At 40.2% G+C, this 50,376-nt stretch carries 42 protein-coding genes, 2 tRNA genes and 1 CRISPR repeat array; of the genes, 7 read left to right on the top strand and 37 right to left on the bottom strand.

Annotated features, from left to right (window positions below):
* Positions 1-174: 174 nt before the first annotated feature.
* On the bottom strand, positions 175-1,029 hold the full coding sequence (locus ACYSNU_RS17500; RefSeq protein ID WP_461738445.1) for a LysR family transcriptional regulator: 855 nt from the start codon (positions 1,027-1,029) through the stop codon (positions 175-177).
* Between the two features lie 108 nt (positions 1,030-1,137).
* On the opposite strand from ACYSNU_RS17500, the gene ACYSNU_RS17495 reads away from it, so the two are divergent.
* Both ACYSNU_RS17495 and ACYSNU_RS17490 read left to right on the top strand, forming a co-directional pair.
* Positions 1,138-1,686, top strand: coding sequence for a chromate transporter (locus ACYSNU_RS17495; RefSeq protein ID WP_461738444.1), 549 nt, complete (start codon positions 1,138-1,140; stop codon positions 1,684-1,686).
* The gene (locus tag ACYSNU_RS17490) at positions 1,683-2,237 is read left to right on the top strand and encodes a chromate transporter (RefSeq protein ID WP_461738443.1); all 555 of its coding nucleotides are present in this window, start codon (positions 1,683-1,685) and stop codon (positions 2,235-2,237) included. The genes ACYSNU_RS17495 and ACYSNU_RS17490 overlap by 4 nt, the downstream gene beginning before the upstream one ends.
* 120 nt (positions 2,238-2,357) lie before the next feature.
* Here the strand turns inward: ACYSNU_RS17490 and ACYSNU_RS17485 are convergent, their stop codons facing one another.
* From ACYSNU_RS17485 to rpoB, 5 genes are all read right to left on the bottom strand, one after another.
* Positions 2,358-2,771, bottom strand: coding sequence for a VOC family protein (locus ACYSNU_RS17485; RefSeq protein ID WP_461738442.1), 414 nt, complete (start codon positions 2,769-2,771; stop codon positions 2,358-2,360).
* A gap of 19 nt (positions 2,772-2,790) precedes the next feature.
* Positions 2,791-3,219 carry a methylglyoxal synthase gene (mgsA, locus tag ACYSNU_RS17480; RefSeq protein WP_461738441.1) on the bottom strand — a complete coding sequence of 143 codons (429 nt, stop codon included), beginning with the start codon at positions 3,217-3,219 and terminating at the stop codon, positions 2,791-2,793.
* 216 nt (positions 3,220-3,435) lie between these two features.
* A complete protein-coding gene (locus ACYSNU_RS17475; RefSeq protein WP_461738440.1) occupies positions 3,436-3,996 on the bottom strand; it encodes a hypothetical protein in 561 nt (186 codons plus the stop codon).
* Between the two features lie 241 nt (positions 3,997-4,237).
* Positions 4,238-7,891 (bottom strand): DNA-directed RNA polymerase subunit beta', encoded by a 3,654-nt coding sequence (gene rpoC / locus ACYSNU_RS17470; RefSeq protein ID WP_461738439.1) that lies wholly within the window; start codon positions 7,889-7,891, stop codon positions 4,238-4,240.
* Positions 7,892-8,041: 150 nt separating this feature from the next.
* The gene (gene rpoB / locus ACYSNU_RS17465) at positions 8,042-11,659 is read right to left on the bottom strand and encodes a DNA-directed RNA polymerase subunit beta (RefSeq protein WP_461738438.1); all 3,618 of its coding nucleotides are present in this window, start codon (positions 11,657-11,659) and stop codon (positions 8,042-8,044) included.
* 713 nt (positions 11,660-12,372) lie between these two features.
* Here rpoB and ACYSNU_RS17460 point away from each other — a divergent pair.
* From ACYSNU_RS17460 to ACYSNU_RS17450, 3 genes are all read left to right on the top strand, one after another.
* A complete protein-coding gene (locus ACYSNU_RS17460; protein ID WP_461738437.1) occupies positions 12,373-13,374 on the top strand; it encodes an ABC transporter substrate-binding protein in 1,002 nt (333 codons plus the stop codon).
* 204 nt (positions 13,375-13,578) lie between these two features.
* Positions 13,579-14,481 (top strand): ABC transporter permease, encoded by a 903-nt coding sequence (locus ACYSNU_RS17455; protein WP_461738436.1) that lies wholly within the window; start codon positions 13,579-13,581, stop codon positions 14,479-14,481.
* Positions 14,482-15,285, top strand: coding sequence for an ABC transporter ATP-binding protein (locus ACYSNU_RS17450; RefSeq protein WP_461738435.1), 804 nt, complete (start codon positions 14,482-14,484; stop codon positions 15,283-15,285). It abuts the gene before it with no gap.
* 211 nt (positions 15,286-15,496) lie between these two features.
* Here the strand turns inward: ACYSNU_RS17450 and ACYSNU_RS17445 are convergent, their stop codons facing one another.
* Positions 15,497-15,709, bottom strand: coding sequence for a zinc ribbon domain-containing protein (locus ACYSNU_RS17445; RefSeq protein WP_461738434.1), 213 nt, complete (start codon positions 15,707-15,709; stop codon positions 15,497-15,499).
* A 141-nt stretch (positions 15,710-15,850) separates the two neighbouring features.
* Between ACYSNU_RS17445 and ACYSNU_RS17440 the strand changes: the two genes are divergently transcribed.
* Positions 15,851-16,819, top strand: coding sequence for a biotin--[acetyl-CoA-carboxylase] ligase (locus ACYSNU_RS17440; protein WP_461738433.1), 969 nt, complete (start codon positions 15,851-15,853; stop codon positions 16,817-16,819).
* 167 nt (positions 16,820-16,986) lie between these two features.
* On the opposite strand, the gene rihC is transcribed toward ACYSNU_RS17440, so the two are convergent.
* The 23 genes from rihC to ACYSNU_RS17325 form a co-directional block, all read right to left on the bottom strand.
* The gene (gene rihC, locus ACYSNU_RS17435) at positions 16,987-17,913 is read right to left on the bottom strand and encodes a ribonucleoside hydrolase RihC (RefSeq protein ID WP_461738432.1); all 927 of its coding nucleotides are present in this window, start codon (positions 17,911-17,913) and stop codon (positions 16,987-16,989) included.
* 128 nt (positions 17,914-18,041) lie between these two features.
* A CRISPR array of direct repeats spans positions 18,042-19,495; the repeat unit is 29 nt; unit sequence ATTTACATTCCACTATTTTAAATTCAGAC.
* A 176-nt stretch (positions 19,496-19,671) separates the two neighbouring features.
* A complete protein-coding gene (gene cas2, locus ACYSNU_RS17430) occupies positions 19,672-19,953 on the bottom strand; it encodes a CRISPR-associated endonuclease Cas2 (protein WP_461738431.1) in 282 nt (93 codons plus the stop codon).
* Between the two features lie 3 nt (positions 19,954-19,956).
* Positions 19,957-20,946 (bottom strand): type I-B CRISPR-associated endonuclease Cas1b, encoded by a 990-nt coding sequence (gene cas1b, locus ACYSNU_RS17425; protein ID WP_461738430.1) that lies wholly within the window; start codon positions 20,944-20,946, stop codon positions 19,957-19,959.
* Positions 20,947-20,956: 10 nt separating this feature from the next.
* On the bottom strand, positions 20,957-21,445 hold the full coding sequence (cas4, locus tag ACYSNU_RS17420) for a CRISPR-associated protein Cas4 (protein WP_461738429.1): 489 nt from the start codon (positions 21,443-21,445) through the stop codon (positions 20,957-20,959).
* 10 nt (positions 21,446-21,455) lie between these two features.
* Complete coding sequence (locus ACYSNU_RS17415) at positions 21,456-21,632, bottom strand: hypothetical protein (protein WP_461738428.1); 177 nt, start codon at positions 21,630-21,632, stop codon at positions 21,456-21,458.
* Between the two features lie 54 nt (positions 21,633-21,686).
* On the bottom strand, positions 21,687-23,774 hold the full coding sequence (gene cas3 / locus ACYSNU_RS17410; protein WP_461738427.1) for a CRISPR-associated helicase Cas3': 2,088 nt from the start codon (positions 23,772-23,774) through the stop codon (positions 21,687-21,689).
* Positions 23,755-24,525: a CRISPR-associated protein Cas5 gene (gene cas5 / locus ACYSNU_RS17405; protein WP_461738426.1), complete on the bottom strand. Its 771-nt coding sequence runs from the start codon at positions 24,523-24,525 to the stop codon at positions 23,755-23,757. Before cas5 ends, cas3 begins: the two co-directional genes overlap by 20 nt.
* Entirely contained in the window at positions 24,512-25,399 is an 888-nt protein-coding gene (gene cas7i, locus ACYSNU_RS17400) for a type I-B CRISPR-associated protein Cas7/Cst2/DevR (protein ID WP_461738425.1), read from the bottom strand. The genes cas5 and cas7i overlap by 14 nt, the downstream gene beginning before the upstream one ends.
* Positions 25,392-27,080: a type I-B CRISPR-associated protein Cas8b1/Cst1 gene (cas8a1, locus tag ACYSNU_RS17395; protein WP_461738424.1), complete on the bottom strand. Its 1,689-nt coding sequence runs from the start codon at positions 27,078-27,080 to the stop codon at positions 25,392-25,394. The genes cas7i and cas8a1 overlap by 8 nt, the downstream gene beginning before the upstream one ends.
* Positions 27,081-27,085: 5 nt before the next feature.
* On the bottom strand, positions 27,086-27,856 hold the full coding sequence (cas6, locus tag ACYSNU_RS17390; RefSeq protein ID WP_461738423.1) for a CRISPR-associated endoribonuclease Cas6: 771 nt from the start codon (positions 27,854-27,856) through the stop codon (positions 27,086-27,088).
* A 277-nt stretch (positions 27,857-28,133) separates the two neighbouring features.
* Positions 28,134-28,289, bottom strand: coding sequence for a hypothetical protein (locus ACYSNU_RS17385; RefSeq protein ID WP_461738422.1), 156 nt, complete (start codon positions 28,287-28,289; stop codon positions 28,134-28,136).
* Positions 28,290-28,591: 302 nt separating this feature from the next.
* The gene (locus tag ACYSNU_RS17380; protein WP_461738421.1) at positions 28,592-29,368 is read right to left on the bottom strand and encodes a ChbG/HpnK family deacetylase; all 777 of its coding nucleotides are present in this window, start codon (positions 29,366-29,368) and stop codon (positions 28,592-28,594) included.
* An 11-nt stretch (positions 29,369-29,379) separates the two neighbouring features.
* Positions 29,380-30,204: a PTS system mannose/fructose/sorbose family transporter subunit IID gene (locus ACYSNU_RS17375; RefSeq protein ID WP_461738420.1), complete on the bottom strand. Its 825-nt coding sequence runs from the start codon at positions 30,202-30,204 to the stop codon at positions 29,380-29,382.
* Positions 30,201-30,992 (bottom strand): PTS mannose/fructose/sorbose/N-acetylgalactosamine transporter subunit IIC, encoded by a 792-nt coding sequence (locus tag ACYSNU_RS17370; RefSeq protein ID WP_461738419.1) that lies wholly within the window; start codon positions 30,990-30,992, stop codon positions 30,201-30,203. Before ACYSNU_RS17370 ends, ACYSNU_RS17375 begins: the two co-directional genes overlap by 4 nt.
* Positions 30,993-31,008: 16 nt before the next feature.
* Positions 31,009-31,491 carry a PTS sugar transporter subunit IIB gene (locus ACYSNU_RS17365; protein ID WP_461738418.1) on the bottom strand — a complete coding sequence of 161 codons (483 nt, stop codon included), beginning with the start codon at positions 31,489-31,491 and terminating at the stop codon, positions 31,009-31,011.
* 12 nt (positions 31,492-31,503) lie between these two features.
* Positions 31,504-31,917, bottom strand: coding sequence for a PTS sugar transporter subunit IIA (locus ACYSNU_RS17360; RefSeq protein ID WP_461738417.1), 414 nt, complete (start codon positions 31,915-31,917; stop codon positions 31,504-31,506).
* 136 nt (positions 31,918-32,053) lie between these two features.
* Positions 32,054-34,576 carry a sigma 54-interacting transcriptional regulator gene (locus ACYSNU_RS17355; RefSeq protein WP_461738416.1) on the bottom strand — a complete coding sequence of 841 codons (2,523 nt, stop codon included), beginning with the start codon at positions 34,574-34,576 and terminating at the stop codon, positions 32,054-32,056.
* A 210-nt stretch (positions 34,577-34,786) separates the two neighbouring features.
* Complete coding sequence (locus ACYSNU_RS17350; RefSeq protein WP_461738415.1) at positions 34,787-35,377, bottom strand: hypothetical protein; 591 nt, start codon at positions 35,375-35,377, stop codon at positions 34,787-34,789.
* Between the two features lie 198 nt (positions 35,378-35,575).
* Positions 35,576-37,039, bottom strand: coding sequence for a glycoside hydrolase family 1 protein (locus ACYSNU_RS17345; protein ID WP_461738414.1), 1,464 nt, complete (start codon positions 37,037-37,039; stop codon positions 35,576-35,578).
* Between the two features lie 332 nt (positions 37,040-37,371).
* A complete protein-coding gene (locus tag ACYSNU_RS17340; RefSeq protein ID WP_461738413.1) occupies positions 37,372-37,974 on the bottom strand; it encodes a YczE/YyaS/YitT family protein in 603 nt (200 codons plus the stop codon).
* 26 nt (positions 37,975-38,000) lie between these two features.
* Positions 38,001-38,357 carry a PTS lactose/cellobiose transporter subunit IIA gene (locus ACYSNU_RS17335; protein WP_461738412.1) on the bottom strand — a complete coding sequence of 119 codons (357 nt, stop codon included), beginning with the start codon at positions 38,355-38,357 and terminating at the stop codon, positions 38,001-38,003.
* 48 nt (positions 38,358-38,405) lie between these two features.
* Positions 38,406-39,674 (bottom strand): PTS sugar transporter subunit IIC, encoded by a 1,269-nt coding sequence (locus ACYSNU_RS17330; RefSeq protein ID WP_461738411.1) that lies wholly within the window; start codon positions 39,672-39,674, stop codon positions 38,406-38,408.
* Positions 39,675-39,768: 94 nt separating this feature from the next.
* On the bottom strand, positions 39,769-40,092 hold the full coding sequence (locus tag ACYSNU_RS17325) for a PTS sugar transporter subunit IIB (RefSeq protein ID WP_461738410.1): 324 nt from the start codon (positions 40,090-40,092) through the stop codon (positions 39,769-39,771).
* A gap of 269 nt (positions 40,093-40,361) precedes the next feature.
* Here ACYSNU_RS17325 and ACYSNU_RS17320 point away from each other — a divergent pair, with 269 nt between their 5' ends.
* Positions 40,362-42,281, top strand: a complete 1,920-nt coding sequence (locus ACYSNU_RS17320) for a BglG family transcription antiterminator (protein WP_461738409.1) — start codon at positions 40,362-40,364, stop codon at positions 42,279-42,281.
* 237 nt (positions 42,282-42,518) lie between these two features.
* Here ACYSNU_RS17320 and gor read toward each other — a convergent pair whose 3' ends face one another.
* The 7 genes from gor to ACYSNU_RS17285 form a co-directional block, all read right to left on the bottom strand.
* Entirely contained in the window at positions 42,519-43,865 is a 1,347-nt protein-coding gene (gene gor / locus ACYSNU_RS17315) for a glutathione-disulfide reductase (protein WP_461738408.1), read from the bottom strand.
* Between the two features lie 270 nt (positions 43,866-44,135).
* A complete protein-coding gene (locus tag ACYSNU_RS17310) occupies positions 44,136-45,383 on the bottom strand; it encodes a peptidase U32 family protein (protein ID WP_461738407.1) in 1,248 nt (415 codons plus the stop codon).
* Between the two features lie 10 nt (positions 45,384-45,393).
* Entirely contained in the window at positions 45,394-46,314 is a 921-nt protein-coding gene (locus ACYSNU_RS17305; protein WP_461738406.1) for a peptidase U32 family protein, read from the bottom strand.
* Between the two features lie 605 nt (positions 46,315-46,919).
* Positions 46,920-49,418, bottom strand: coding sequence for an ATP-dependent Clp protease ATP-binding subunit (locus tag ACYSNU_RS17300; protein ID WP_461738405.1), 2,499 nt, complete (start codon positions 49,416-49,418; stop codon positions 46,920-46,922).
* A gap of 7 nt (positions 49,419-49,425) precedes the next feature.
* Positions 49,426-49,893 (bottom strand): CtsR family transcriptional regulator, encoded by a 468-nt coding sequence (locus ACYSNU_RS17295; RefSeq protein WP_265457797.1) that lies wholly within the window; start codon positions 49,891-49,893, stop codon positions 49,426-49,428.
* 212 nt (positions 49,894-50,105) lie between these two features.
* A tRNA-Pro gene (locus ACYSNU_RS17290) sits at positions 50,106-50,179 on the bottom strand.
* Between the two features lie 72 nt (positions 50,180-50,251).
* A tRNA-Arg gene (locus ACYSNU_RS17285) sits at positions 50,252-50,325 on the bottom strand.
* Between the last annotated feature and the right edge of the window lie 51 nt (positions 50,326-50,376).

The following is a 50,376-nucleotide window of genomic DNA, read 5'->3' as shown; positions in this document are numbered from 1 at the left end:
TGATTGCGACCATTGGCATCATGTTTGGACATCATAGGCTTTCTCTCCTTAAATTCGTTTTCATAATTCTATTATAAAAGAAAAGACTGTAGACTTCATCCAGAAGTTGGACTTTGTCTACAGTCTGGGTGTTAAGCTAAGAAAAAAATTTTTAAATATTAATTCCCGTAAATTCTATAATTGCTGCCATAAATTTAGAATTTGCGGGATTTCTGTGCTGCTGCGAATCGCAGCGGCTACCGGATTTTCCAGTTTGACTTGCGGGATTTGCAGGGGAATTAGAGTTCCAGCTGCCAATTCAGCGGCAATCAGAACCTCCGGCAACACTGCGATGCCGACACCATGCAAGGCCGCTTCAATCAGCGCCTCTGAGTCATTACTTTCCCACGCCGGTCGCAGCTGAAAGTTTCGCAGGGTTACACTGGCCTCCAGCGCTTCACGGACAGCACTGCCTCGCTCCCTTAATAACAGCGGCTGTTGCAAGACTTCCGCAAAAGAAAATTTCACTTTATGCCGGTCGATAAAATCCTGATTGGCATAAAAACCGATGGGATAACTGGCTAGCGGTTTTTGCTGATAGCCCTCCAGCGTCCGTTGCCCCTCTAAAAAAGCAATATCAATCTGACCTTGCTCCAGCAGCTGCGCAATTTCCCCAGCCGGTCCAACGGTCACCTTGCAGCGGATTTTTTCCTGCTGCAGCTGTTGAATTAGTGATGGTAAATCACTTTTGGCATAGGTCATACAGGAGCCAATTCTCAATGGCAGCTGTTGGGCCAGCTGCGGCAGATGATTTTCCACCCGTTCAAAATTTTCTAAAATAGGCAGAATTTCCTGCAAAAATATTTCCCCTGCTGGTGTTAAACGAACTCCTCGATGCAGCCGCTCCAATAGTTGGGTGTTGGCTTCTTTTTCTAAATCCCCCATCGCATGAGAAACGGCCGATTGAGTCATAAAAAGCTGCTTCGCCGCCTTGGTGAAATTTTCTTGGCGGGCAACCGCCCTAAATATTTCGCATTGTCGATAATTCATAACTGATTGCCACTCACTTTCCCATGAAAATAATTCATGTCTTATCCTACATTTTATCATTTCACTAATCATTAAAACACCTTTATACTGATTAGATGAGGTGAAAAAATGAAAACGTTGAAAGATTATTTATGGTTAATTCGCATTAATTTAATTATTAGCACCTTTACCTTCGGCGGCGGCTATGTGGTGGTGCCGATGATTCGTAAATATTACGTGGGGCGCTTCTTCACTGAAGCCGATTTAGTGGAAATGGCAGCCGTAGCGCAATCCTCTCCCGGAGCGATTGCGATTAATCTATGTGTTTTGGCCGGTAAAAAAGCAGCTGGTTGGGCGGGCTTTGTTATTACTCTAGTCTGCGGCATTTTACCGCCGCTGGTAATTATCGGCGTGATTGCCCAATTTTATCAAGCCTTTGCTGCCAATCCAACGGTCAATGCCGTGCTAACCGGTATGCAGGCCGCCGTTGCCGCTTTGATTTTAGAAGTAGTGGTGGATATGGTCACGGCTATTCGCAGTCAGCGTAGCCTGTTGTTATTAATTATCGTGGCCGGCAGCTTTATTCTCAATGCTTTTTTCCAAGTCAATGTCGCGTTAATCTTAGTCTTCTCCTGTCTGCTAGTCGTCTTTAACCGGAGGAAGGAAGTGCAAGCATGATTTGGCAACTGTATTGGAACTTTTTAAAAATTGGTTTATTTAGTATCGGCGGCGGATACGCTATTATTCCGCTAATACAAGCGGAAGTCGTCGAAAAAAATGGCTGGATTACCCAGAAGGTCTTTACCGATGTTATCACGATTTCCCAGATGACTCCGGGACCTTTAGCTGTTAATACCTCAACCTTTGTCGGTATGCAGTTGGCAGGAGTTCTTGGGGCGCTTATGGCCACATTAGGCGCCATCACTGCCGGTGTGATTATTTCAATGGCTTTATATCAATTTTTCCAAAGCCATCAAGAGTCAATTTTAGTCGGCAATATTTTCCAAGGATTGAAGGCTGCTTCCGTTGGCCTGATTGCCTCAGCCGCCTTGACGATTATTTTGCTGACCTTTTACGGCAGCTCTGAACTTTCAAGTATTCCTTGGCTCAATATTGATTTCAAGGCGCTTATTCTCTTTGGCATCGCCTTTTTCGCCTTAAAAAAATATAAGGTCAACCCAATCTTACTGATGTGTGTAGCTGGCGTTATCGGGTTAATCATTTATTAAAGGTTTTAAAAACTTAACAAAAATCAGCCAAAAGTAGTTTTCTGCATAAAGAAAAACCCTTTTTCAGGACCACATTCATCACTGAAAAAGGGCTGCCTCTTTAAGCAGCAAACTATTTTTTTATCGCCAAACTGGTTGCCAAGTTACTCCAAATTTATCGACGACCCAAGCACACTTGCGAATATCACCAATTGCTTCTGGCCCCATCATGACGCTGCCCTCTTTTGCAAAGGCAGCAAAGATTAAATCAAATTCTGCTTCACTGCGGCACTCAAGGTATAAAGAAGAGGACCAATTAAATGCCGGTGCTGGATTCTGGCTGTCCATATCTAAAAACATAATTTTCTGTCCTAAGAGTGACAGCAGTCCATACATAATCCGTTGCCCTTCTGCTGCTGGCATATGCGGATTGTCAGTGCCATATGGTTCCGCCAATAAAATCTCGGCTTCTGGCAAATTAGCCGCATAAAATTCCAAAGCCGCCTTCGCTTCCCCGTTAAATGTTAAAAAGGGTACTACTCGTTGTTCATCCATCTTATTTGCTCCTTTAAATTTAGATTTCTTCTGCTAAGATTTCCACCGTCTCATGGCTGACTAATTCCCGAAAATCTAAAAAGCCTGCCGCCAAGCCGCGGATTAAAACCTCGGCGCTCCCGATATTGGTGGCCAAAGGGATTTCATAGACATCGCTCAAGCGAATCAAGGCATTGACATCCGGCTCATGGGGCTGAGAAGCCAGCGGGTCCCGCAAAAATATCACCAGATCCATTGAGTCCTCTGAAATCAAAGCGCCAATTTGCTGGTCGCCCCCCAGCGGTCCCGATTTAAATCGATGGACCTTTAGCTTTGTTGCCTCCATGATTTTTAAGCCGGTCGTTCCCGTTGCAAACAATTCATGCTTAGCTAAAATCGGTTCATAAGCGGTCGCCAATTTAACCATGGCGGCTTTTTTGCGATCATGGGCAATCAATGCAATCTTCATGCAAACACTCCTCAAAAATTTTATTTAGCTAAATGGTAGCAGGAAACCTGCTCTCCTGTAAAGAAATCAACTATTTTTATTTGGTTAAATATAAAAAATTTGCCAACAAGTAAATTGATAACTCACGTAGGAGCTACTTCCATCTTACTGGATTGTTACTTAAATTAAAAAAAATAAAAGTCACAAATTTTTGAAGTCGCAATTCAGACAGCTCTTTTATAACTCAACCACTTTTTCCATACTGCCATCAATATCCACAAAATAATTTTTCAAATTGGTCTTATCATAATAGACAATCACCTCTCCATTTGGTAGATACGGAGTGGGGTCCCGCCGCAGTAAAGGGTTTTTGAAATTTAGATGCTCGCCGCTTTTAGCCTGATAGGAACAAATTAGATAGGTCGCTCGCCGATTATTAACCGTCACACCAGAAAAATTATAATCGACTACCTCTGCCAGCACTTTTTTACCAGTGGCTCGCAAGTTTTCGATGCGGCGGTTTTTGCGGGCTGACCGGGCAAAAAGAATCACCGACACCAAGAGCAAAACGCCACCGATACCACCAAAAGCTGCCAAAAAAACCAACCGAAAAGTGCGCAAATTCTGGCTATTATAGGGCTGGCGCACGCCATTGACCGACAGATTAAAATGATCTGAGTCTATCGGTACAACCTGCATAATTACCGCCACTCCTATGAAAATAAGACCTAAAGCCGCCAGTAAAACAGCTACCCAGCTAAAGCGATATACAAAACTTTTTGGTTTTATCTGATTCATTGCTACTTCCCCTTTTTGAAACCCGATTCTAGTTAAGATTAGCAGTTACTTAATCCTACTGTTTATACAAGTTTATCTTTTTTTCTATTATTAGTTTACCATCTATAGCTGCATTCTTCTTGCTTTTCCAAATTTATTTTTATCTCTTGGAATACAAATTGCGTCAGCGGTTTCCCTTCTATTCTCCGTCAGACAAAAAAACAAGCCCCTCAAAGTGCGAGGGGCTTGTTTAAAAAGCAATTTAAATATTTTGGCTGTTTAAAGCATCTTCAGCCGCCATTTGCGCTTCAATGTCAGAAATGCTATAGACATTTTCGCTGGCAATAACTGTTTCTTTTGGTTCCATATTGCGGTAGCGAGCCATACCAGTACCAGCCGGAATAATCTTACCGATGATAACATTTTCCTTCAAGCCTAGTAATGGATCCTTCTTACCGCGGATGGCAGCGTCTGTTAGGACACGAGTTGTTTCTTGGAAGGATGCAGCAGATAAGAAGCTGTTTGTTTCCAAGGAAGCTTTTGTGATACCTAAGAGAACTGGACGGCCAGTAGCTGGCACACCACCAGAAATTAGCGTTTCATAGTTACGATCTTTAAAGTCAGCAATATCTAATAAAGTACCTGGTAAGATATCAGAGCCACCTGGGTCCATAACGCGGACTTTACGCAGCATTTGACGAACCATTACTTCGATATGCTTGTCGCCGATTTCTACCCCTTGCATCCGGTAAACCCGTTGAACTTCTCTTAATAGATAGTTTTCAACAGACAATACGTCACGAACAACTAATAATTGTTTCGGATCGATTGAACCTTCTGTCAATGGCGCACCACGGTGAATAATGTCGCCTTCAGCAACTTTCATGCGAGCTGTAAATGGTACAGTGTAAGTCCGGGTATCAGTTTCACCTTTGACGGTCACTTCTTTAGTCCGAGTCGCTGCATCTTCAGAGATGTCGATGACTTCGCCGGTAACTTCAGTAATGACAGCTTGCCCTTTAGGATTCCGAGCTTCAAAAATTTCTTGAACCCGCGGCAAACCTTGCGTGATATCGTCGCCGGCAACCCCGCCGGTATGGAATGTCCGCATGGTTAACTGAGTACCAGGTTCACCGATAGATTGGGCAGCGATGGTACCAACTGCTTCACCCACTTCAACCTCAGCACCAGTTGCCAAGTTGCGGCCATAACAATGTTTACATACACCATGTTTAGTATTACATGTGAAGACGGAACGAATGGTCACCGTTTCAATACCAGCATCAACGATTTGGCGAGCCAAGTCTTCCGTGATGATTTGATCCTCACCGACTAAAACAGCACCCGTTGCTGGATCGATTACGCTCTTACGAGTATACCGACCAACTAAACGTTCTTCCAATGATTCGATAATTTCATTACCTTCACGAATCGCTTGGATATCTAGACCACGATCAGTGCCACAGTCTTCTTCACGAATGATTACATCTTGGGCCACGTCAACTAGACGACGAGTCAAGTAACCTGAATCGGCAGTCTTCAAGGCGGTATCGGTCATTCCTTTACGAGCCCCGTGAGTTGAGATAAACATTTCCAAGACGGACAAGCCTTCACGGAAATTAGAGATGATTGGCAATTCCATGATACGACCATTTGGAGCGGCCATCAAACCACGCATCCCAGCAAGCTGAGTAAAGTTGGAGATGTTACCACGGGCTCCAGAGTCTGACATCATGAAGATTGGATTCTTAGCATCCAAACTTTCCATCAGTTTTTGTTGGATTTCATCTTTGGCAGCATTCCAAACGGCGATAACCCGTTCATAACGTTCGTCATCAGTGATTAAACCACGACGGAATTGTTTGGTAATATTTTCAACTTGTTTGTGGGCTTTTTCGATGATGTCATGCTTTTCAGCAAGTACCATGATATCGGCAATCCCCACTGTGATACCAGCCATTGTTGAATGACGGTAACCCAAGTCTTTCATTCTATCTAACATCTTAGAAGTTTCGGTAATCTTAAAGCGTTTGAAGACTTCTGCGATGATGTTTCCTAAGTTTTTCTTCTTGAATGGCGCAATTAATTCTTGTTCCTTGATGAAGGCCGGAATATCTGTCCCAGCTTCCACGAAGTACTTGTCAGGCGTTTTTTCCGTCAAGTTAGAATTAGTTGGTTCGTTCAAGTAAGGAAATTCTTGCGGCATGATTTCGTTAAAGATAACTTTACCGACAGTTGTCACCATCATGCGTTCTTTTTGCCAGTCTGTAAATGGTTTGTCACCAAGACTGTTTGGATTAACGGCAATCCGTGAATGTAAATGGACATAGCCATTTCTCCAAGCGATGACTGCTTCGTTCATATCACGGAAGATCATACCTTCGCCTTCACGACCATCTTCTTCCATCGTTAGGTAATAGTTACCTAAGACCATATCTTGAGATGGCGTTACTACTGGCTTACCATCTTTAGGGTTCAAGATGTTTTGAGCCGCTAGCATTAACATGCGGGCTTCCGCTTGCGCTTCTTCATTTAACGGTACGTGAACTGCCATTTGGTCCCCATCGAAATCGGCATTGTAGGCTTCACACACAAGTGGATGCAAACGAATAGCACGACCTTCAACTAGAACTGGTTCAAAGGCTTGGATACCTAATCTGTGAAGCGTAGGTGCCCGGTTCAAAAGAACTGGATGTTCTTTGATGACGTCTTCTAAAACGTCCCAAACTTCATCTTCTTGCCGTTCGATTTTACGTTTAGCATTTTTGATGTTAGAAGCTAGTTCACGAAAAACTAATTCCTTCATCACAAATGGTTTGAACAATTCAATCGCCATTTCCTTTGGCAGACCACATTGGTACATTTGTAAAAATGGTCCCACTACGATAACTGACCGACCTGAATAGTCAACCCGTTTACCTAGTAAGTTTTGACGGAAACGACCTTGTTTCCCTTTTAGCATATGGGAAAGAGATTTCAATGGACGGTTACCTGGTCCAGTGACTGGACGGCCACGACGACCATTATCAATCAAGGCGTCAACGGCTTCTTGCAGCATCCGTTTTTCATTTTGCACGATGATGCTTGGTGCATTTAAATCTAATAAACGTTTCAAACGGTTGTTACGGTTGATTACCCGACGGTACAAGTCATTTAAGTCAGAAGTCGCAAAACGACCACCTTCTAATTGAACCATTGGACGTAAGTCTGGCGGGATAACTGGAATAACATCCATAACCATCCAGCTTGGTTGGTTACCAGAAGCTCTGAAAGCTTCTAAGATGTCTAAACGACGAATCGCGCGGGTCCGTTTTTGACCTTGAGCAGTCTTCAATTCTTCTTTTAATTCCGCAACTTCACCATCTAAGTCAACTAAGTCCAATAATTTCTTAATGGCTTCAGCACCCATGGCAGCTTGGAATTCTTGACCGAATTGATCACGTTTTTCCCGGTATTCACGTTCAGTTAATAATTGTTTCTTTTCTAAGGTCGTATTACCTGGATCGATTACCACATAAGAGGCAAAATAGATAATTTCTTCCAAGGCACGAGGACTCATGTCTAAAACAAGACCCATTCTTGAAGGAATACCTTTAAAGTACCAGATGTGGGAAACGGGTGCAGCTAACTCAATGTGACCCATCCGTTCACGACGAACTTTTGAGCGAGTGACTTCCACACCACAGCGATCACAGACGATACCTTTGTAACGAATACGTTTATATTTTCCGCAGGCGCATTCCCAGTCTTTAGTTGGACCAAAGATGCGTTCACAGAACAACCCTTCACGTTCGGGTTTTAAAGTACGATAGTTAATGGTTTCTGGCTTTTTCACTTCGCCATAAGACCAGCTTCTGATTTTTTCTGGAGAAGCCAAACCGATTTGCATACTTTCGAATTTATTTACATCGATCAAAAGGGGTTCCCTCCATTTCATTTGATGACCCACTGAGAAAGATCAGCAGAGTCAGCCTAGGGACTTCAACGAATGAAGCCCGCTTAGACTAACTTGACTGTCTCTCGACTCAGTTTTTGAAAAGCTGACACTTGCGACAGGTTTTCAAGATTATTGTTCGAAGTCTTCTGCTGTTTCGATGCTTTGGACTAGGTCCTCTTGTGCTTCAGCAACAGCTTCAGTACCTTTTTGTGCCAATTCTTTTGCTGATTGTTGTTCAGCAAATTTTGTTAGAGCATCGACAGTAATCAAGTCATCATCTTCGTCATCCATATCACGAAGTTCGATTTCTTTTTCTTCAATGTCGAGAACTCGCATATCCAAACCAAGGGATTGTAATTCCTTCACTAATACGCGGAAGGATTCAGGCACACCTGGTTTTGGAATTGGTTCACCTTTGACGATGGCTTCGTAAGTTTTCACCCGACCGACAACGTCATCTGACTTGTAAGTTAAGATTTCTTGAAGAGTGTAAGCTGCACCATATGCTTCTAGGGCCCAAACTTCCATTTCCCCAAAACGTTGTCCACCAAATTGCGCTTTACCACCTAATGGTTGTTGTGTAACTAGTGAGTAAGGTCCAATCGAACGGGCGTGCAATTTATCATCAACCATGTGGGCTAATTTAATCATGTACATAACCCCAACAGAGACCCGATTATCCATCGGCTCACCAGTCCGGCCATCGTATAACACAGTTTTGGCATCGCTAGCTAAACCAGCTTCCCGAACTGTATCCCAAACATCATCATCATTGGCTCCATCGAAGACTGGTGTTGCCACATGAATCTTCAATTGACGAGCAGCCATACCCAAGTGCAATTCCAGCACTTGTCCGATATTCATCCGAGATGGTACCCCTAAAGGATTCAACATGACATCAACTGGCGTGCCGTCTGGTAAGAATGGCATGTCTTCTTCCGGCATAATCCGTGAGACAACCCCTTTGTTACCATGACGTCCGGCCATTTTATCGCCTTCATGAATTTTACGTTTTTGAACGATATAAACACGAACTAACATGTTCACGCCTGGTGACAATTCATCACCGGCTTCACGGGTAAAGATTTTCACATCGTGGACGATACCACCACCGCCGTGAGGAACTCTTAATGACGTATCACGAACTTCACGAGCCTTCTCACCAAAGATAGCGTGTAACAAACGTTCTTCTGCTGATAATTCTGTTACCCCTTTTGGAGTTACTTTACCAACGAGTAAGTCACCATCTTTGACTTCAGCACCGATACGGATAATACCCATTTCATCTAAGTTTTTCAGGGCATCTTCCCCGACGTTAGGAATTTCCCGAGTGATTTCTTCAGGTCCTAACTTAGTATCACGGGCTTCTGATTCATATTCTTCAATATGTATGGAAGTATACACATCATCCTTAACTAAACGACGGCTCATGATAATCGCATCTTCATAGTTGTAACCTTCCCAAGTAGTGAAGGCAACTAAGACGTTTTGACCTAAAGCCAATTCGCCTTCTTCCATTGAAGGTCCATCTGCTAAAGTATCACCAACTTCAACTTCTTCGCCTAAATGCACGATTGGCCGTTGATTGTAGCTTGTACCAGAGTTTGAACGACGGAATTTAGTCACAGAATATTTATCTAAAGCGCCATTGTCCCGACGAACATGGACTTCAGAGGCGTCGACGAATTCAACAACCCCATCATGTTTACACAGTAAGGCAGCACCTGAGTCATGGGCTGCTTTAAATTCCATCCCAGTTCCCACAAAAGGTGAACGAGGTTGGATCAACGGCACAGCTTGCCGCTGCATGTTGGCACCCATCAAGGCCCGGTTGGAGTCATCGTTTTCCAAGAAAGGAATACACGCTGTCGCCACGGCAACTACTTGTTTAGGTGAAACGTCCATGTAATCAATTTTATCAATCGTTACTTCCAAGTTTTCACTTTGAGAACGAGCCATTACTAATTCTTCTTTAAAACTGCCATCTTCATTTAACGGTGAGTTCGCTTGCGCTACGATGTAGTGGTCTTCGATATCAGCTGTTAAATAGTCAATGGTGTCCGTCACATGACCAGTTTCCCGGTTGACACGACGGTAAGGCGTTTCGATAAAACCAAATTCATTGACCTTCGCATAGCTGGACAAACTATTAATCAAACCGATATTCGGTCCTTCAGGCGTTTCAATCGGACACATGCGGCCATAGTGGGAATAATGCACGTCCCGTACTTCATAGCCGGCCCGGTCTCTGGTCAAACCACCAGGTCCTAAGGCTGAAAGACGGCGTTTGTGGGTTAATTCCCCTAATGGATTAGTTTGGTCCATGAACTGAGACAACTGAGAAGAACCAAAGAATTCTTTAATGCTGGCCACAACTGGACGAATATTAATCAATTGTTGTGGGGTTAAAGTTTCTTGGTCTTGAATTGACATTCTTTCACGAACAACCCGTTCCATCCGCGCTAAACCAATTCTAAATTGGTTTTGCAGCAATTCACCAACAGAGCGAATCCGGCGATTTCCTAAGTGGTCGATATCATCAACATTGCCGATACCTTCCATTAAGTTTAAGAAATAGCTCATTGAAGCGATGATGTCAGCTGGACGAACTGTTTTAGTGTGGGTATCAGGATAGCCGTTACCAATTACGTTGACCTCCCGTTCAGGATCTTTTGGTGAATACACCTTCACCACTTGAACAGTCATCGGTTCAGTAACAACCCCATCTTCACTTGGGTAGTAAGTAATCGAGTTCAACCCATTGTCAATGTGCGGCGCTAACTCATCCATCACTTGGTGAGTTAAAACAGTCCCTTTTTCAACAAGGATTTCACCTGTTTCTGAATCAACTAAGGTTTCAGCCAAAGTTAAATTCAACAGACGAGTCTTTAAATCTAATTTTTTGTTGACCTTATAACGACCTACGTTAGCTAAGTCGTAACGTTTTGGATCGAAGAAACGTGCAGTCAATAAGTTTCTAGAACTATCAGCGGTTTTAGGTTCGCCGGGACGCAATCTTTCGTAAACGTCCTTCAAGCCTTCCTCAGTCCGTGAGTCGCTAGCATTTTTGTGTAAATCTTTTTCAACAGTATTGCGTAAGCTGTCACTGTCGCCGAAGATTTCAAAAATTGTATCATCAGAACCAAAACCTAAGGCCCGTACCAAAACAGTCAAAGGAATTTTCCGCGTCCGGTCTATTCTGACATAGGAAATATCTTTGGCATCTGTTTCCATTTCCAACCAAGCGCCGCGGTTAGGAATCACAGTTGAACCAAAGCCTTCTTTACCATTTTTATCGACTTTCCCATGGAAATAAACCCCAGGAGAACGCACTAATTGGGAAACGATAACCCGTTCAGCCCCGTTGATAATGAACGTGCCTTGTTCAGTCATTAATGGGAAATCACCGAAGAAAACATCTTGGGATTTGATTTCACCTGTTTCACGATTGGTTAAACGTAAAGTGACATGCAATGGTGCAGAGTAATTGGCATCATGAGCCCGTGCTTCTGCGACCGTATACTTCGGTTCTTTTAATTCATAGCCAACAAATTCTAAAGACAGGTTTCCGTTAAAATCGTTGATCGGCAAGATATCTTCAAACATCTCCTGCAGTCCTTGATCTAAGAACCACTGATAAGATTTTGTTTGAATCTCAATCAAGTTTGGCAATTCTAAAACTTCACTAATTCTAGCAAAACTTCTACGTGTGCGGTGTTTCCCGTATGCTACGTCTTGTCCAGCCAAGCTATTCACTCCTCTAGATTAATTTTCAAAAAGGAAGCTAAATTGTTACGAAATAATTTCAAATATTATTTTTACGTAACAAAGAGCATTTTTTGCGGCTTTTGGGCATAAAAAAAACCAAAAGACAGAGGCGTTTTGAAAGATTAAAAATCTTAGTGCTTCTACTTTTGTTTCCTATGCTAAAGCCGGAACGGACAATATTTCGCTCCTGCCTTTTTTAATTCACTTCGTTTTTGCGTCTATATATAATATAATATTTATAGCAGAAAGTCAACTGTTTTCTGGTTGTCACGCTGGGCTTAACAAAAGCTTTTAGAATTCAAAAAATGAGGAATAAATAAGTTTCAAATTAAATGAATTCAACGAATTTTCAGAAAATTTTAACTTTTCTATTGACAATGCCATTTAATTACATGTATACTTTTAGACATTCAACAAGAAGGAGAAATTATTATGCAGACACTTCAAAAAATTTCGACACAACAGTTGAATCAACACACATACTTTAGCTATTTTAGATAGGTTTGTATTCATACGTGGATACAAACGGCAAGCAGTTCAGTTTGTATCTATGATGGCTAGGGAAATTCGCAATGAGCAAAAAGCCGCGTAGATTAATTTCTAAGTGGCGTGATACGATAGTTTATTTTCGTCCATTTAGAAATTATCTAAATGGACGTTTTTGTTTGATTGAAAAAATGGAGGACGTAAAAATGAAAATGAAAAAATTAGTTTTAACAGCAGCAGCTTTATTGGCGACAATTAGTTTAGGGGCCTGCGGATCATCGGACAATGACTCTTCCGGCAGCGCCACTTCAGGAAGTGCCGGCAACAGTGAGAATGTCACAGTCGGCGTTTTACAATTAGTCGAGCATGACTCTTTAGACGCTTCTTATGAAGGTTTCTTAGAAGGCTTAGCAAATAACGGCTACGTTGAAGGGGAAAATCTCACCGTCAATTATCAAAATGCCCAAAACGGCCAAGATAATTTAATGAGTATGAGCCAGCAATTAGTCAGTGAAGACCCTGATTTATTGTTAGGGATTGCTACTTTAGCGGCTCAATCTTTAGTTAATCAAACAACTGAAATTCCAATTACCTTCACTTCAGTTACTGATCCAGTCGATGCTGGCTTAGTAGCTTCTGAAGAAGAACCTGGCGGCAATGTCACCGGTACAACTGATATGGTGCCAATTGATAAACAAATCGCTTTACTCTTGAGTATTGTGCCTGATGCCAAAACTGTGGGCATTATGTATAACTCAGGCGAATCCAATTCAAAAATCCAAGCTGATTTAGCCCAAGCGGCTTTAGAAGATGCTGGCATTGAAGTCGTTGTGAAAACAGCCACTTCTACCAATGATGTGCAACAGGTAACCGAAAGCTTAACTAGCCAAGTCGATGCAATCTACATCCCAACTGACAATACCTTTGCCAGTGCTGCGGCTATTATCGGTGACGTAGTCAAAGAGAGCAAAACGCCAGTGGTCACTGGCTCCGTTGATCAAACAACAAACGGCGGATTAGCAACTTACGGTATTGACTACCATTCTCTAGGCGTGCAAACCGGCGAAATGGCAGCCCGCATTTTAAGCGGCGAAGCGACACCGGCAGACACCCCGGTTGAAAGTGCTACTGAATTAGAACTAGTGATCAATGAAGACATGGCGGAAGCTTTAGGAATTGATCCAGCGACCATCGTTGCCCCAGAATAATTATTGCGGAGTCTGTGACATTAGTTAGAACAGAACCGAACTTTACGAACAGTATCTAGTAAAAACCACTGAATATTGTTAATTTGCGATTCGGACCTACTGGACCGCAGAAGCAACTATAATATAGTTCGGGATTTCATCTTTTAAAAAGACTAATGCCACAGGCCCCTCGTACATATTTCATTATAAAAAGGAGTTTTTCCAATGGATATTTTATCCCTGATAACAAGTTCATTAGCCCAAGGGTTGTTGTGGTCGCTATTGGCGATTGGTGTTTTTCTGACTTACCGAATTTTAGACGTGGCGGATTTAACGGCTGAAGGCAGCTATCCTCTAGGTGCCGGAATTGCCGCAATTAACATTGTCAACGGTACGCCTCCACTGCTCGCCTGCATCTATGCTTTTATCGGTGGCGCCGCAGCGGGAGTAATTACTGGCCTTTTGCATACAAAATTAAAAATCCCTGCGCTACTAGCCGGAATTATTACTATGACTGGGTTATATTCAGTCACTCAGCGGGTCATGGGGGCTGCGAATATCGCCCTGTTAGGCCAAGATAATATTTTTAACTTCTTTCAAGAAATTCTAGGGACTAAACAGCTGTCAATTATCGTGACGGGGGCTATCATCGTTTTAGTAGTTATCATTCTCCTTGTGCTTTTCTTTAAAACAGAAATCGGTTTGGCGATGCGTTCCACCGGCGACAATATCGAGATGAGTCAGGCTAACGGCATTAACACAGACAATATGAAACTAATCGGCTACGCCCTCTCCAACGGCTGCATTGCGCTATCTGGTTCTCTGCTGGCGCAAAATAATAATTTTGCCGATTTGAACTCCGGAACCGGCACCATCGTTATCGGTTTGGCTTCGATTATTATCGCTGAAGTTATTTTCCGTAATCAGCCGCTATTGATTCGTCTTTTGACGATTGTTTTAGGAGCTAGTATTTATCGCTTTATCCTGGCATTGGTTTTCACCACAAATGTTCAAGCCAGCGACTCAAAATTAGCGTCAGCCATCGTGTTGACGATTTGCTTGGCCTTGCCGGAAGTCCGCAAAAAACTGGGCCTCAGCAAAAAAGCCCCTAAGAAAGGAGCTGCCTAGATGACAACTATTTTAAAAATTGAAAATCTACACCAAATTTTTGAACAAGGCACCGTCAATGAAAATCACGTCCTACGGGGCATTAATTTAACGATGAACCAAGGGGAATTTATTACGATTATCGGCGGAAACGGTGCCGGAAAATCGACTCTTTTAAACAGCATTGCTGGTACATTGCCGGTCAATCAAGGGAAAATCATCGTCAATGGTGAAGATGTCACCCGTAAATCCGTCATGCGCCGCTCCAAACAAATCAGTCGCGTCTTTCAAGATCCCCGCATGGGCACGGCTGTCCGGCTGACTGTTGAAGAAAATTTGGCCTTGGCGTTAAAACGCGGTCGTCCACGAAACTTCGGTGCCGGTGTGAAAAACAAGGATCGCAATTATTTTAAAGAACAGCTCGCAACTTTAAATCTTGGCTTGGAAACGCGCTTAGGTGCCGAAATCGGCCTGCTTTCCGGCGGTCAGCGCCAAGCGATTACTTTACTGATGGCTACCATGCAAAAACCAGAATTAATTTTGCTGGATGAACATACCGCCGCACTCGATCCCAAAACTTCGATTACAGTGATGGAGCTAACAGAACGATTGATTCGTGAACAAGCTTTGACCGCCTTTATGGTGACTCATGATATGGAGGATGCCATTCGCTACGGCACTCGTCTTATCATGTTGCATCAGGGTCAAATCGTTGTCGACGTCAAAGGTGAGGAAAAACAAAATCTGACCGTCGCCGAGCTGATGGAAATGTTCCATCGCAATAGCGGTGCCGAATTGAAAGACGACCAGCTTTTGTTAAGCTAATTTTTGCGTGTTAGATTAACTTGTAACGTTATAGTTGATTTTTATTATCGATATCGGAAAATTCTTTCATTGCTACAAAATAAAATGTGCCCCCAGAATCAGGCCATGTGGTGACCCAAAAAGTTAGACCAAAAATCTAACTTTTTGAGGTCAGTCCACAAGCAAGCCGAACTGGGAGCACATTTTTTTGAGTAGAAGTGAGCAGTCTTGGTTAACCGCCCATCAAGAAGTCTAAGATATTCCAGCCATCGCTGGTACTACCTTGATATAGCTCAGTGAAGCCGCAACGACTACAGCTGATAGTGATAAATTTTTTATTTTGCACATCGAAAATTTTGGCAAAGTTCCCACCGGTTGCTTGAAACTGATCGGCTTCGTAATGGTTATTGCCGCATTTCTCACAGACATACTGCTTTTTCTCCATATTTTTCACTCCTGTTTAAAAGATACTTTGATTTTTAATGAATTCATTATATAAATATTTTGTTAAAAAAACATCTGTCTAAAGTCGGATATTTTCCTAAAATCTGCTAAACTAGGAGAAATGAAACTAGCGGAGGAGCCTATGACCACTAAAGAAAAAGTTTTAGACTTATTAATGACCAGCGACAGCATTTTATCCGGCGAAAAAATGGCTCAAGACTTAGCCGTTTCCAGAACCAGTGTCTGGAAAGCCATCAAAACCCTTGAAAAAGAAGGTTTTGAAATCACCCATGAAGCAAACGGCTATCGCTTAGAAGCTGCCCCTGAGCATCTTTCAGCCACTGGAATTCGCCAGCTTTTTACAGCCGATAACCAAATTGAGCGTGTAACGGTGTTAAAAACCTCCGAATCAACTATGAAGGATGCCAAAAAAGCCGCGATTGAAGACCATGTCGAAGCGACGCTTTTCGTAGCAGAAACTCAAACAGCCGCAAAAGGCCGTTTTGGTCGGCCCTTTGTAGCCAAGCCTAAAGAGGGGATTTATTTAAGTCTACTGTTAAATCCCTATAAGAAATTTTCCGAGCTGCCACAATACACGGTTGTGATGGCAGTCGCTGTCGTTAAAGCCGTTGAAAAATTAACCGGCAAACAAGCTCAGATTAAATGGGTCAACGATATTTACTTAGACGGCCGCAAAATTTGTGGCATTTTATCGGAAGCCATGAGTGATGTTAATACGATGGAAATTGCTCATATTATCATTGGTTTAGGCTTCAACCTAGCAATTCCGCAAACAGATTTCCCTGATGAATTGCAAGCCAAAGCGACCTCGCTTTTCCCGGATGGCAAACCAACGATTACCCGCAATCAATTAATTGCAGAAATCATGAATCAGTTTTTCTTTTATTTGAATCAGCCGCAAAATACTATTGATTTGTATCGGGAACATTCCTTTGTTTTGGGCAAAACTGTTAGCTACAATCGACAGAACCAAACCTATGTAGGTACCGCCGTTGATATCAATGACTTAGGTGAATTGATTGTTGACTTAACCGATGGCAGTCAGCAGGTCTTAGCTTCAGGCGAAATCAGTTTAGCGACGATTGGCTAACCAAGGCTGTGACATTAGTTAAAACAGAGCTAAAATTTTCGAACGATATCTAGTGAGAACCACTAGATATTGTTAATTTGCGACGAGGATCTACTAGACCGCAGGAGCAAATATTGTTCGGGTTTCAGCTGTTAAAAAACTAATGTCACAGGCTTTTTTGCAGGAAATTAAGGGCAATTTGTTAAGGCCGTCAAGAGCCAAGTGGAAAATTTAGCACTGTCCAAGTTGACACAAACTTGGCAATTAGTCGGCTTTTGGTAAAAATCAGTAAAGTCAACAATTGTCGCCCCGGCTGTGTACTCCCCTTGAGTTTCAATCTGAACCGACAATTTTTCCACAGTAAACATTGAAGGGTTTAATAAGTAAGCAATAGCGGTGCTGTCATACATTTCCAAGCCGCTATCCAGTGAACCGCTACGATATTGCTGCAGCAAAGAATAAAGCATTTGTCCGGTCTGATTAAGGTTCGCCATTTTCTGACTCTCCCCTGGATAAATTTTAGCGATGCTGCCCATCTCCAAGGGTACCATTGTCAATTTCAGTCCACTATCAAAAACAATCCGGGCCGCCTCTGGATCAACTCCGATATTAAACTCTGTATAAGCGCCAAAATTTCCCCGACCAAAGGTGCCCCCCATCAGCACAATCTCTGCAATTTTTTCTTTAACTTCAGGATATTCCCGCAGCAATAAAGCAATATTCGTCAGCGGCGCCAAAGCAACAATCGTCACTGGTCTAGCAGCCATCAACACACGCTTCATCGCTGCCACAGCTGATTCTGGCAACAGGTTTTCCTGATGCTCATCAGGAAAATCAAACCCAGCTAAACCAGATTCACCGTGAACCTCACTGGCATCACGGGCAGCTCTCAACAACGGTTGACTGGCTCCTTTAGCCACTGGAATTTTTAAATCCCAAAAAGTTAACAACCGTAAGAGGTTCCGGGTGACTTTTTCTAAAGAAACATTACCCGCTACAGTAGTCAAAAGCTGAACATCTAGCTCCTTTGAAAACAAAGCCGCAGCTAGTGCCATTGCGTCGTCAATACCTGGGTCTGTGTCGATGATGATAGGACGTTTATTAGTATTTTCCATTTTTTTACTCCCTTTTTTCTCCATGTGGTGGTTTTGAATTTCATAGATTTTTACAAATTGATTGATTTTATTCCAGTATTTTAGATTCAGACGTTTAAGACTTGAGAGTTCCCAACTGACTTGCTTTTATTTACATTCCACAATTTTAAATTCAGACCCTTGCAGAAGTATAGAGGGAGTCCGGTTTATCCAGATTTACATTCCACTATTTTAAATTCAGACATGTACGGCTCACTAGGGGATATTGACCTAGATATATTTACATTCCACTATTTTAAATTCAGACTTGGCATCATTGAAATGGCGTCCTCTTTGTGCCAATTTACATTCCACTATTTTAAATTCAGACATTGTCCGTAAATCTATATCAATACTAAATCCTTTATTTACATTCCACTATTTTAAATTCAGACCCTCTCCCAAACCGTTGCCCACTCATTAGCGGTATCATTTACATTCCACTATTTTAAATTCAGACGCTATTTTGAAATGTATCATAAATGTTCACTCATTTATTTACATTCCACTATTTTAAATTCAGACATTTGTTTCATAATTTCCTCGTCGCCGCCGCAATCATCTACATTCCACTATTTTAAATTCAGACGTGATAACTTTGGTTAGAGAAAAACTCTATAAAGCAAATTTACATTCCACTATTTTAAATTCAGACAAGTCAATTATTTGAAGCTGAACTATTAGGTTCTAGATTTACATTCCACTATTTTAAATTCAGACGTATCGCAACGCTTGAGTTCTGATAGTTGTTACTTTATTTACATTCCACTATTTTAAATTCAGACTCAGACTTCAAATAGCCTTCTGGAGCAGTAATTTCTATTTACATTCCACTATTTTAAATTCAGACACCTATGTTCCTTCATATACATTGCTGATGAAAGCAATTTACATTCCACTATTTTAAATTCAGACAGCGACAGGGACTTCTTGTGCCATATCTCTGAAACCTATTTACATTCCACTATTTTAAATTCAGACGGGATTAGTTGGTGGACATGCCGGAGGCGGTGCAGGATTTACATTCCACTATTTTAAATTCAGACCGTCGCTGTGTATTCCCAATGATTGGATTTTACGAAATTTACATTCCACTATTTTAAATTCAGACATTGGAAAACCGATGAAAGCGTTTCTCTCGCAATGATTTACATTCCACTATTTTAAATTCAGACTGTGACATAATCAATAAATACGCTTGAATAATTTTATTTACATTCCACTATTTTAAATTCAGACGCCTTTAACTAAAGTCGTGGTGGCCAAAGATGATTCATTTACATTCCACTATTTTAAATTCAGACACTAACGTGGGATTCGGCGTTCTGTAAATTTACTATATTTACATTCCACTATTTTAAATTCAGACTATCCTTAACCTTTTGCCCGACTCCAACTAACCGTAATTTACATTCCACTATTTTAAATTCAGACAATCACATACATCACTACAGCCGGCTATGTACTTGAATTTACATTCCACTATTTTAAATTCAGACCTCAACTCCAAGCAAATTGGCACGTCGCCATTTTTCATTTACATTCCACTATTTTAAATTCAGACACTGCCAACAAAACAACCTGTCCAATAAGGTTTAAAAGCACCCTATCTGTCGACCTTTCCAAAATCTAGAAGTTCTACTTGTGATTTTGGCAAAAAAAGTTACAAAGACTTTTTGTAGCTCTTATTTTTGAGTCTGTCGAGAAGGCCTATTTTCTGGAGGACTGAGGTTCGACAGATTAAAAGAAATTCGATAAAATTTCTGAGTTGTCAATACCAAGATACTCTTTTTCTAACCATTTTTTATTTGAGTTTTTAAAGATTAGTACCGAGTCTAAATCATCTCGAATAAATTCTTTCAACTCTTGTTCCATTTTCTTAAGCTTTGCAGGCGTTATATCTCCTTCAAAAACCGATTTTTGAACATGGGTTAGATACTTCTTACAAATTTTAAAGACACGTCGCAAAACTCTACTACCGTTTTCTTCAAGAGAAATATCATAGACTAAGATAATATACATAAGTCACCACCAAATTTTAAAAGGCTCATAGTCTTGATCTCCCATCAAATGCTTAATCAGTTTGTAGCACTCCAAACGCATTAATTTCCGATAAGATACTTTCCGCTTCAACTCACGATGAAAAATTGTTTCATTCAAACGCTCATCAAAGGCTCGGAGAACTTTTTGCTGAGCCGGCTGTTTTAAATAATTCCCCATTGATCCTTTTTCAAAATCTTTTTCTGAGATAATTTTTTTGTTCACCAGTGAAAAAATTAGGCGATCCACAATTAGCGGTTTAAAAATTTCGGCAATATCCAATGATAAAGAAAAACGTCGCTCAGAACTGCTGTGTAAAAAGCTGATTGTCGGATTCAACTGGCTTACATAGATTTCTGATAAGCAGGCACTATAGGTCAGCATATTCAAATATGAAATTAGGGAATTAACCATATTGTCAGGCGGTCTGCGTTCTCTAGTTTTAAACTCAGCTTCTCCATTAAAAATAGTCTCCCAAGCTTGATAGTAGCTTTGGTGAATATTTCCCTCAATCCCCATCAGTTCATCAATGGCATTTGCGCGATTGATGCGTTTTCTAACGGCTTCTATTTCACCAATTTGCTTTTCAACTTCTTTGCCCCGTCGGCGATAATATTGCAAATTTCGTAAACAATTAGCTGTCGCCCCATCGACAATTCTTTTCGCAATTACTAATTTCCTTTGTAAATCAATAGCGTTAAGCACTTGATTTTCTAACAATTTCCCTGACACATTTTTTTCACGGGGGTAAAATGTACCCGTGTAATACCCATAATAATTAAAAAAATGTACCGGGATTTTCATTTCGGATAAATAATTTAAACATTTAGTATTGGTCGTAACTTCCCCAAACAGATAGATGTCTCTTGTCATTTCAATCTTTAAATCCTTATACCGACCATCAGCAGCCTCCATGCGAATAACATTATCTTTCCTGCTTAGAGTGCCGCTGGAATACAGGTAGTAACTTTCCATTTTCTCACCTCTATGAAAAACAGTATTCGTAGTATGCGCACTTTGGACAAATTGGCTTTTTTTCTGCTATAGGTGCCACCGATTGCAATACAAGCTTTTCAACATCCCTTAAAATATTTTGTAGTTCGAGGGAATCATCGGCATCCAGCGTGACTTCTACACGTTCCCTGATTTTGGGATAGTCAATGTAGCCATGCTCGATTTGAAGGCCATGTTTTTGCAAATAGTAGAGATAGTATTTCAACTGCCAAACAGCAGCGGGTTCAATTGCCTTGGACTTTTTCACCTCGTGGAGAACACGCCAATTTTCTAAGAAATCAATATTTATAGTACCATCAAACAAAATTTGCTTTCGTTGATTTTTATAAGATTCTTGTTCCAACAGCTTACCCAATTGAACATTCTCGTTCTCATCTTCAAATTTAAGCCCTTTGGAAAAAAGCCACAACTTACGCTGACAAACAAAATAGTAATTTATCATGTTTCCTGTAATTCTCATAAGCTTACTCCTAAAACATTCTGTCCTCAATGTCTTCAGTTTTTGTACTTTTAATATATTGAAAACCAGAATCACTCTGATACTCACCTTTAATAAATTCCAAATAGAAATACTGATTAATTTTTTTACAGCGAATATTTCCATTGCGAATACTGTCTTTGTACATCCATTCCGGCACTGAAATCATGTAATCCTCTAGTTTAACTCGAGCGAGCTTTTTATCTTTTCTTAACTGCGACCTTTATCCGGGGGTGATGTCATTATTTTTCAGAAGTAATTTTTCAATACAACTGTCTATTTCATTTTTCTTCTCTTTATAAACATCACAAGGAATCACATTCCTTGTGTTAATATTTCGAAACAGCTGTTTGACCTTTTCCTTGCTAGGGGCATCATTTTCAGTCGCTGCCAGCCAGCTCATCATCTTTTTGATATTTTGATAATATTCTAGTGACTGCATCGTCTGTGTCGTATATGTCTCAGCAATCATCGCTAATTTCTGCTGTTCATTTAACACGCCGTTTCCTTGTTCAAGCAGCGCTTTGCGGGCCAGCTCAAAGATATCTTTATGAACTACCGCTTGATCACTTTTGCTAACGCCGCTAGTCACTTCCTTCTTTCCGCCGATAAAAATATGAATATTCGCCGTTTTTAAATTTCCTAATGGTCTTTTGCGATAACAGCGTCCCATCCGCTGGAATAATCCATTTAATTCGGACAACTCTGTAATCAACATATCAAAATCGATGTCTAAAGAAGCTTCGACTACTTGTGTTGCAATCCAAATTCCTGGGTCAAAATTATCTTTCGTAAAATTCAAAATTTCCTGTTCTTTGGTTTTCCGATCTGCTCTGGTGAATTGACTATGCAATAATTTTATTGGAACAGCTAGCTTTTGCTTCTGCAGCTCTTGATACAGCTGCTTGGCCTTTTTAACCGTATTACAAATAACTAATAATTTGTCCCCCTGATAAAGCTCAGCAACATCAGCCGCCTCCAATTGCTTTTCCGTTAGCTCTAGCCGATGCCTTTCTAAACAGTTTTCATCTAAAAATGGTGCAGCCGGTCTAGTAAACTTCAACCCTTGAGAGTTAAATAAGTCAACTAAATATTCTGGCATTGTTGCCGTCATAATTAGAAATCTACCACCGTAATCCTGGATTTCTTTAAGCCCTCTGATTAAATAAGCCAACAGATCTGGAGAATACATTTGAATTTCATCAATTACAATCTTGGAATAAGCTAATGTAGCTAGTTTCAGCTCAAATCCACGGTAATGATAAACAAAATCAAAGGTTTGGTCTAACGTAGTTACGGTTAGCGGTAGGGACCAGCTTTGAGTTTCGCTTAAATATTTTTCTAAATTGTCCAACTCTTCAGGGGTGCCATCCTCACGATCTAATAAAAATGCTAAACTATCGGAATGCAGTAGTCCCACTTCTTCTTGAACTCGGTTTTCATCAGCAATTTCTTCTACTCTTTCAAATACTGCATTATCGGCAACTTTTAGTGGTAAGGTAAAAAATCCTTTACCGCCACCAATCCAGCGAAGACCAGCTTCGGTTTTACCCAGACCAGTCTGCCCAATAATCAGCAAACTCTCTTCCTGATGTTCAAATGTAAAGCGCTGCATAGGATTCCAATCAGCTTGAGGTGTTTTTGTGCGCCATTGCGCTACAACTTTGTCCATATTATTTTCTAAAAAACCCGGTGGATACTCCACTTGATAATGACCGCTGGCGGCATAATCAATTCGATTTAACAAGCCCTTTAACATTACGTATTGATGAAAAGCCTTGTCCTTAGTCCCTAGCCGTGAATCAACTTTATAAATAAATTTACTAACCTGTTTGGCTTCTACAGGAGGTGTTAGCTGTAATTTTTCAAAATCAAAATCAGCTAGGCTGTTCGTCAATAGCTTAATTTGCTCTTGGTAGTTTTCTGGATTTTCTCTCACTTCAGAAAAATCTCGCTCGTGATGCAAGGCAATTGCGTAAACTAAGGTTTCTAAATCAGCATCATCCAAACTTCGCCGCAGTGCTTTTATAGGTAATAAGCTAATACTTAGCAGAGCATGGGGAATTTCATTTTCCTTACGCTTACTGCTATCTTCGAGTTTTTCTTGAAAAAGATGATTGATTTTCCCCAAGTCATGATACTGGCAAGCCATTTTCAATAATTCCCAATCTACAGGGATACTCGGGTAATAACTTTTTAAACGGGCTAACTCTCCAAGCAAATTTTCAGTGTGTTCAATGATGGTTTCACCATCTGATTTGGCTAAAAATATTTTTTCTATAGGTCCTCCATTAAATTGGGAAAACAACATCCCCCTCTGAATCAAATAAAATGTCAACTTCATCCCTTACTGTAAAGCTGCTGGCGTACAAAACTTCCGGTTGCTCCACCCAATTACGAATCAATTTGGGCTTATTTTTACTGCCGATATTTTCCAGCTGATAAACTTTTGGCAAAATAAATCGTGTACCAGTCTCCCCAGTTACCCCAAGACTATCCAGTTGACTGCGCAGTTGAATATCTCGAATCCAATTGATGGGAATGTAAATTGCCCGGTCTGGATGGTTATCTTCATAACTCCAACCATCCTCAAAATCTCGCTCTACTATCTCAACTATTTTCACCTTTTGAAAATTTGCCAAATCCTCTCGACGACCAAGGGAAGGGAATTCTTTAGGAAACTTCAGCGCATGATACATCTCCTCTACCTTTGTCTGATCATCAGGAATTATGTGTAAAATCAAATTAACATCCACTAGCAATTCCGTATTGCCAATCCCGCGACCAATTCCATAACCATTCACTTCATATTGATGACGTTTTTTGTCATAAGCTGTACCATTGTTGAATTCATATCGTGTAAATAGGTCATTTGCTTTTGAAAAATAATTCCCTTGGATCCCTACATCCATTGGCTCATAGCTATCATAGCCGCATAAATTATGCACCATGCCAATCACCGTCGAGATGGGTGGCAAAGGATATGTTTCCCGCATCTGAAAACTTGTCGGCCTGCGATAATTAACCATATCTTGATGAATTTTTAACTTAATCCCCTTCATAATACTTCGCTACCTTCTGTTTTAGACTAGCAAATGTATCGGGGATTTTCTGACTCTGTAAAACCTGTTGGATTTCAGCCGTATTTTCAAAAGCACCCTTGACCACGCCAACCAGCGTATCTTTACTGATTTCTTCTGATAATACTTCTTGAATCTCTTCAACATCCAATTTATTCTTTTTAACACTCACCACATTTTCAAAAAATGGTGTCTTACGATTATACAACCCACCAATGACAAACAAAGGCTGTAAGTCTTCTCGACGACCGCGAATATCCCGGTACAAATATTGAATCGTTTCTAATAATTGCTGTACCCGGCGGGATTTTTCAGCGTTATCAATTTGAATTTCAGCGTTTTGATCAATGCCTATCTCATCTAAATCTATTGTGACGGTATAACGATAAAAGGAACGATGAATTTCAGCCTGTGCAATAGAATTCTGTGCCTTTTCCTCGCCGCTTTCCCGCAGACGAGTCGCCAAGCCCATGTTGGTCAGAAAATCGGTATCTCCTTTAAAAGTCTCTAAAGAAATTGCATTTGATAATCGAACCTTGGCAGAACGTGTCGCTGCATTGTCACCTTTAGACGTCTTCATATACCCAAAGAAATCGATCTCTGGATATTTATCAATTGTTGCTGTCTTATCAAATTGAATGACCTGCTTAGCCCCGCTTCCCTCTGCCTTTAAAGTCGCCAGCGGCTCTCCAAGTTGTTCGACAATATTGTAACGAAGAGCCTGCCTAGAAATGTAAGTATATTGTTCCCCATGACCTCGAGTAATTTTTTTCAAACTTGCTACATTTCCTAAAGATTCACCATAATTGGCACTTTCTGCCAGAAAAATCATTGTTAAAGTTAAGCCTTTACTCATTGTCATTTCCTCCATCTCCTTGTTTAATTTCACCAATAATTCCACTAACAAATGTTAGACCAATTGTTTGAAAGCGTTCGTCTTCTAAAAACACTTCTGTAAAATATTTTGGGACAGGCTTATTAATATATAGATAGCTATTGAGTAATAGATTCATAAACCCATTTCTATCATCTGCTCGTAGGGCATTTAATAAGCGCAGGGCAATTGCTTTCGGCTTGTTTTCATTATCATATTCTCTTTTAAAAGCATAGCCAACTCCTCGAATTTTTAGTAATGTCTCCTTATCTAATTCCGTCACTTCGATCAACTCCTCCAAGAATATTTGGTTAGTATAAATCAAATCAGTCAGTTGCCAGTCGTTCATATAAACAGTGTCACCATTAAGTTTTGTCCTTAAAATCAGATTAATCAAAGAAAATAAATTCGTACTATTTATCAAATATGAAATCACTTGTTGGTAGAGACTCTGATAGGTCCCATTCAGTGTGTAGCCAGTGCTATTCAGATTGGCTATTTCCTTTCTGGCTCTTGCTAAAGTCATTAACACGTTCCGTGGCAAAATATTAAAATAGTATTTATCATTTTCATAACGGACAACTTGAATGTCATTCAAATTTTTTAAATTACTATTAAAGCTCACTTCCTGCAGTGTTTTGATCAGAGCTGCATAGGTGTTTTTTTCACTAGCACTCTTCCCTTTATCATTCATTTCCATCACATTCAATAAAATTCCAGTATTGACATCTAGCAGACTTGACACTGAATGATTGTCGTTCACAAAAATACCTTGACGATACACATAGGTAATCCCGGCAGGTATGCACGTATACATTAGTCGGCAAACCGGACACATCACCAAATCATTGGTGTAATTCCAAGCATTACTGTTCTTCTTGCCGGTATCAAAGCCTAGTGTGTTAATAAAACCAAAAGAAAATTTGTTACTTTTTACCGAGCGTCCACAAGTTGTACAATGCAGTCTATCTTTCTCGTGGGAAGTCTCCAAATATTCTTCTACTGGAACCAAAAAATGCTCCTGATATTTTTGAAACATATCTCCTTTACTTTCAGCCGGATTCAAGAAAGACACTCCATCAATACCGTTTCGAATCGTTAAATAAATCTGATTTTTAGCAGCAAGATAGCGATAGTTCTTTTCATCAGTGTAGTAATCGAAAATCTCAGTCAACAATTTGTAAATTTCTTTTACGATAGGGAGATAGTCGTCCTTGTCTGAGGAGACATTTTTCAAGAGCTTAACTTGGTCTTCCGCTTGTTTCAATAAGCTGATGATATCAATCGAAGGATTCAAAAGCTGATATACAGTTACGTAACTGGCCCCCGTTCCAAAGCGCTTTAAAATTTCAGTACAATATTTTGCTAAGTTTTTCAAAGCTTGCTCATCAAAATTAACAAAATTGTCCAGTTCATGCTTTTCTTTTATCTCTTGGTAGGCTAAAATTTTAGTTAGTGAAGCGGTTTCTTTGTATCGTTCGGAAAAATAACTGAAATATTTTTGCTCAAATGACTCCAGTTCTGAGATTGGAACCTTAATGCTTTGGTCCAAAATTTCAATATTTTCTTTTCCTAAAATGTTGACTAACCCACAGATTGCGGCATTTTCTATCCATGAATTCAACTTTAATTCAAGATAGCCTTCTTCTAAATTGTCTGACACTTAGCTCACCTCCCGACGCCCAATTGATCAAGGTAACCATTGAATAAACCACTCCTAGAACTAAAGCTGGCATCCCGAATAAAATTGAGCAAATATGGCTCACCTGTCACGCGGATGGAACCTAAGCTGCTCTGACAAAATTTTTCATAGATTTTGGTCACACTTTTTTTCATGTTAAGCGGCTCAAATTTCAAATTATCGATGTCATATTGCACACTTTCACCAAGGTGAGGAATCAATTTTCGTTTCAAATTGGCCTTTAAGACTGTTTCAAAGTTTTCATCTTCAAAACTTAAAAACCAATCTTTTTTAGTTTCTCGATTATGATCACGAACAATCAGAGGTGATGCTAATTTGAAATCAACACTATTTTCTTTAATGGTATCTTGATAGGTCATGGCGATTGATTTCACGCGAATCTGGATTTCCTTTGTCAGCTGAATGGCTTTTTGCTGTTTCAAATAAGCGAAGGCATTGTAAAAAGCCATCGAAAGGTCCGCCAACGGACTGCTCCACAGCCAAGTAATGTTTTTAGTTTTTAAATGAATTTCTTCTTTAGAAAATACCGCTCCATGAAAAATGAGTGCCTGTGAAAATAGCTTCTCTTGGTTTTTCTCAACGTACAATTGCTGATAATATTCTGGCGACATTGCTTCTAGTCCACGTTTCAGGACTGATAAAAAGGTGGATTGATAGCGCATCGGCAAAACATACTCTAGCTCTTCAAAATTTGCATCGACTGGGGAAATAATCTCAAGGGACATTCGAAATCTCATAAAACTTCAACTCCTTCAAAATTTAATTCAAAACTTTGCTTTCCTTGTCAAAAATTTATCCTTTAGAATCAAAAAAAATAAATTAATAATTAAATTTTAATATCTACGAGTAAAAATGTCCATCTCTTATAAAATAATTTTTCACTACAATACTAAAAAAAGACTGTTTATACTACTAATTTAAGTAAAAATAATCTTAAAAACTCTTCACTATATTTCCTCAAAACCCTTGTCAAGTTTTCTTTTATAAAGCAATGACATATACAGTGAAATACAGTTACTCACCAACCTCCACACCATCCTTCCCTTTTTCCACACTCGCCAAAAAATCATTTTTCACCTGCTCATTAATAATATATATTTCCATACTCTTGCCCGGCACATACATGCGAATCCGATGGCTCCAATAGCGGTACTTAGTCCCCGCCTGCACTTTGTCGACCTGTATACGAGAAAGCTTGGCCCTCTCTAAAAATACTTCTTGAAAAGGCTCAGGATTCAAATTGATAATACAATTAGGCCGACACAGACAGATTCAAAATATTGACTCGCTTCATCTTGTAATTCTTCTTCTAATAACTGAAATAGCTTTTGCGGAACGTGTGGTGCGCACCCCGTCAGTTGGACAGTGAACTATTTTAAGATTTTTGTACACTAACATGCAACCATACTTGTACCGAAAAAAGACATTCACGACTTTTTAACTTTATTAAGTCGTAAATGCCCTTTTTCATTCTATTTTTTTAAATCTCCAAAATTGATTAGCTCAATCTTATTTTTCATTATCCAATCCTTAACTCTTGAATCTAAACAGGTTGCCAAGTCACGACAACGAGGTAATACCAATGTAGAATGATTAATAATAAACTGGTCCACATAGCCTGGATGAAAATGGAGCTCGATAGCATCATCAGAAGGATTGGAAAGGATATTAAAGAAATCATTTGTGAAATTCTCAACAGAGACACCTGGGTCTAAAACAAGCATATTATTTTCACTCATTCGTACTGGGTAATAATCAGTTAAATTTTCAACATCAGCAGCACCAACAAACATACTCGCATGGATGCCTTTTTCAACTGCAATATCATAAAATGCCTTGCCAACATGAATGTCCATTGCCGAATGACCTTCGATGTGCTGTGGTGCATATCCAAGTAATTCTTCAAAACGCTGCATTTGTGCGACCGTTTCTTTTTTTACATCTTCATAAACAAATGCTCTTTCACCAGTCTTGTATTCTTTTGAGCCTAAAAACATCCCTTTTTCATCAACAAGGGAGGGAATCTCATCAGGATTAGAGCAAGGCTTTCCTAATACTAAATTGGTATGCAACCCGACAAACATGTCCGGGTTTTCTTTAGCCAGCTTCGCAGCATGTTCACTAGCTGGTAAATTTACCATGATTGATACCGAAGAAACTACGCCTTCTCTAAAACCTTTGATGACTCCAAGACTAAAAGCTTCTGACATTCCAAAATCATCTGCATTAATAATTAATTTTTTTGACATTCTCTATCCTCCTAAAAAATTCCAATCAAAGCGCCAAGAATCCCAAATACAATAATCCCGAAAAGCAAATAAATTACCTTAACTTTTTTTCTTATTAAATAAAATACTGAAAGAGTTAAAATTAAGGGCAGTAACCCAGGCATGATACCATTTAGAATATCTTGAATTACCAAGTCCTCTCCACTGCCCATAGTAATACTAAGTGGCGTGGTAATTGTCACGCTAGAAGCTGTCATTGCCCCCACCATAATCATCCCTACCATTGTTGCACAATAAGTGATACTCTCAAATACATTCGATTTGAATCCTTTGGACAGAAAATTTGTTCCCGATTCATAACCAATATGCAACAATTTATATCTAGTAAATATTGAAGGCAGATGATAGATTACCAAAAAGAGGATTGGACCTAATATGTTTCCTTGAAGACCCAAAGGAATTCCGATTCCTGCAGCAATTAATCGCAATGTTCCCCAAAAGATAGAGTCACCAATTCCTGACAAAGGTCCCATTAACGAAGCCTTGATAGCATTAATTGATTCAGGATCAAAATCTGGATTAATACTGTTCTCTTTTTCCATTGCTGCAGTTAGCCCCATGATAAAAGGCGCAGTTTCATAAGTACAGTTAAAAAAGCTCGAATGTCTAATGAGGGCTTGCCGTTTCCCTTCTGGATTTTCTCGATAAAATTGATTGATTGCGGGTAATTGTGAGTATTCGTATCCGTACCCTTGCATTTTTACCATTGTAAAGGAGCTAAAAAGAAACCATGAATTTTTAAAAATCTGATTTAGCATTTTCTTTTCAGAGATATCAATTTTATTTTGTTTACTCATGCGAAAAAGTCCTCCTCTTCTTGTAAGTGTGCATCAACCGCTGCTACCTCTGGACTAGCAGGCTTATTATTTCTCATCAAATTAAATTGCCACAAAGCGAAAACTACAGCGATAATAGCTACTGCCAATGTTGGTAATTGCAAATAAATAACTAAAACGAAGCCAAAGAAAAAGAAAGCAAAAATTCGACTGTTAAATAGCATATTTAATAACATTGCGAAACCAACTGCTGGCAACATCGCTGCTGCTGCTGTAAAACCATCCGTAACAAATTCTGGAATAGAATTTAGCAAGCTTTGTACTGCATCAACTCCTAGTAAAACGGCGAAGAAAATAGCAACAGTGGTTAACAGCGGAAATAGTAGGGAAATAGTAAAATTATATCGAACAACACCTTTTTCGTCACCAGCTTCTGCCAAAGCATCCATTTTAGGTAAAAGAAGTGGCGTATAAGCATACGTTACTTGGGTTAATAACACACCTAACATTGACACTGGAACTGCAATAGCTAGAGCAGTAGAAGAATCGGCTCCAGACAAAATTCCAATAGCTGTCCCCATAATCGCACCTGTTGTAGCATCTGCTGGCACTGATCCTCCAACTGCAATAACACCTAAGAAGACCGATTCAAAAGTAGCTCCTAAAAAAATACCAGTTTGTAAATCACCTAAAACCAGACCAATTAATGGCCCTACAACAATTGGACGATTCAGATGGAAAATACCTCCCATGGTTGATAACCATGTTGCGACATAATAAACTAACGCTACTAGAAATGCATTCAACATACCCTTTACCTCCTTCTTATTTCTTTAAATTCTTCTTATTTGAGTCTGGTGTTAATTGGGCAACAAAAGGAATATCTAACTGAGCTATCTCTTTAATAATTGACTCATCAACTTTGCTAACTCTAACCGCTGGTGCAAGCTCAGTCTGCTCTCCACTCTTTTGATTGATTGGCAACAATCCATAATTTCCAACATTAATTAGCTCAATATTTTTTACATGTTTGGCTAATTCCAATGCATCTTGGAAGTTTTCTACAACAACCATCAAACTCATTGTTTCTGTTCGGGAATCATTTAATAAAGTAATTCCACCAGCCACATCCTTTACAATGAATTTTACATTTTCAGGTACGGCCATTTTTAATGTACTCTTCTGCAAATCGTTCTCGAAAACACGATTATTCACGACTACTAAATGGGTTATCCCCAACACCTTTGACCACGCAACTGCAACTTGTCCATGAACTAAACGTTCATCTACCCTCAGCATTTTAATCATTTCACACACTCCTTAAAAAAAATCATCTTCTTCATAGATTGGTATCTGTTGTTGCGTAACTAGTACCATTTGCTCCTTACACATATCAATTTTCTTTTGCAACTTTTCATTTGTATAAGGCTCCTTTTCTAAAATAATCTCCAAGATTAATGGGATATTAAAGCCCGTGATGATATGGATATTATTTCTTTCGAGATATGGAATAAAAGCTTGATTGACACTGCCGCCGTTTAAATCAGTGAAAATCACCACACAATCCTCCACTGAGATTTCTTTAAAAAAATTAATAATAGCCGTTTCCAAATCCAAATCAGCAACATAGGCACTTATTTCAAAAATATTTTTATCCATCCCTGTTAAAATCTTAATGGTCTCTTTAATCCCTTTCGCTGCTGAGCCATGTGTTGCAATTAAATATTGATTCATCAAATCCCCCCTTTCTCATATACTTATATTAGCAAGAACTGTGCCAAATAATTTTGAAATTAAACCCCAAATTACAACGTTTTTGTAAAAAAATTAGAGTCGTGTTCCCACGACTCTACGACACTATTATCAAAAATTACTCAGATTGAGCTACAGAAATTATTTGATAGATTAATGAATACTCTTCATCTGAGATAACTATATTATACTTTTTCTCTATTTCTAAAAATATCTGTTTTGCTGTACTAAAAAAATTGGCTTCTTCATCAGAATAAAAGTCTTTGTGTTTACTAGTCTCATGGCCCAAAATTACCCTTTCAACCATCAATGATAAATGGTTGAGCAAATTACGTTTTAGATAAGATTGAAACATTGTTGCAAAATAGGCTTCAAGCTTCTCAATAATCTGAACCATCTCATTTATAACTATTTCAGGATTGAGAATTGCCAGATTCATTCTAATTCCTTCAATTGAAAAGAAAATATTTAATTCATTTATCAGCTTTTGATATTGATAATCCCCAAGTATAGATAATAAAAGTTTATCTTTGTCATTTCCATTAAGTAGTTGTTCAATACTAATCACTTTAACATCGGAACTATTAATGCAATTTGTCGAAACAACACATAGTGTATTTTTAAAAAATTGAGGAGAATATTTCAAGTTATCCGTCAGCTGCTGATACTCCATTGTCACTAAATCGATATCTGATAAAAAAAGTGAAAGAATTTGTTTAATTTTTTGAGCTATCCCCATTCCCGAAATGCAAGAGATAATTATATTCTTGCCCTTGGCAAAACCTTCATATGATTTGACAGAAACCTGATGCTTTCCTTCTAGAGATGTAGCCAGATCTTCAATGGTGATTCCTTGCTGTACTTTTAACCCCACATCCAAGGCAATCGGGGTAGATAGATAATTTATCAAAAGCAAATCACCTTTAATATATTTTTTTAAAGGAACGTAAAGCTGCTCAAGAGATCCCATATCAACGATAAAAACTAAGCCCTCATCCGTATTAACTATACTCATATATTCGTGAATACTATTTAAAATATCCGTAACCGAACTATCAATATCCAAATCTATTGTTTCAAAAATTGGCTCTTTTAAAAGTTGATTTACCATACTTCCGATACTTTTTGCTGTAGATTGCCCATGAGCGAGTAATATCGCTGGCAATTTTCTCTTTTGTGACGATTTTCGTAAAATCATAACTGTGAAGAAGCAAAGACAGTCTTTTTCAGGGAGTCCTAACTTTGAGAATCCCAGCTCAGAAAACATTTGGGTAGCAAAAAAATACGCTAAAGACGCATTAGCCTGAAGTGCCTCGAAGGTTGTCTCAGAAAAAATTTTATTTCCACCAACAGTTTTTAACACTTCCCAAAAAGTATTTATATTTTGAAAATCCTTTGAAAACACTTCAATCCCTAATTGATTCAAACACCTATCTCTGAATAGTTGTAACTCTATTGCAAGATTCTTATCTTCTGGGACACCAGTTGCTTGTTTTAATATGGAAATGACTGACTCCTCGATTTTGAAAATACTCCGGCTATCAATTTTAAAATCAGCTGGAACAAAATCTATTCCCACCAAATCTGTTGAATCTGTTAAGTTAAGATAATAAAACTTCTCATCGGTAAATTCTTTATTTTGTATGCAAAAATCAGGATGATCTTTTGCAGATATTTCCACACTGTGCTGCTTCTTTTCAGCAGCATATGCTTCAGCGCAAATAATTTTTATGATGCTCTTAATTTCTCCAATATTGCCTTCGAACCTTGATGCACAAAAGAATTGGACAATATCCGCTGAAACGGCAATTTCCTTATGAATTAAAATACTTTCATTTTGAAAAATACCAAGAACTATCTGTCTACGTTCTGCATAAGGACGGTCTAAAAAAGCAGGAATTTTAACTTTTAAAGAAATTCTTCTTCTAAAAGTTGTTAATAAGGCCTCCTCAATATTTTCAGTAGTCGCAAACATCAGTTTAACATTTGAATGATAAATTTTTGTAGAGTCTCCTAACGGCGAAAACTGACCTTTATCCATAAACAGGAAAAGTTTCTCCTGATTTTCCGCCGAAAGCCTATGAATCTCATCAATAAATAAAATTCCTTGGTCCGCCTTCTTTAACATACCTTCTTGCTCATGATCTGCACCGGTAAAAGCCCCCTTCTGGTAGCCAAATAAGTTTCCAGAAAGAAGTTCAGGATTGTTAGCATAATCAGCACAATTTAAGGTTAAAAAGGAAGCTGTTGCATCAATCAATCCTCTAGATTTGCATTCATCAACAATACAGTTTGCCAAATAGCTTTTTCCCACTCCGGATTGTCCAGTAAATATTAACGACAAATCTTCTGATGGGTAAGTTAATGCTGCAATACTTTTATCGATAATTTCTTTGAGACTGCCATCTCTGCCATAAATTTCTGCTATTCTCTTGCTATTTACTTTTTCATTTAATTGGTAATATACTGGTCGCCCTTTACTTTTTTTGATTAATTTTTCTTCAGTTAATCGATTCAAATGATGACTAACACTGTTTCTACTCACATGTAAATAATCAGCGATATATTGAGAAGTTGAGCCTTCTTCAGTTTCACGATTCATGATTTTTAAAGCCATGATTACTTCGTTTTTTAAGCTCATAGCACACCTCATTTCCTATATAGATTCCTTGAGATTAGACATCTACTATCTGCAAAATATGTCTGAACTAAAAGCCGAAATTTCTCAAACTACAATTTTTAAATAGAATCTAACCGTTCATTTTATACTATACATCGGACAAAAGAAGCTTTTCAACCTCAAATATCTCAGTGCATTGAAAAAAAATAGCACCTCTAATATGTGCGTGTTTCATGTATTCTCACCAACCTCCACACCATCCCTCCCCTTTTCCACCATCGCTAAAAAATCATTTTTCACCTGCTCATTAATAATATATATTTCCATACTCTTGCCCGGCACATACATGCAAATCCGATGACTCCAATAGCGGTACTTAGTCCCCGCTCGCACCTTGTCGACTTGTATACGAGAAAGCTTGGCCCGCTCTGAAAATACTTCCTGAAAAGGCTCAGGATTCAAATTGATAATATAACTAGGCCCAACACAGACGGATTCAAAATATTGACTCGCTTCATCTTGTAATTCTTCTTCTAACAACTGAAATAGCTGTTGCGAAACGCGCTCATCAAAAAGTTGTTTTCTTCTTCTAAAGGCCTTTAGAGATACTTTAGCAGTAAAAATAACGATGGTCGTAGCAAATAGTGTTAAAATTAGCATCACAATACTAATACCGAAATCTCCTACCGTCATCGTTTGAAAAGTGATATATCCACTAATAATTGCGAAGGAAATTAGGAATAGTAAGATGACCAAACCCGACTGAGCATTTTTATAATAATTTTTTTGAACCCTTTTCATATTGTAGCGGCGTTTTTTCATGGGGGCCCATCCTCCTAATCTGCTTCAACATTCAAAGCTCTCAATTTATCATAGAATAAATTTTAGGCCTTGGAAATGATTTTTCAGCTTTATTCTATGTCTGTTACTAACAAAGACGCAAATAACCCGTTAATCACTGAGAACCAATGATTAACGGGCTTTTCTGTTTTTCAACTTAACACAAACTAACTGTCTAAATTATTCTTTTTCACTAACTGCTAGAAAATTGTCTACGGCTAAGTCTGTGCCGCGACTGGCAATGACTTGCTGATACCAATAGAAGGAATCTTTGCGGATGCGGGCGCAGTCTTTAGGGTCTTCATCCGTGCGGTCCACGTAAATCAGACCATAGCGTTTACGGTAGCCATTGCTAGTGGATAATAAATCCAAAGCCGACCACGCCATATAGCCGATGACTTCAACGCCCCGATCCATTGCCCGTTTGGTCGCGGCAATGTGCTCTTTCAAATACTTGATGCGATATTCATCGTGAATCTTGCCATCCGGGGTCAATTCATCATAGGCCCCCAGACCATTTTCAGTAATCATAAATGGAATTTTGTAGCGAGTGTATAAGTCCCGATAGACAAATTCCAAGCCAGTTGGATCAATCGCCCAATCCCAATCAGTTGTTTCTAGTTCAGGATTTGAACACATTTGATAAAAGCCAGGATGGGTTTCAAAGCCGGACATATCGCCTTTTTTACCACTGAGATTATAGCCGGACCAGCGGCGTTCAGCATCTTTTGGACAAGCTTGTGCACAACTGCTGTCATAATAATTAATGGCGAAGAAATCAGAAATATTTTCTGCGAAGAAGGCTTCATCCCCCGCCTCCATAACAGGCGCTAAGTCATTCTCTTGTAAATAATTCAAAGCAGCGACATTGTAATAGCCCTTGAAATAAACATCCAAATAATAGGTATTGCGCAAATCGTTGGCGTTGATGGCTGCCAATTGATCTTCTGGTTTGCAGGTACGGGCATAGACCGGCGCATAGCCCAAGGCCGGGCCAGCCAAGCCGCCAACTTCGTGAACCAATTTAACTGCGACTGCCTGCGCCAAATTCATATGGTGATTAATTTGATAACGCAACTGATTATTGTCTTGGAATTCCGGTAAAATATAACATTTTTGAGTCCAATATTGCACGATAATACTTTGTTCATTTAAGGTAATCCAGTATTTAATATCATCTTTGAACTCGTTCACCACATACTTGGCAAAGATTTCAAAATCTTTGACGACTTCCCGGGAAAGCCAACCGCCATATTTTTCGACTAAAGCCCACGGCAAGTCATAATGATATAGAGTGGGAATTGGTTCAATACCGTTGTCTTTTAACTCTTTAATCAAGTCCCGATAAAATTGGATGCCGGCTTCGTTTACTTGATCGTCGCCATTTGGAAAAATGCGGGACCACGCAATGGAGAAGCGATAGCTGGTAAAGCCCATTTCTTTGAATAAGGCGATGTCTTCTTTGTATTTATGATAGTGGTCGCTGGCAATGCTGGCATCAGCAAAGCCGTATAACTCATGGCGTTCACGATTAATCACGTCTTGTTGAGACAGTCCTTTGCCGTCTTGTAAAGCTGCACCCTCCACTTGATACGCACTAGTTGCTGCTCCCCACAGGAAGTCTTTTGGAAATTCTTTATTCATTGTCTCGCTCCTTTAAATGTATTGTTGCTTAAGGATGAAGCCAATAGCGGACTGCATCAATTGCTACTATGTTTTAAATTTTAATGAGGGAACTGGCTGGCATCTGACATTTCAGCTTTATATCTAAGCCGATTTCGTCAGCGGCTTTTCTCAAAAGCATTTATTAGGGTTGTGTTACTAGCCGCTGTTAGTCATGCTTTTTACCAGTTCCGCTTCAAATTACCTTTCTATCAGCCTTTTTAAAAGGCTGGTTTAAAAGCAGATAAACTTTTGTTTGACTTAAAAAAATTGTTTTCATCTTCGGCAATTACTTAGGTTACCCGTTCTTTCATTTAGCTATTTGCTAAAAATTTAAAACGCTGGAAACAAAATTGATTGCTGCGTTTTAATAATGGTCCAATCAGGATAACGCCTAAAATTGGTCCAATCATCAAGCCACCGCCTAAAATCATCCCCAGAATAAAACAGATTAAATCCATCACTGAACGCACTTTCGCTAAATCAAAGTGCAGCTTTTGGCTGATACCAAAGCTCAAGGCGATGTACCCTTCTTTTCCGGTGTTGGTTGCTGAAGCTAAGCCATTGCCGATGCCAATCAAGGAAATGCCGAAGACCAAAATCAGCAATAGCAACACTTTTAATTGCGGTAATTGCACCGTTTGAATCGTCCAATCTGTCACCAGACTAGTCACCAAAGGATTAATAATCGTCGACAAACCTAATTCTTTTTTGTCGATAAAAAAGACGATGACTAAACAAATACCAGTGATACATAAGGACGCTTGACCGACTGTCAGGGGCAGCACATTGGCCACTCCCTGCCATAAAAGACCTAACGCATCGGCGCCAAAGCCGGTTAAGACGCATAAGCCGACCCCGATACCGACAATTGCGGCGCCGATTGCTGAAAATAATTGACGTTTAATTAAGGACATCCAGCTGCACCTGTGTTTTCAACGTCTCAACTTTCATGAACCAGACCTGCTTTTTCCATCACTAATTCAAACAATTCCACTAAATCTTTGGTTAACGTGACCTCACTGGAAATGGTCATCAAATGATCTTGAGCGTGGGTAAAGAGTAGACAAGGCGCATAGGTTATCCCACGGGCTTCATTTTGAATCACGTCGGTCTGGGCCCGATGTGCTAGCGTGATATTCTCTTTGGCTTCCTTCAATAACTGATGGGCGGCCTCAAAATCACTGGCTTTAGCGGCTTTGATGGCCTCTTGGGCTTTCGTGCGACCATTGCCGGCGTGCAGAATAATCTGCATCGCCACCGGAATCAATTCATTTTCTTTTTCTTCAAATGCTTCCATTTTTTTCACCTATTTCATTTTTTATTTTATTCAGTGGCTAAATTTTTTTTAAGCCACTGATTCAGTTGTATTAATAAAGGCTGGTTCCTTAGCTTCTTCAATTTCTTCAGCTAAGACTTCTTTTTCATAAACCTTAAAGAATGGGTACCAAACGCCGAAGTAAATGCCGAATAACAAGACATACCAAAGGACTGCTCTAAAATCGCTAGTTAAAATTACACTGGAAATCGGTGCAGGAATCTGTGCCAGCTGCATTAATTCACTTGGAATATTTAATAGGCCGCCCTTCATCACAAACCAGACCACGCAGCTGCCGACAATTGAATTAATCCACATTGGCATCATCAATAATGGGTTCATGACCACTGGCGTACTGAAGACTAATGGTTCATTGATATTAAAGATTGATGGCCAGATACAAATTCGACCCAGCGTTTTCAATTTTTTCGATTTTGAAAAGAGCATCATAATGTTTAACGCTAAGGTGGCACCCGTGCCCCCCATCATGATTAAGCCGATGCTGTAAACCACTTCATTGGTGACAATATTGCTCGGGTCCATGCCCTGTTGCACCGCCAAAGTATTCGCCGCAATGCCGGCAATAAAAATCGGATTTTGAATGGCTGACCAAAGCCAAGTTGAAATTCCCATTGAATAAAAGAAGGCGGGAATTAAAACTAAGAGAATCAAGCCTGGTAAGGATTGGCCAAAGCTTTGAATCGGCTCAAAGGCTCCGATAATGACGGCAAAGATATCGATTTTCAGGCCAAAGGTTAATGCTGCCCAAAAAGCTAAGCTGGCAAAAATCGGAATGATATTATTAATCCATTCAATTACAAAGTCTGGCACATTGCTTTCTTTAAATAATTTCAATTTAGCATAATAATGAAAAATCACGCTGACGCCCATCCCGACGATAACGCCGATTAAAATGCCCGTCGGTCCGATGCGGTCCATCTCGTAAACACCTTCTTCAGCGGCTACCGGATGTAAAAACATCATCAAGGAACAGATGGAAACAATGCCAGCAGTGATGGCATATTGCCGATGGTTGAATTTTTCCATATATTGATTGGCTACCATAAAGGCGGCAATCAAGCCAATTAACCCAAAGGAATAATTTGAAATATTGCTTAGATCTGGTAAGACCGGAATATATGACCGAAACACATTGTAAAAGAAGACGATGGAGCCTGTTAAGATAAAGGGAATTAATTTTTGCATTGCACTGGACAAGCCTGCCACTGAGGGCCGCTGTGTTAATTTCTTCGCCTTCGGGGCAAAGGAATTCGATAACCAATCCATAAATTTCTTCATGAGTTTACTCCTCCTAAGTGTGTTGCCTAATTTTATTTAGCGCCAGACTTTTTTGATCAGCGCCAGTCTGTCAAAAAGTCTGGCTAATTTTCCATTAACTTTTAGCGGTTGCCAGTTGTGCTAGGGCAAAATCCAGTAGGCCATCACCATCTAACATGCCATAAATATCTTGGGGAATGACGTTGACTACTACGTTGTGGGGACGTGCTGTTTCCGCCATTTCATCTTTAAAGGCCGCATAATGGGGGCCTAATAATAAAACATCAATCGTTGGCAAATACTGCGCAACTTCGCTTTCGCTGCGGGCTTCCACCGTCGCAGTCAAGCCTCTTTTTTTAGCGGCCTTCCGCGTTTTTTGAGCTAAGAAACCACTGGACATACCAGCTCCACAGCAGAGTAAAATATTCACGTTTTCCATTTTTGTTTCCTCCTGATTTGTCTGATGCCGGAAAATTTTACTTTGTCTGAAGAGCTTCGCTACCGGCAATCAATTTGTTTTGATGAGCCTATTATGCTCCCTCAAAGGGGGGCAAACAATTATTCATTTGCCCTCAAGCGGTGCAAATGAATGTTATTGTAAACGACTACATTTTAGAAGGAATGATGTTATAATCAATATGCAAGACTTTAATAAAATAGTCGGTGTTTTTTTATTTGGAATTATTACTAACTGTAGGAGTGACGCTTATGAAAGACAAACAAAAACACCTCATTACATTTCTCTTGAAACAAGACAAGCCCGTCTCCTCCAAAGTCACTGCGGCCAGTTTGAATATTTCCCCCCGCACCGTTAAAAATTATGTCAAGGAAATCAACGAGTTAAGCAGCGGAGTGATTCAATCCTCCAACAGCGGCTATCTAATTGATAAGGATTTAGGCCGAAAGCTGGTCAGCGAGTCGCAAAATGAAGTCAATGAGATGCCGGAAACCTTCACCGAGCGCAGCAATTATTATTTGCGAGAGGCCTTGATTCAAAAGCGCAGCCTTAATTTATTTCAACTGGAAAATGAATTGTTCATTAGCGAATCGACCATTCGCCAAGATATTGCCCGCATGAATAAAACCTATGGCAATGCTGACTTGCAGTTTTGCCTGCGGGGAGAAGAATTTGTGATTGAGGGGAATGAAAAGGAGCGGCGGCGGCTGATTTCACTATTGGTCTTTGAGGAGATGCCCAATCATTTTATTGATTTAGCAATTTTAGCGGAGCATTTTGACCCGGTGGATATTGAAATCATCGCCACGGCAATTACCGAAGTCACTGAAGAAAGCCGCTATTCCCTCAATGAATTTGCTTATACGAATTTGGTGCTGCACCTTTTAATTTTAGTCGACTCGATTCGCCATCACCACACCCTCGTCGCGCGGGAAACCTCTAGCGTTTGGCTGGAAAAAGAAAAAGCCCTGCTGGTCAATCAATTAATTGACCGGCTAGAGGCGGCCTTTTCGATCAAATTAAATCCGTCTGAAAGGGAAGAACTCCATGTTTTATTTCAGGCCAATGCCAACTTTGTCCCAACGAATAATCTGGCGGAGGTGGAGGAAATTGTTGGCACCATCCTCTTTGAGCAGATTCGTGAAATTGCTGCCGAAATTCAGGAAACCTTTGGCATCAGCTTAACTGACCGTAGCTTTATTGTGCCTTTTTCTCTGCATCTGAGTGGCTTGATTGCCCGGGGCAAGGAAAATAGTTTTATCAAAAATCCGATGGTCAACACCATCAAAAAAGATTACCCGATTGTCTTCACGGTGGCGGTCGCCATCGCCATAAAACTAGAGGAATTTTATCCCTTTTCTGTGACCGAAGACGAAGTGGCCTATATTGCTATGCACATCGCCTTTGAGTTGGAAAATCAACAGCAGAATCTCTATAAAATCCGGACCGTGCTCCTGTGTCCCAAATATATGAAGCTGGATGTGGAATTGTATCAATACCTCAATGATAATTTCAGCCACGAGCTGAATATCATCTCAGTGATTTCCCAATTGTCCGAAATTCAGCAGGAGGAATTTGATTTGCTGATTACCACCTTGGAGGTGCCCTTAAGTTTAAGTCAGAGCTATCTAGTTCTGCCGATTGCGCCGATTTTAAATCGGCAGCAAAAACGCCGACTGACGATGGAAATAGCTGAACTGCGGACCTATCAAAAACGTCGCATTTTGCTGGATAATTTTACCGATTTTTTCCAAGAAAAATTCTGCTACTTCCATCCAGATGTCACAGAAAAACACGATTTAATTCAACTGATTTGCGGGAATTTCACCCGAGCAGAAATCGTTTCAGAAAGCTTTTTCGAACAAGTTTTAGAGCGGGAACAAGCGGCCTCGACAGCCTATGACGGAATTGCCATCCCCCACTCGATTCATTCGGCGGCCAATCAGACAAAAATTGCCTTGGCTTTTTTGAAAAAGCCCTTGGACTGGGGCGGTCAAAAGATTTCTCTGGTGATCTTACCCGCCATCAGTAAGCACGATAAAAAATTGTTTTTCAATATTTATGAAGCCTTGATTTCTTTTTTTGATGACCCTGCTATTTATCCAGAGCTGCTAAAAATTAATTCCTATGAAAAATTGCAGGAATTTATCCAACAACAGGCCAAGATGTAGCTTTACTTAAAGGTCAATCATATTAATCTCTTATGGTTTTCCCTTACATCAAAAAAGAAGCAGAAAGCTTAGTTTATCAGCCCTCTGCTTCTTAAATTTTTAATTCTCTTTTAAAGCAAAAAAGCGACTCCTATTTTAAAGAGTCGCTTTTTGCCGTTCATTAGCTGAAAAGGCCGCCCTAATCTAGCGAAAGCGGCCTTCAATCTATCAAAATAAAATAAATTAACTCAAAATAATTTAACGCATCGTCACAAATTCTTCCGAACCAGTCGGGTGGATTGCCACTGTGTTGTCAAAATCAGCTTTCGTCGCCCCCATCTTAATGGCTACGGCAAAGCCCTGCAGCATTTCATCGACACCGACACCAATACCGTGGAGACCGACAATTTTTTCTTCTGGCCCAACACAGACCAATTTCATCATGGCTTTTTGCCGGTGTTCATTCAAAGCAAAATACATCGGCGTGAACTTAGACTGATAAATTTTCACCTCTTGTTCGCCGTATTTGGCCCAAGCAGCTTCTTCCGTTAGGCCGATTGTGGCAATCGGCGGATGGGTGAAAATCACCGTCGGAATCAAATCATAATCTAAAAAGAGCTTTTCTTGACCGTTGAACAGCCGCTCTGACAAGCGACGGCCAGCGGCAATCGCGACTGGTGTCAAATCCACTTTGCCAATCACATCGCCAATCGCATAAATCCCTTTTTGGGTGGTATTTTGAAATTTATCAACTTTAATAAAGCCTCGTTCATCTAAGGCAACTTGCGTTTTATCCAGACCTAAGCCTTTGATATTGGCTTTACGTCCGCCGGCAAAAATGACACAATTTGCCGTTAAACTTTCGCCATTTTCAAAAAAGACAGTGTACTCATCTTCGTGTTTTTCAATCTTAGCCGCCACTGAGCGACTATGGAGATGCAGACCAGCCTGTTCGTAAATTTCCACCAAGCCTTCTTGCAGCATTTTATCAAAAGTCCGCAACGGCCGTTCCTTGCGGTAAGCCCAATGCACCTCGGCACCTAAACCATGCAGCACACCGCTTAACTCAGCCGCAATGTAGCCGGCGCCAAGAACCACCACTTTTTGAGGCAGTTCAGTCAGCTCAAAGAAACCATTTGAGTCAATTGCATACTCGCCACCGGGAATTTTCATCCCACTGGCATGGCCGCCAGTAGCGATTAAAATATTCGGCGCTGTATATTGGACACCTGCTACTTCAACTGTTGTTTCATTGACAAATTTAGCATGGCCCTTTAGGTATGTGACATGATTGCTATCCAGGCCACGATGGTAAGCGGTATGTAAAAAATCAATGTATTTTTCCCGACGCTCTACTAACCCTTGGAAATCCAAGCCTTTTACTTCCACATCAATTCCGTAGCTCTTAGCATCACGGTTCATCATTTCCAGCATATCACTAGCCTGCCACATGACCTTTTTGGGAACACAGCCGACATTGACACACGTACCGCCAATTTTGTGGCCTTCAATCAACAAAACTTTAGCGCCGTGCATCCCAGCTCGATTTGCCGAAGCAATCCCACCGCTGCCGCCGCCGATAACTATATAATCGTAGGTTTCCATGTTCTTCCTCCTGTTTGCTGGGCTCTTTGCTTGTCGTTAAATCCGTCTTTACAAAATTAAAATCCGTAAATTTTTTTTCGCAACTACTAAGTTGTTGCACTTTTTCTCGCTTTTCACAGCGCAAACAACTGATTTACAAGCTTTTTTTGCCCTATTATGGCTTCATTATAACATTTCATTTGAAAAATCTATATTCTCAAGATTAGCTCCTTTACCAAAAAACTGCAGCATAAGCAAACGTTTGCCTAGCTGCAGCTGTTCAGAACTTAACTAATCGTTTTTCTTTTTGCGAATCATGTCGCCAGCTTTGACGGGCTGCGTTACCGGCATCGTCAAAATCATCATCGGATTCGGAGCCCGGTCAATTGCTTCTCCCTCATCATTCTTCATCTCTGTTACACTTTGAGAAAAATGCGTAAAATTCGGACCATAAAATTCGATTTCATCCCCAACAGAAAAATGATTACGCTGACGAATCGTGGCAATCTGAGTCGCTTCATCATAACTCAGCACTTCACCGATAAATTTATAGACAGGAATCTTACGGCGAGCGCCAAACAATTGCTCCTCCTCAGATGGCGTATGGTAATAAAAACCAGTCGATAATTCCCGTTGCGCCACCTTCCACAGCTCATCAATCCATTCCTGCTTACAGACATAATTTTCCGGATCGGCCATGTAACTGTCGACGGCCGCTTTATAGACATTTGCCACCGTTGAAACATAGTGAATCGACTTCATCCGGCCTTCAATTTTCAGGCTGTCCACGCCATTTTCAATCAGGTCGGGAATATGTTCAATCATCGTCATATCCACGGCACTCATCGAAAATTCTTCTGTAACTGGACCCGCTGTTGTCAAAGAACGCTTCTCACCACCAAAAGGCAGATCATACAATTCATATTTCCAACGGCAAGACTGAGAACAACCGCCACGATTGGCATCCCGCATCGACATATGATTGGAAAGCGTACAGCGTCCCGAATAAGAAATACACATCGCTCCGTGAATAAAGGCTTCAATTTCCACATCCGTATGCTGGCGGATTTCCGCCACCTCCGCCATCGAAACTTCCCGGGCTAAAACCACCCGCTCTAAGCCTTCTTCCTTCCAAAATTCCAGTGTTTCATAATTGGTCGCTGAAGCTTGAGTCGATAAATGAATCGGCAAGCCCGGTGCTTCCGCTGCACAAATTTCAATTAAAGCCGGATCGGAAACAATCACCGCCGAAATACCCACATCCCGCAATTCTCGGAAAAACTCGCCAGCACCTTCTTCATTGCCTTCATGGGTCACCATATTGGCCGCCACATAAACTTTAGCGTTGTGGGCTTTGGCAAAGGCCACCCCTTCAGCCATCTCCTCTAAGCTAAAATTTCCGGCACGACTGCGCAAACCATAGGCATTGCCGCCAATATAAACCGCATCGGCGCCATAGTGAATCGCCGTTTTTAATTTTTCTAACGTCCCTGCCGGTGCTAGCACTTCAGGTCGTTTTAATTTTTTTGCCGTTGTCATGTTCCACCTCTTATTTAATATCGGCTCCCTGAATATGGAAAAAGCCGCTGTCTAATTCCCGCTGAGCAGGATGCAAATGCTGAATTTGTTCATTCCATGCATCTGCCAAACTCTCGGACCAAGCTCCCGTCTCTAAAGCCGCTTTGGCAGCGACAAAAACTTTAGCCACCTCGACAAAATTTTCCCCCGGGGCATAAATGCCGTCTAACTTCCAAGTTGTATAGTGATTTTCAAACAGCTGTGGCAATTCCCGCAGCAAATTGACATCATTATCCGCAAAAATATGCGTGCCATGACTGTCTTCGAAAATTGAATAGTGGGTGTCCGCCTTCTTAGGTTCAGACAAAAATAAATCCCGCTCTCTTACCGTCGCTTCATCAAGGCCTTTAAAATTATAATAATTTTGCAATAGCGGGCGTTTCGATTGATGAATACAAGTCGCCCCGTAAACTAAAATCTCCGCCGGCACCGCTAAATTATCCTTCATCGCCACCAGCTCGTCAAAGGGAACCTCCCGGGCTAAGACAGCACCTACAGCACCTTTTTTACTCCAAAAATTAATTTGTCGGGAACTTGTAACCAAAGTTTCCCCATCATAAATAAAAGGCAGCTGATAATTATTTTTACGGATTAAATAAATAATCCCCGGATCTCCGACAACTACTTGATCAACACCTGTCGTCGCCAGAAAGGCTAAGTATTCCGGAATTTTTTTCATTTTTTCCGGATGCATAATACCATTGACGACAATGATGGCTTTTTTACCAAACGAATGAGCCAAATCTACTAATTCCTGCTGTTCAGCGCGGGAAAATGAATGGGGCAAACGCAGACCAAACTCCGCCTCGCCAAATTGAATGGCATCCACGCCAGCCTCCAGCAACGCCTGCGCCTGCGCCACTGATTCCACAGTACTGCGAATCTCAATCACAGCTATTCCTCCTGTTTCCTACAAAAATATCCTTATTATTAAAAATGATTAACTTATTCTAAAAAAAATTACTACGGCTAAGTCTAACTGATTCTCATTTCAACAAATCAGCTCTCAGCAGAGATTTCGTAAAGCAATTTCATAAATTGCTGATTTTAAATAACTTTTGAACTTTTTTATAGTATCACAGACTCACAAACTTTCCAATCCTTTATAATGATTTTAAATTAGCCTTTAAGCTTAGCCTATACCTAAACTTTTTTTCACAACGATGCCAACCCATTTTTTTAATTGATTCACGACTAATAGAACATCTTCTTCAACAAAGTTATGGAGAGCTCACATCGATTTAAAATATAGCCAAACTTATAAGCCAATTGCAAAATATTTACTAGATGCTCAACATCTTAGAAGTAATTGCCCCACTGTAAAGCAATTAAAAGATTCTGAATCTCAGGTATACTTAACTTTCCACTGCTTATTTTTTATAATCCCTTCAAAATTAAAAAAAGCAGTACCCAACACAGACACTGTGCTGGATACTGCTTTAGATTTTCGATTGGTTTTGGTTTTACATCAATACAAATTGATAAACGCCAGATTTTTTATACTGGCTGAGCTTCACGATCGACAACTGGGTCTTTTACGTTGACCGTAATTTTCCCTTTGGTTGCGCCAATTGTCACGGTATCACCTAAATTAATTTGCCCAGAAAGCAAAGATTCACTGAGGCGATCTTCAATTTCTTTTTGCAAAGCCCGGCGAATTGGCCGTGCACCATACTCCGGATCAAAGCCGACTTTAGCAATGACTGCGATTGCCGCGGCCGTGATTTTAACTTTGATATCTTGTTCTGCCAAACGTTTGATAATACTCTTGCTCATGATTTTCACGATATCATGAATATTATCTTCACTTAGAGAGTGGAAGACAACCGTTTCGTCAATCCGATTCAAGAATTCCGGGCGGAAACCTTTTTTCAATTCTTCCAAAATCCGTTTTTGCATTGCATCATGATCTTTGGTCAAATCCTTCACGTTAAAGCCGACATTCTTTTCTTCACGAATCGCCGTTGCGCCAATGTTAGAGGTCATAATCAAAATAGTATTTCTAAAATCAACCTTACGACCTTTGGCATCCGTCAAGTGACCGTCATCTAAAACCTGCAGTAAAATATTAAAGACATCTGGATGGGCTTTTTCAACTTCATCCAGCAGAATTACTGAGTAAGGTTTTTGACGAATTTTCTCGGTTAATTGGCCACCTTCATCATAGCCAACATAGCCTGGAGGGGAGCCAATCAAACGGCTGGTACTATATTTTTCCATAAATTCTGACATATCAACTCTGACTAATGAATCTTCACTGCCGAACATCGCTTCAGATAAAGCTTTAGCCAATTCGGTTTTCCCAACACCAGTTGGTCCCAAGAACATAAAGGAGCCAATTGGTCTTTGGGGATCTTTCAAACCGCTGCGGGCCCGGCGAATGGCCCGTGCTACTGCTTTGACAGCATCGTCTTGGCCAACAACCCGTTGATGCAGAATTTTTTCTAAATCAAGCAAACGTTCGCTTTCTTTTTTCTCCAATTGTTGCAACGGCACACCCGTCCATTGGGAAACCACACCAGCGACATCCTCTTCCGTCACCTTATCTGCGTAACCGGAAGCTTCCTTCTCTTCTTGTTGTAAAAGAGTTTGCAGCTTTTGATCCAGTTTCTTTTCCTTCTTACGTAAACGGGAAGCATTTTCGAAGTCCATCTGTTGAATAGCCAACTCTTTTTCAGTAGACAAAATCATGATATCTTCCTGCAATTGAGATAGTTCAGAAGGGGTATCTGATTTATCTAAACGAACTTTCGCCGCCGACTCATCCATCAAATCAATCGCCTTATCCGGCAATTGACGAGAATTGATATAACGAATCGACAAATGAACAGCCGCATGTAGAGCCTCATCAGTAATTTCAACACCGTGATGCTCTTCATAGCGAGCTCGCAAGCCCCGCAGGATTTCTTCAGCTTCATCAGCTGTCGGTTCATCGACTTGCACACGAGCAAAGCGCCGTTCCAACGCGGAATCTTTTTCAATATATTTTTGGTACTCATCTAAAGTCGTTGCACCAATTGTTTGCAGCTCACCTCGAGCCAAAGCAGGTTTTAAAATGTTAGAGGCATCAATTGCTCCTTCAGCCCCACCAGCACCGATTAACGTATGCAACTCATCAATAAAGAGAATAATCTGACCATCATGATAAATTTCATCGATGACTTTTTTCATCCGGTCTTCAAATTCACCACGATATTTCGTACCAGCGACTAAAGCCCCCATGTCCAGCATCATCAAACGTTTTTGCTGCATATCCTCGGGCACTTCACCTTTGATAATCTTTTGCGCTAAACCTTCTGCAATCGCAGTTTTACCGACACCAGGCTCACCTACTAAGACTGGATTATTTTTTGTCCGACGGCTTAAAATTTGAATCAAACGGCGGACTTCTGAATCCCGACCAACCACTGGATCTAAACGGTTTTCCCGAGCTAATTTTGTTAAATCCCGGGCCAAACTATCTAAAGTTGGCGTTCCTTGTGGTGCAGCTGCTTTAGCATTATTGGGATTACGACGGCGGGCTTGCCCATTTTGGTTATTCCCCTGCACATCGCTAATTCCCATTTTTTTCCGTAACAACTGGCGCATTTTAGGCAAACTTAGACCAATATTTTGCAAAATACGAGAAGCTAAAATTTCGTCATCCCGCAATAGACCTAATAAAATATGCTCTGTCCCAATTTTTGGTGCTCCCAAGCGCTTGGCTTCGTCCCCAGCGTAAGCAAAAATTTGCTTTGCCCGTGGAGAATACGGCAAATAACTGCCTTCAGGATATTTTTTAACTGTTCCATAACCAGTCAAATGTTCAATTTCTTCCCGGACATCGCCTTCTTCAACATTCATTTGACGCAATGTTTTGCCGGCAATTCCATTTGGTTCTAAAATTAATGCTAATAGTAGATGTTCTGATCCAACAGATTGATGTTTAAAGTATTTTGCTTCCTCTTGAGCGATATTAAGTACCACTCGGACGCGTTCTGTAAATAATTCATCCATATTTACTTCACTCCTTTTCTTCGTAGCTAAGTCGCTCTAAAAATAAGTGCATCAGCTGAGCCCGAATTTGATTTTCCTTTGAACTTAGGCTCAAAGCATTTTTGGAAATAGCACTGAGCATCAGATTACCTTCTTTACGGCCAATTACTTGTTCCTCGTACAGCTTTTGAATCAGGGCTACTGCATTTTTTTCCGATAATTCCAGCCCGACTAACTGATCCAATTGCTCCAAGAAAACATGTTTATCGGTAATTGTAACCTTAGCAATCCGAATATAGCCACCGCCACCTCGCTTACTTTCAACAGTATACCCCCGCTGAATCGTAAAACGAGTATTGATTACATAATTAATCTGAGAAGGTACACAATTAAATAGTTCAGCCATCTCAGTTCGGCGAATCTCAATTATTTCACTATTTTCTAAAATTTGCTTCAAATAAGCTTCAATTAAATCTGAGGTATTATGAGAGCTCATAATAATCATTCCTTTGACTAATATTGACCTTAATTATAGCTGATTTAACAAGGAATGCAAAGGAAATAGCTTGTTTCACTTATGCTATTTTCTCGCAGTTTTAGAGGCTTTGCAAGGTTTATCGTTAAAAATGACCAAAATTTTTTAATCATAATTTAAGAAATCGCATTTTTAGGTCAAAAAAATAGGTCAATCTACTGATTAACCTACAATCGGGAAGACAGGATTCGAACCTGCGACCCCTTGGTCCCAAACCAAGTGCTCTACCAAGCTGAGCTACTTCCCGTTTAGTAACTATTTAAAATTGGATAAATAAAAAAACTACTCCTCTAAGTTGATTCGTAGCTAAAAGTTACAATGCACCCAAAGGGAGTCGAACCCCTAACCTTTTGATTCGTAGTCAAACACTCTATCCAGTTGAGCTATGGGTGCATGGTGTTTTCACACTATGCCGAGGACCGGAATCGAACCGGTACGGTGATC

It is taken from the genome of Enterococcus sp. LJL120 (assembly GCF_054871765.1).
Note: the sequence above shows the minus strand (reverse complement) of the source record. Positions and strands in the feature narration are given on the sequence as shown.

Coding starts and splice junctions, on each gene's coding strand:
- cas7i (WP_461738425.1), bottom strand. CDS start 25,399: ATGAGTAAAGGCTTAACTTTAACAATGATTTTTCTGGCAGAAAGTGCC.
- mgsA (WP_461738441.1), bottom strand. CDS start 3,219: ATGAAGATTGCATTGATTGCCCATGATCGCAAAAAAGCCGCCATGGTT.
- ACYSNU_RS17495 (WP_461738444.1), top strand. CDS start 1,138: ATGAAAACGTTGAAAGATTATTTATGGTTAATTCGCATTAATTTAATT.
- ACYSNU_RS17360 (WP_461738417.1), bottom strand. CDS start 31,917: ATGAATCAATATTTAATTGCAACACATGGCTCAGCAGCGAAAGGGATT.
- ACYSNU_RS17475 (WP_461738440.1), bottom strand. CDS start 3,996: ATGAATCAGATAAAACCAAAAAGTTTTGTATATCGCTTTAGCTGGGTA.
- cas5 (WP_461738426.1), bottom strand. CDS start 24,525: ATGAAGGGGATTAAGTTAAAAATTCATCAAGATATGGTTAATTATCGC.
- ACYSNU_RS17450 (WP_461738435.1), top strand. CDS start 14,482: ATGACAACTATTTTAAAAATTGAAAATCTACACCAAATTTTTGAACAA.
- ACYSNU_RS17330 (WP_461738411.1), bottom strand. CDS start 39,674: ATGAAGAAATTTATGGATTGGTTATCGAATTCCTTTGCCCCGAAGGCG.
- gor (WP_461738408.1), bottom strand. CDS start 43,865: ATGGAAACCTACGATTATATAGTTATCGGCGGCGGCAGCGGTGGGATT.
- ACYSNU_RS17335 (WP_461738412.1), bottom strand. CDS start 38,357: ATGGAAGCATTTGAAGAAAAAGAAAATGAATTGATTCCGGTGGCGATG.
- ACYSNU_RS17490 (WP_461738443.1), top strand. CDS start 1,683: ATGATTTGGCAACTGTATTGGAACTTTTTAAAAATTGGTTTATTTAGT.
- ACYSNU_RS17500 (WP_461738445.1), bottom strand. CDS start 1,029: ATGAATTATCGACAATGCGAAATATTTAGGGCGGTTGCCCGCCAAGAA.
- ACYSNU_RS17320 (WP_461738409.1), top strand. CDS start 40,362: ATGAAAGACAAACAAAAACACCTCATTACATTTCTCTTGAAACAAGAC.
- cas2 (WP_461738431.1), bottom strand. CDS start 19,953: ATGTATATTATCTTAGTCTATGATATTTCTCTTGAAGAAAACGGTAGT.
- ACYSNU_RS17345 (WP_461738414.1), bottom strand. CDS start 37,039: ATGAATAAAGAATTTCCAAAAGACTTCCTGTGGGGAGCAGCAACTAGT.
- ACYSNU_RS17325 (WP_461738410.1), bottom strand. CDS start 40,092: ATGGAAAACGTGAATATTTTACTCTGCTGTGGAGCTGGTATGTCCAGT.
- ACYSNU_RS17300 (WP_461738405.1), bottom strand. CDS start 49,418: ATGGATGAATTATTTACAGAACGCGTCCGAGTGGTACTTAATATCGCT.
- ACYSNU_RS17340 (WP_461738413.1), bottom strand. CDS start 37,974: ATGTCCTTAATTAAACGTCAATTATTTTCAGCAATCGGCGCCGCAATT.
- ACYSNU_RS17310 (WP_461738407.1), bottom strand. CDS start 45,383: ATGACAACGGCAAAAAAATTAAAACGACCTGAAGTGCTAGCACCGGCA.
- cas6 (WP_461738423.1), bottom strand. CDS start 27,856: ATGAGATTTCGAATGTCCCTTGAGATTATTTCCCCAGTCGATGCAAAT.
- ACYSNU_RS17350 (WP_461738415.1), bottom strand. CDS start 35,377: ATGAAAAAACGCCGCTACAATATGAAAAGGGTTCAAAAAAATTATTAT.
- ACYSNU_RS17440 (WP_461738433.1), top strand. CDS start 15,851: ATGACCACTAAAGAAAAAGTTTTAGACTTATTAATGACCAGCGACAGC.
- cas1b (WP_461738430.1), bottom strand. CDS start 20,946: ATGGAAAGTTACTACCTGTATTCCAGCGGCACTCTAAGCAGGAAAGAT.
- ACYSNU_RS17415 (WP_461738428.1), bottom strand. CDS start 21,632: ATGATTTCAGTGCCGGAATGGATGTACAAAGACAGTATTCGCAATGGA.
- ACYSNU_RS17355 (WP_461738416.1), bottom strand. CDS start 34,576: ATGAGCTTAAAAAACGAAGTAATCATGGCTTTAAAAATCATGAATCGT.
- rihC (WP_461738432.1), bottom strand. CDS start 17,913: ATGGAAAATACTAATAAACGTCCTATCATCATCGACACAGACCCAGGT.
- ACYSNU_RS17375 (WP_461738420.1), bottom strand. CDS start 30,204: ATGAGTAAACAAAATAAAATTGATATCTCTGAAAAGAAAATGCTAAAT.
- ACYSNU_RS17370 (WP_461738419.1), bottom strand. CDS start 30,992: ATGTTGAATGCATTTCTAGTAGCGTTAGTTTATTATGTCGCAACATGG.
- ACYSNU_RS17380 (WP_461738421.1), bottom strand. CDS start 29,368: ATGTCAAAAAAATTAATTATTAATGCAGATGATTTTGGAATGTCAGAA.
- ACYSNU_RS17445 (WP_461738434.1), bottom strand. CDS start 15,709: ATGGAGAAAAAGCAGTATGTCTGTGAGAAATGCGGCAATAACCATTAC.
- ACYSNU_RS17485 (WP_461738442.1), bottom strand. CDS start 2,771: ATGGATGAACAACGAGTAGTACCCTTTTTAACATTTAACGGGGAAGCG.
- cas4 (WP_461738429.1), bottom strand. CDS start 21,445: ATGAGAATTACAGGAAACATGATAAATTACTATTTTGTTTGTCAGCGT.
- ACYSNU_RS17295 (WP_265457797.1), bottom strand. CDS start 49,893: ATGAGCTCTCATAATACCTCAGATTTAATTGAAGCTTATTTGAAGCAA.
- cas3 (WP_461738427.1), bottom strand. CDS start 23,774: ATGTTGTTTTCCCAATTTAATGGAGGACCTATAGAAAAAATATTTTTA.
- ACYSNU_RS17460 (WP_461738437.1), top strand. CDS start 12,373: ATGAAAATGAAAAAATTAGTTTTAACAGCAGCAGCTTTATTGGCGACA.
- ACYSNU_RS17455 (WP_461738436.1), top strand. CDS start 13,579: ATGGATATTTTATCCCTGATAACAAGTTCATTAGCCCAAGGGTTGTTG.
- ACYSNU_RS17365 (WP_461738418.1), bottom strand. CDS start 31,491: ATGATTAAAATGCTGAGGGTAGATGAACGTTTAGTTCATGGACAAGTT.